Source organism: Nocardiopsis ansamitocini, from assembly GCF_030268225.1.
In the GTDB taxonomy this organism is placed as follows: Bacteria; Actinomycetota; Actinomycetes; order Streptosporangiales; family Streptosporangiaceae; genus Nocardiopsis_D; species Nocardiopsis_D ansamitocini.
Genome location: NZ_BSQG01000005.1, coordinates 438,156 through 493,413, shown reverse-complemented (window position 1 = coordinate 493,413; position 55,258 = coordinate 438,156). Strand labels below are relative to the sequence as shown.

The window sequence follows — 55,258 nt, the reverse complement described above, 5'->3', positions numbered from 1 at the left end:
GAAGCGAAGGTACGGGCAATCCTGGCGAACCTCTTGGTCCACCAAGGAGGTCCGATATCCGCCGATCGGCTCATCGACGACCTCTGGGGGGACGCACCGCCCGGTCGTCCCCTCAACACACTGCAGACCAAGATCTCCCAGTTGCGACGTGCGCTCGGCCCGGACCAGGTGGTCCGTCAGCCGGCGGGCTATCAGTTGAACCTGGACGGGGACGGCCTCGACGCGTACTCGTTCCAGCAGCTGACCGAACTGGCGGCCCGCACCGGCAACCCGCGCAGCCGGGTGAAAGTGTTGACCGACGCCTTGGCATTGTGGCGGGGGCCCGCTTACGCCGACGTCGCCGACGCCGCGTTCGCCGGCGCGGAGATCACCCGTCTCGAAGAGTTGCGGTTGGCCGCCCTCGAACATCGGGCCGCGGCGCGCCTTGAGCTCGGCGAGCACAGCGCGACCATCGCCGAGCTCGGTGAATTGGTGAAGCTGAATCCGTTGCGCGAGCAGCTTCGTGCGCTCCACATGCTCGCCCTCTACAAGGCCGGGCGTCAGGGGGAGGCGCTGGACTCCTTCCACGACCTCCGGACCAAGCTCGGCGAGGAATTGGGGGTCGACCCGGGGCCGGCACTGAGCGGGCTTCACACGTCGATCCTGCGTCAGGAGCCGAGCCTGGTGGCCGAGGTGCCCGCGGTCCCGTACCGGACCAACCTGCCGAGTCCGGCCACCCCACTGATCGGGAGGGAGAAGGAAGTCGACAGCGTCCGCAGGGCGCTGTCGGCCGGCCAAGGGGGTCGGTTGGTGACGTTGACCGGTCCGGGGGGCGTCGGGAAGACCCGGCTCGCGATCTCGGCGGCCAGGACGCTGACCGAAGAGTTTCCCGACGGAGTTTGGCTCGTGGAGTTTGCCGGCCTGGACCGCCATGCCTCGGCAGGAGACGTCGCGGAACGGATCATCACGACACTGGGCCTCTGCGACACGGCGGCCGAATCCGACCCCGTCGACCTGGTGAACTGGCTTTGTGTCGCCATCGCCGACAAACGTCTCCTGATTCTTCTGGACAACTGCGAACATGTGGTCGAACCGGTCTCCGTCGTGGCCACGGAACTGCTTGCCGCCGCTGCGGTGACGCACACCTTGGTGACCACTCAGGAGGCACTCGACGTTCCTGGTGAAACGGTCTGCCCTGTGGCGCCGTTGGCCCTGCCGAAGCTCCCCACCGTCCCTTCGGTCAGGATCGCCGAAGAGATCGGCCGTTCCAGCGCCGTCCAGCTGTTCGTGGAGCGCGCCGCTGCGGCGGTGCCCGGTTTTGCCATCACTCCTGACAACGCGTCGTTCATCGCCTCGATTTGCAGGCGGCTCGACGGCATACCGCTTGCCCTGGAACTGGTGGCCACCCGCCTTCGCGTGCTCAGCCCCGAACAGATCACCGAAGGGCTGGACGACCGGTTCGCGCTTCCCACCGGTCCGGGGCGCGGGCGCCCCACGCGGCAGCAGACACTGCGAGCGATGATCGGTTGGAGCTGGGAGCTCCTGTCCGATTCGGAACGGGCGGTGCTGCGCCGTCTGGCGGTGAGCGCGGACGGCAGCACACTCGTCGGCGCGCGTACGGTGTGCGCCGACCGCTCCGTCCCCGAACGCGATGTCCTGGACGTGCTCTCGCGCCTGGTCGACCGATCGCTCGTGGTCCGGGACGGTGAACGGTTCCGTCTGCTGGAGTCGGTCGCGGCCTACTGCATGGAGCAGCTGGCGGAATCGGGAGAACTGGCCGAGGTCCGGCTCAAATTCGTGCGCTTCCACGTGGCACAGGCCGAGACGGCGGAAAGAAATTTGCGCGGTCCCGACCAGGGCCGGTTCCTCGAACTGCTGGATACCGAGACGGTCAACATGCGAAGGGCGCTGGAGCTCGCGGTACGACACGGTGAGGCGGCTCTCGCGCTGCGACTGGTGAACGCATTGGCCTGGTACTGGCTGCTCCGCAGCAGGCTGACCGAGGCGCGCAGGTCTTTCCGGGCGGCACTTGAGGTGGAAGGCAGCGCCGAGGGAAGCCGGGAGATCGCCGAGGCATGGTTGGCGGGCATGGAGGGAAAACCGGCCCGGATCCGCATCGAGGATCTCGTGCTCAGCTCACGCCTTCATTGGTTCGTGGGGGCTTCCCTCTACCGGGTCGGACGCCATCAGGAGGGACGGGCCCTGATAGAGGAGGCGTTGGTCGCCGCGCGTTCGCATTCCGACTGGTGGGGGGAAGCCGCGGCCCTCGCAGAACGGGCCGACCACAGCTTTGACGGCAAAGATTTTCTTTCGGCGCGCAGCGATGCCGAAAGGAGTGCGATGCTGTTCGCCCAATTGGGTGACCGTTGGGGGCACCTGCGTGCGGGACGGTCGCTGGCCCGTGTGGCAGAGACCGACGGGAACCACGCAGAGGTGACCGGGCTTCTCAGCGAATGCCTGCGGGCGGCTGAAGGCCTCGGCCTGTGGGTCGAAGCCGTCGAAACCTTGTTCCGCATCGGTCGTGCCTTTTATGTCCACGGTGATCTTGCCGCGGCCGGGAGAATGTATGAAAGAGCTCTCCAGGTGGCTTCAGAGCGTTCCTACACACGCGGTGAGGTCGAGGCCGACACCTGGTTGGCCAAGGTCGCCCTGTGCGGCGGAGACACCGGCGCCGCCGAGTTCCATCTCCGTCGTGCGGTGGAGCGCGGTCAGTCGCACGGGTTTGCCGTAGGCGGGGAAGAGACGTTTCCGGGCATCGGCAGAAAAGCCTACGAAACGTCTCCACCGGGAAAGACACTGCCTGGAATGCCTGTGCAGGGACGTTCGTGACGCTTTCCTGAGCTCTGCCGGGATGCCCGTTCGGTTTGGGGCCCGGGGCCGGCGCTGCTTCGTCAAACCCGGTACCGCGTGGTTTGCCCGCCGACGCCGGACGCGCATACTGGCCCGGGTGAGTAGCTTTCAGGCCCGACCCGTAGGAGGAGAACTGGACGAGTCCACAACGGATGGGCGAAGGCTCAAGGGCCTGAGGCGTAGACACGCGCTCATCGAGGCGACCTTGCGGGTTATCGAACGGGATGGGGTGGCGGGTGTCAGCCACCGGAAGGTGGCCCGTGAGGCGGGAATGCCCACGTCCGCATCGACCTACCATTTCACCAGCCTGGGAGAGTTGCTGACCGCAGCATTGACCAGTGTCATGGAAGAGGACTCGGCGCGTATGCGCAGGCTGTCTTCCGGAGGTGATCGACGACGTGATCTGGCGGTCCTGCTCTCGCAGGTCGTGGCTGATCCAGGGCGTCTGCTGGCTGAATACGAGTTGTTTCTCCTGGCGGCAAGGCGCCCCCATCTGCGATCGGCGACCGACGGATGGCTCGGTGCGGTCAAGGCATTCGCAAATTGCTATACCGACGATCCGGTGCGAGTACGGGTGGTCGCAGGTGCGATCGACGGATTGCTGCTGCACACCTTGCTCACGGACGACAAACCGAGTGCTGAGGAGTTCGAGGGCTTTCTCACCGACCTTCTCCCGTCTCCTGGCAGGTCGTGAGCTCTACCGACTTCTGTGGAGCCCGTTGGTGGTGCGGCAGGATCGGGGACGACCGGTGCCCCGGCTGTCCTTGCGGAGTGCGCCCGCGGCCCGGTGCGGGGCGGCGCCCTTCGGATATCGGTTTACCCGGCTGAGCCGGAGCGGTTGAGGAGGACGGCCCTGTCGGTTCTGCTCGATCCGCCTGCAAGAACATTGAGCACCACGGCTCCGGTCCGGGTCGGCAGACGGCCCCGCGGTCGACCTAGCGCGGTGGGTGTCGCCGAGGCGCGCTAGGGCCTGTTTGGGAATGTGTTGGCCTGGGACGAAGCGCATCAAAACAGTAACGGCGGGCGCGTCGCCCCACACATAAGCGAAGCCTTCGGTGGACGAGTCAACGACGAAGAAGACCAAGCCCACCGAAGGCTTCGCTGTGACCCTACCCGGCCCCGGACGCGGTGACCTCACCGACATCCAATGGGCACTGCTCGAACCGCTCCTGCCCACCCCGACCACCGGCCGCCCGCCCGGGTTGGACAGGGGCGATTATCGGGCCCGGCACGCGGTGGAGTGTGGGATCAACCGGCTCAAACGTAATCGGGCGGTGGCCACGCGCTATGACAAGCTCGCGCTTCGCCACGAGGCCACCCGCCACGTCGCTGCCATCAACGAATGGCTCTAACTATCCAAACAGGCCCTAGTCGGCTTGGTCCAACAGAGGCCGGCCGACTCGACGGTCTCGTGGGTAGAGGCGGCGCGGTGTATCCGGTGTTCAGTCCGCCAGCCGTGCCAATAGTTCGGGGTGGTCGGCCAGGGAGGACCGCACCAGTTCCTGGGTCAGCCGTGCGAAGGAGGGACGATCCACCGTCGACCAGTCGATTCCGCCCAGGGGTGGTTCAGGGTCATATTCGATCACCAGTTGGGCGTTGCGCGCGGCCTGCTCGCCGGCGAACAGGTGCACCAGTTGCAGCGCCATGTCGATGCCCGCCGATACCCCGGCCGCGGTGAGCACGTTGCCGTCACGGACCCAGCGCTCGTCCACCGGATGCGCACCGAACTTGGGCAACAGGTCCCGAAAACCCCAGTGGGTGGTGGCTCTGCGGCCCTGGAGCAGACCGGCCGCACCCAGGATCAACGAACCGGTGCACACCGAGGCCATCACCTCGGCCGTGGTCGAGGCCTGGCGGAGCCACGCGAGCAGCGACTCGTCCGCGCAGGCTTTGAAGGTTCCCCCCATGCCGCCGGGCACGATGACGATGTCGGGTGCGCTGACCTCGTCGAAAGTGGCCGTCGCGGACAGGTGCAGCGGAGCGTCGCTGGGCTGGGGAGCCAGGTCGTGGGCGAGGACCACTGACCGGAATTCGGGCCCCACGGCTGTGGTCACGGTGAGCGGGCCCACCAGGTCCAGGGCGGTGAGGCCGGGGTAGAGCACGAAGGCGATGGTTTTGGTCATGGCTCTACTGTGGGCGCCGGCCCGCAGCCGGGCGAGACTTCCATCCAAGTAGGTCCGAATTGCTGGGAAACCTGTCATTCGGACCTAGAGTTGGATTCATGGACGTGCGTCGGGTGGTGGTCGTCGGGTACGAACAGGCGGAGTTGTTGGACATCGCCTGTGTGACTTCCACGCTGCAGACGGCCAACCTGATGGGGACCCGGGTCCCCTACGAAGTGGTCCTGGCCACGCCGGGCGGGCACCCGATCACCTCCTCCTCGGGACTGGTGCTCCAGGGACAGGCCGTGCTGGAGCGGACCGTGGGCCCTCTCGACACCGTCCTGGTCTCGGGTGGGTTCGGCTCTGAGCGGGCCGCTGCCGACACGCACGTCGTCGCGCACGTGCGTCGGCTGGCGCGCGAGAGCCATCGGGTGGCCTCGGTGTGTACGGGGGCCGCCATCCTGGCCGCTGCCGGACTGCTCGACGGCAAACGCGCCACCACCCACTGGTTCGCGGCGCAGCGGTTGGCGGCCCGATACCCACGGGTCGAGGTGGACCCCACGCCGATCTATGTCAGGGACGGCAAGGTGTCCACCTCGGCGGGGGTCACCACCGCCCTGGACCTGACGTTGGCCTTCGTCGAGGACGACCACGGGGCGGATGTTGCCCGATCGGTGGCGCGGGCCCTGGTGACCTACCTCCAACGCCCCGGCAACCAGGCGCAGATGAGCGTGTACGTCGCCGGCCCGCCGCCCGAGCACGTCCTGGTCCGGCAGGTGGCGGACTACGTCACCGCCACCCTGGCCGGGGACCTGCGTACGAGCGTCCTGGCCGAACGGGCGGGCGTGAGCGAACGACATCTGACCAGGCTGTGCGTGGAGCACCTGGGGCGCACACCGGGCCGGTTCGTGCGCGAAGCGCGAGTCGAGGCGGCCGCGCGCCTGCTCGTGTCGTCCCGTCTGCCGTTGGCGGGGGTCGCGAAACGATGCGGGTTCGGGTCGGTGGAGACGCTGCGGCAGGCGTTCACGGCCCGGTTCGGGGTGGCGCCCTCCAGGTATCGGTCGACCCAGCTGCGCCGGAGTGGTTGAGGAGGGTGGTCCCGGCGATTCTGTTCGATCCGCCTGTACGAACAGCGGGCACCACAGCTCCGGGGCGGGCCGGCGGGCGGCCCGGGAGCGGTCTGGCGCGTGGGGTGCCGCCGGGACCGACAGGGGTTCGGCTGTTCAGTCGGTTCTGGCCGGAGAGCCGAGCAAAGCCCGAACGGCGTCTGCGAGACCGCCCGCCTCGACGGTGATCGTCTCGGCCGCGCTCTGCGCTGCGCCGTCGAAGAGCCACCGGACCCAGACGGCGAGCCGGTCGACGGGAACGTCGTCACGGATCGTGCCGTGCTCTTGGGCGATGGCCAGGTTCCGGGTGATGAACTCCGACGTCGCCCTGGCCTCGTCGAGCAGTACGCCGGCGACTTCCGGTACCTGCTCCACTCCGGCGATGGCGTGCACGAACCCGCTGTAGGACGGGTCCGTCAGTTCGTTCTCGAACGCCTTGACGTAGGCCAGTATCGCGTCGACGCCCTTCTGCTGCTGTTCGATCAGTGCCAACTGCCGCACCGTCGCCTCCGCGCCTGAGGCGAGGAGGCCGATGAGCGCGTCGAGCTTGGTCGGAAAGTAGTGGAAGAACGTTCCCGACGAGATCCCCGCGCCGCGGCAGATGGACGCGGTGGTCGTGCGGTCGAAGCCAGACGCCGAGAACTGGCGGTGGGCCTCTTGGAGTATCGCGTTGCGCCGCTCGTGATAGCGGTGCTGGTCGACTGTTCGAGCCATGCCACGAGCATAGTGCATTATTAGATTTACTGCTCTAGAGTGACCAATCTATGAATGAGAATGCAGGCCCTTCGTCTTCCGGTACCGCGCGTCCCTCCGAGGGCGAGACCGCAGGCACGTCACGCACCGCGTGGCGATGGGCGGTCGTCCTCGGGGGGCTCGGTCTGGCCTATTCCCCGATGTGGCTGCCGCGGGTCCGTGAGGCGACGGGTATCGACATCGGGATAACAGGACCCGCTTCGTCGATCGTGTGGAACGCGCTGGCCGTAGCCCTGTTGATCGGTTACGTCCATGCCGTGGAACGACGCGGGCTCGATTCGGTCCGGCTCGTGCGCCCCTGTGGAACAGACCTGGAATGGGCGCTTGTCCTGTTCGGCTGCCACATGGGGTGGACCTGGATCGTGCACACGCTCTGGCCGCCTCCGACGGACACGGGAACGGCGACGATCACGGCGCTGCCGATCGTCGTCGTGTTCGCCGTCGTCGTCTCCGCTGCGGTCTTCGAAGAGATCCTCTACCGCGGGTACCCGATCGAACGGCTCACCGAACTCACCGGGCACCGCTGGATCGCGCTCGTATGCACCCTGCCGCTCTTCATCGTGCCCCACCTCTTCTTCTTCGGGCCGCAGTGGCTCCTTTACCACGGCAGCGGCACGCTCGCAATCTACGTACTCTTCCTGTGGCGACGCAACCTCGTCGCGTGCATGCTCCTGCACCTGGGCATCAATCTCCCGATCCTCATCCCCACGATCGCGGGCCACCTCGCCGAGTAGCGTCTGGTGGCCCGCAGCGGCAGGGGCGGTCCGACCGCGCGATCCTGCCGTTTTCCCTGACGGGTTCCGGAGCCCGGACCGCCCCGGGCGGCGGACGCTTCCATCCGGCCGGGCTCCGGCGGTCCCACCCCGCCCGAGCCGCCCGCGCGTGCACCGCCCGCAGGAAGCCACCCGCGACGAGGCGCGGTACCGGCGCGCGCCCGGCTCACGGGGCCGGGGGTGCTGCGCCGGTCGCGGCGTCGGTGTAGCGGCGGGCCAGGTGGGCGAAGGCCTCCCTGAGGTCGGCCGGTCCGACGACCTCGATGTCCGCGTCGAACCTGCCGATGGCGGCAGCCAGACTGGTCCACGACCACGAGCCCAGGCTGAGGCGGCAGCGGTGCGGACCGAGCTCCTCCACGACCCCGTCGTGGGTGTGGCGGGACACGGAGGCGGCGGGCAGGGCGAGGATCACCTCGCCGCGGCAGGGCCAGTCGCCCGAGCCGTCGGAGCCCCGGAACCTGTTGGTGATGAAGGCGGCCACCTCGCCCCCGGGCAGTTCGCGCGGGGTGAAGCGGGGACCGGCGGGGGTACGCGCAGTGATCCGGTCCGCCCGGAAAACGCGCCAGTCCCCACGGTCGAGGTCCCAGGCCACGAGATACCAGCGCCCGCCCCAGGTGACGAGGTGGTGGGGCTCCACCCGGCGAGGGGATGCGAGGGAGAGGCCGTCGCCGGCGGTCCCCGCCGGGAGGGCGTAGTCGAAGCGCAGCACCGTGCAGGCGTGGACGGCGGCGCCCAGCACCGTGAGCACGGTGCTGTCGACCGTGGAGCCCGTCCCGGTCGTGGGCCGTTCGACGGCGGTGACCTGGAGGGTGTCGATGCGACGGCGCAGCCGGGCGGGCATGACCTGCCGAACGGTGTTCAGCGCGCGCAGGGCTGCTTCCTCGATACCCGCGCCGGCGGTGACGGCGACCTGGAGGCCCACGGCGAGGGCGACGGCCTGCTCGTCGTCGAACAGCAGCGGCGGCAGCTCCGCGCCGGCGTCGAGCCGGTATCCGCCGTCGGGGCCCTTGGCGGCCGTTATGGGGTAGCCGAGTTCGCGCAACCGGTCGACGTCGCGGCGCACCGTGCGCGGACTGACGTCCAGCCGCTCGGCCAGCAGCGCCCCGGGCCAGTCCCGGCGCGCCTGGAGCAGCGAGAGCAACGAGAGGAGTCGCGCTGAAGTCTTCTGCATAATTCCATGGTGCCGGGAGAAGAGGACACATCCTGTCCGCTGCCGCTGCGATTGTTCTCGCATGTCAGACAACAAGAACGACCAGCAGGGCACGGTCACCGCGCCCGCCACGACCACGTCGGCTCCGGCCCTCGACGCGGAGCGGGCCGATCTGCTCGCCCAACTCGCGGCCGCGCGGTCGGCCCTGACCACCACGGCGCGCGGGCTCGGCGACGAACAGGCCGGTGAGCAACCCACGGTCAGCACACTGTGCCTGGGCGGGCTGATCAAACACGTGGCGTCCATGGAGGAGGGGTGGCTGCGCTTCGCGGTCGAGGGCCCGTCGGCCATGCGCTACGACCTGCCCGACGGGGTCACCTGGGCCGACCTCGAAGACGGCACCGCGCGCGAGTTCCCGCAGTGGGCGATCGACCACCAGAGCGACTTCCGGATGCAGCCGGGCGAAACGCTGGCCGGGATCATCGCGCACTACGAGCGGGTCGCCGCACGGAGCGAGGAGGTCATCGCCTCCGTGCCCGACCTATCGGCGACGCATCCGCTGCCGGAGGCGCCCTGGAACGCACCTGGGGCCGTATACAGCGTGCGTCGGGTGTTGCTGCACGTCATCGCCGAGACCGCCCAGCACGCCGGTCACGCGGACATCGTGCGGGAGACGCTCGACGGTCGGACGTCCACCTGAGCGCCGCCCGCCCCAGGGCCCGGGGGCGAGCAGCCGCCCGCCCCCGGGCCCCGCTGTGTCAGGCCGGTCGGTCGGTGACCACCGATCATTACTACGGAGACGAATATGTTCAATGTTGTGGGCGATGTGAACTGGATCGGCGTCCTGGTCGCCTTTCTCGCTTTTTCGGTGCTGGGCGCCCTGTGGTTCGCGCTCCTGTTCACCAAGGCGTACAACGTTTCGCTGGGGCGGGACGCGTCGGCCAAGCAGGAGGGGTCCGCGCTCTTCTATGCCGGGCCGCCGCTGGCCTCGCTGGTCATCACCATCACCAGCGCGGTCCTGATGGCGGCGCTGGGGGTCGACTCCTATCCGGACGCCCTGCTGTTCGGTCTGATCGTCGGAGCCGGATACCTGGTGGCCAACACGGTCACCATCGCGATCAACCCCAATTTCCCGCGGCCCCTGTTCTACTCGCTGATTTCCGGAGCGTACAACCTGCTCGGAAGCGTCCTGGTCAGCGCCGTCCTGGTGACTGTCTAGGTCGTTGCCGACGGTAAGGCACCCGACGGTTCGTCCCCGTGGGCGTCGAGGAGACCGGCCGGTCGACGGTGCTCGACCGCGCCGGCCTCGGCGGCCCGCCCCTCGCGGGAACGTTCGTGGGGGCCGGCGCCGCCGTGTTCTCGCCCCGGCCGTGTTCGCTGGTGGGCGGGCGGTGCTGCGGCCTGTGCCCAGGCGACGACGGGGCCACCGCCCCAGGACGGGAGGCGTCGGCCGTCAGTCGTGGAAGCGGAGGTCGCCGGGGGTGAGAGGGCGGCCGGGCAGGGGAGCGTCGGAATTTGCCCGCAACCCGTCCAGACTCAGGGCCAGAACCCTCTCGTACACCGTCGCCCCCAGCGCGCCGGAGGACGCCCGCATACCGGTGACCACGAGCGCGATGAGCATCAACACGTCCCCGGTGCCGACGTCGGAGCGCAGTGTCCCCTCGGCCTGTCCGACCCGGACCAGGCCGTCGAACACGGTCGTGAACTCCTCGGCCCTGGCGAGGGCGTGCGCATCGCCCTGGATGATCGCCCAGGCATCCGGTGAGAAGAGTGTCAGGCGCAGGGTGAACCACAGTTCGGGCAGGTCCTTAAGCACTCCCAGGAAAGCCTCCCAACCGCGGTCGCCCTCGGCCTCCGCCTCCCGGGCCCTGGAGAGCAGGACCGTGAAACTGTCCCGCGCGACCTCCCGGATCAGCGTGTCACGGTCGGGGAAGCGCCGGTAGAGGGTTCCGACGCCCACGCCGGCCCGGCGGGCGACCTCCTCCATCGGAACGTCCGGGCCGCGCTCCGCGAAGACCGTCTTGGCCGCGGCGATGATCTGGTCGCGGTTGCGTCTCGCGTCGGCCCGCAGCGTCTGCGGCTCCGCCATCGTGTCACTCCCCCTTCTTGTCGGGACGGACCCATTGTCCCACCGCCGGATGATGTGGACGAATCTCTTCCGCTTTGTTAGCGTCGGAAGGCAAGCGGAGGAAATCGTTCCAGATAAGAACCGCGCAAGGGGAGTCCAACCGTGCCCGCAGAACAGTCGCCCGCCCTGCCCATCGCCCGCACCTGTCCGTACGCCCCGCGAGACGAGCACGTCCGGCTCCGCGAAACCGACCCCGTCAGCAAGGTCACGCTGCCCACCGGCGCCGAGGTGTGGGTTGTCACCCGGCACGAGGACATCCGCGCCCTGCTGGCCGACACGCGCTTCAGCTCCGACCGGAGACGGCCCGGATTCCCGATGCTGGACAACGGGAGCGGAGCACCCACGGACGTCCTTCCCCCACTTCTGCTCACCATGGACCCGCCCGAGCACGGCCCGGCCCGCCGCGCGGTGCTCGGCGAGTTCACCGTCAAGCGGATGAACAAGCTCAAGCCGCGCATCCAGGAGATCGTGGACGAGCACATCGACCGGATGCTCGCCGGGCCGCGCCCGGTCGACCTGGTCCGGGCGTTGTCGCTGCCGGTTCCGTCCCTGGTGATCAGCGAACTCCTCGGGGTGCCCTACGACGACCACGCGTTCTTCCAGAGCAGGTCCGCCTCGCTCGTGAGCCGTACCGTGTCGCAGGAAGAGAAGCAGAAGGCCCTGTTCGATCTGGCCGGCTACCTGGACGAACTGCTGCGGGCCAAGGAGGAGGTCCCCACCGACGACCTCCTGGGGCGCCAGATCCTCCGCCAGCGCGAGGTGAACGGTGCCGTCGACCGCAAGGACCTGATGGGCCTGGCCTTCCTTCTCCTCATCGCGGGGCATGAGACCACGGCCAACATGATCTCGCTGACCATGCTGCAACTGGTCCGCGACCCCGGGGCCAGGGAGGCGCTGCGCCAGGACCCGGGCACGACCCTGCCCGCAGTCGAGGAACTGCTGCGGTACTTCACCATCGCCGAGCAGGCCCTCGCCCGGGTCGCCGTCGAAGACGTCGAACTGGGCGGACGGCTCATCAAGGCCGGGGACGGCGTCCTCGCCCTCGCCCACACGGCCAACCGCGACCCGCGGGTGTTCCCCGACCCCGACACGTTCGACGTCGGACGCGGGGCCCGCAACCATCTGGCGTTCGGCTACGGCCACCACCAGTGCCTCGGCCAGAACCTCGCCCGCCTGGAACTCCAGATCGTCATCGACACCCTGTTGCGCAAAATCCCCGACATCCGGCCCGCCGTGCCCGTCGACGAACTGTCGTTCAAGGACGACGCCATCATCTACGGCATCTACGAGTTCCCGGTCACCTGGTAGGGGTGCGCCCGCCGATACGACCAGCCGCGAGGAAGAAAGGACACGGGCATGAAGGTCCGCGTGGAAGAGGACAGGTGCTGCGGGGCCGGGCAGTGCGTACTGCTGGCGCCGCAGGTGTTCGACCAGCGTGATGACGACGGGATCGTGGTCCTGCTCGACGGGACACCGCCGGAGGCAGAACACGAGGCCGTCCGGGAGGCTGTCTCCGTGTGCCCGGCGGCGGCGATCCATGTCGACGGGGACGGATGAACGACCCCGTCGGACGTCCTGGCCGTAGGCGTCACCACCGCCTCCGGGGGACACCGGTCGCGGTCCCGTCGTCACCACGACGGGACCGCGACCGCGTACCAGGGCCCTAGCTGTCGAACCCCAGGCCGAGGCGATCCAGAAGACGCAACCACGGATTGCGCCGACCCTGGTTGCGGTCGGCGCGGTCCAGCGACCACCGCGTCAGCTGGATGCCGATGTAGCGGACCGGCTCGGGAGGGAAGGGAAGCGGACGGCGACGCACCATCTCCAGGCGGGTGCGTTCGGTGTCGGCGCCGGCCAGCAGGTCGAGCATGACCTCGGCGGCGAATCGGGTGGCCCCCACCCCCAAACCGGTGAATCCCTGCGCGTAGGCCACCCGGCCGCCGCGCGCGGTTCCGAAGAACGCGGTGAAGCGGGTGCAGGTGTCGATGGCGCCGCCCCAGGCATGGGTGAAACGCACGTCGGCCAGGGCCGGGAAGGTGTCGAGGAACTGCCCGGCCAGGCGCTCGAAGGTCGCGGAGCGGGTGTCGTGCTCGGACCGGATCCGACCCGCGTAGTGGTAGACGGCGTCGTAGCCGCCCCACAGGATGCGGTCGTCGGGGGTGCGCCGGAAATAGTGGAACTGGTTGCCGGCGTCGGTGAGGCCCTTGCGGGTGGGCCACCCCAGTTCGTCGAGGCGTTCGGCGCCGATGGGCTCGGTGACCAGGACGTAGTCGTAGACGGGCACGGTGGACAGCCGGGTGCGGCGCAGGAGCGGTCGGAAGCCGTTGGTGGCCAGGGCGACGCGCTGGGCGCCGACCCGTGCGGTGTCGGTGGCCAGGACGACGCCGCGCGCGGTGGCGGTCAGCCTGCGCACGGGCGTGTGCTCGAAGACGCGTACTCCCATCGCCAAGCAGGCGGCCTTGAGCCCCCAGGCGAGTCGGGCGGGGTCAAGGGTGGCGCAGCCTTCGGGGTCCAGGAGCCCGGCGAGGTAGCCGGGGGCGTCCACGGAGGTGCGCAGTTCGTCCCGGCTCAGAAGCTTCAGCGACCGGCCGTGCCGGTCCGCCAGGGCCACGGCTTCCTCGAACGCCCGTACCTGGTAGGGCTCGGTGGCCAGACTGATCTTGCCCTGGCGGTCGAAGGCGCAGTCGATGCCGTAACGGGTGAGGGCCGCCTCGATCTCGTCGAGGTTGCGCAGTCCCAGGCGTTCCAGCAGGGCCAGGTCGTCGGGCCAGCGCTGCGCACCGTTCTCCATGCCGTGGGTGAGGCTGGAGGCGCAGAAACCACCGTTGCGGCCCGAGGCCGCCCAGCCGGCGGTGCGGCCCTCCACGAGGACGACGTCGCGTGCTGGGTCCCGCTCTTTTGCCAGGAGCGCTGTCCACAGCCCGGCGTAGCCACCGCCCACGACGGCGAGGTCGCACACGGTGTCGGCGGCGAGTGCGGGTTCAGGTCCTGGGGCGTCGGGGGAGTCGAGCCAGAAGGGGGTGTGGCTGATGCCGGCCAGTGCTCGGGCCACGTCGGGGCGGGACATGGGATCTCCTCAGGCGATGACGCGCAGCGCGTGGTCGAGGGCGGAGAGGGACCGGGGCCCCTCGGGCGTGCACAGGACCGTGTCGCCCATCTTCAGGCCGAACCCCTCGTCCAGGAGGGCGAGATTGGGTTCGATCGTGAAGGACATGCCGGGGGTGATGACGTGGTCGTCGCCGGCGACCAGGGTCATGGGCTCCAGCCAGCCCGGCGGGTAGGCCACCCCCACGCTGTAGCCGATGCGGTGGCAGCGGTTGGCGACCAGGCCGAGTTCGGAGAGGACGTCGTCGCAGGCGGTGTCGGGGGCGTGCGCCGGAGCGCCGGGGACGGCTGCGGCGATGGCCGCCTCGGTGGCGCGTTCCAGGCAGTCGGCGACCTCGCGCACCCGCGGCGAGGGCTCGCCGATGACGGCCGAGCGCATCAGCACCGCATGGTAGCGGTTGACGACCCCGGCCAGTTCCACGCACACCACGTCGCCGTGTGCCACGGTGCGCCTGCCGGCCATCGCGTGCACCAGGGCACTGCGCTCACCGGTGACGACCATGGGCGGGATCGCGGCGTGTTCGCCGCCGGCCGCGCCCAGCGCCGCCGCGGCGATTCCGGCCAGCTCCACCTCCGAGATCCCCGGGCGCAGTGCCGCGAAGACCTCGTTCATGGCGTGGTCGGCGATGCGGGCCGCCTGATGTTGGTAGGCGAGTTCGTCGGCGGACTTCACCAGCCGTTCCTCGGGTACGAGCATGGAGGTGTCCACCCATGTCACCTCGGGCAGCAGTGTGCGCAGGCGGTCCCAGCCCCCAGGGGAGAGGGTGAAGGTGTCCAGGTCCAGGCCGACGGTGGCGCTGCCCAGCCCGGCCGCGCGGATCGCCTCGGCGATGACGGCGATGGGTTCCTCGGCCGCGATGTCGTAGTAGCGGACCGAGCGCAGCCAGGACAGCCGTCGCACGCACGGCTCCTCCGTGGTCCGGGTGACCAGGGTGGGCTCGCCCGCCCCCGCCCCCACGACCAGTGCTTGGGGCCAGAGGTAGCCCACCGAGCTGACGCCGGTGAGCCAGTGGATGGTGTCGGGCATCGTCAGCACGATGCCGTCCAGGCTCTGGGCGCCCATCCGGGCCCGGGTCCGGGTCAGCCGCTCGTCGTAGGTGGAGAGGGTGAAGGCGAGTTCCATCGGTTGTCCTCGTGGTTGAGGGGGCGGGGGTCTAAGGAGCGGGGTCCGCAGGGGGAGCGCCGGCGCCACCGGGCCGGGAGGGGGCGATGGGGACGGCGTTCTGTTCGCCGACGCCCCAGCCGTAGGCCATCTTGTGGATCTCCAGGATCAGGAAGGACTCGGTGGAGGCGACTCCGTCGATGCGGTGCAGCTGTTTGGTCAGCAGCTGGTTGTAGTGGGCGGTGTCGCGGCACACGACCTCGACGATGAGGTCGAAGGAGCCGGCCAGGGAGGCCACGTAGCTGGTCTCGGGCAGGGTCTTGATCTCCTCCACGACGCTCTCCAGACGGCCGGGGACGACCCGGACGCCGATCATCGACATCAGGTCGAACCCGATCTTGAGGGGATCGGCGATGCCCACGATCTGCAGGATCTTGGCCCGCTCCAGGCGCTGGACCCGGTAGCGCACCACGCTCTCGCTCGTGCCGATCTCCTTGGCGAGTTTGGTGAACGAGCGCCGCCCGTCCACTTGGAGGACGGCCACGATGCGGCGATCGATCTCGTCCAGTTGCGCCAGGCCGCTATCAACCAACTCTTGCGAAATCCGAGACATCTCACGTTCCATGAAGGTTAATTCGCGAATACAGCCTTGACCATCTGCGGAATACGAGAGATAGTCAAGCCCACATTGCGAATATTCGTCAACAGGTACCAGCCCATTGGATGGACCGTCGGCTCGCTGGGGGGCGAGCCGGGAACGGCCATCCTCTCGGGGCTACGCACGCCTTAGGGCACAGGGCTTCGCCCAATTTCCATGCGGATCTTTCCAGTCTCAGGAGAAGCGACCGTGGACCTCGCCGCACTCGAAACCTTTCTGGCCCGGCACCGGGAGCAGAACCAACCCGCCCCCGCCATCCCCTTCACTCCCGAGGAGTACGACCGACGCCTCACGGCGCTGCGCGCCGCGATGGCCAAGGACGGCATCGACCTGCTCCTCCTGTCCTCACCCGAGGCCATGTACTGGCTGCACGGTTTCGCCAGCCGCTGGTACAAGGCCCACGCGCCGCGTCAATGGCGCCCGCTCATCTGTACCGCCGTCCACGTGGACCACGACCGGCACATCAGCTTCGACGGCGCCGAGCACGCCGAACTGTTCAGGCGCACGTCGATCGCCACCGACGTGCGTTTCCTCCCCCGCGACCAGCGCGACGGCATGCTGGGGTTCATCGTCGAAGAGCTGCGGGCCGAGGGCTGGCTGGGCACCACCGCCGGACTGGAGAAGTACTCCTACCTGCCCAACCCGGCCGTCAGCGCCCAACTCCAGGAGGCGCTTGAGGCTCAGGGATGCACGGTGGTGGACGGCACCGACGCAGTGCGGCGGGTCCGGCGACGCAAGTCCGCGGCCGAGCTGGCCTGCGTGGAACGCGCCGCCGAGATCTGCGACATCGGCCTGACCCACCTGGCCTCGGTCCTGCGCCCCGGCATGACCGAGCTGGAGGCGTGGTCGGAGATGGTGCACGCGATGTCGGCAGCAGGAGGCGAGCCGGCGGCCATCCACGAGATGGCGGTGGTGGGGCCGCGCGCCGGACACGCCATCGCCGGGCGGCGGGTGCTCAAGGAGGGCGACATCGTCAACGTCGACCCTTGTGGCGTCTACAACCGCTACCACTCCAACCGCACCGGCACCCTGTGCCTGGGCGAGCCGCCCCGAGAGCTCGTGCAACTCATGGAGATCCTGGCCGGAGCCTTCCCCGTGCTGTGCGCGACCGCCAAGGCCGGCACACCGGTGCGCGAGGTCAACCGCGCGCTGCGCGAGTACTACGACTCCCAGGGCCTGTGGCGCCTGCGCGACCAGATCTGGATCGGCGGCTACGAACTGGGCGTGAGCTTCCCGCCCGACTGGGTCGGGGACTGGATCTTCACCGTCAACGACGACGACACCGAAGAGGTCTTCGAGGAGGGGATGGTCACCAACTACGAGTCCATGCTCTACCTCGGCCTCATCGACACCCTCATCTACGAACCCTCAGGCGCGCGAACCCTCTCCGCGCTGCCCCACGAGATCACGGCGGTGGACTGTTGAGCACGACACGCACGACCCTCATCCCCTGTGCCGCCGCAGTGGCGGCGCTGACCTTGCTGGCCTCCGCATGCGCGTCCCCTGCCGCCGACGGCGGCGGAGCGGGTTCCGGTTCCGACGGCGCCCTGGTCATCGCCAGTTGGGGCGGACGTTTCACCGAGACCACCCAGAAGCACCTGGCCGACCCCTTCACCGAGGAGACCGGCATCCAGGTCCAGATCGTGGACAGTCCGGGCACCTTCGCCACGAAACTGCAGTCCATGAGCGAGGCCGGCAACATCGAGTGGGACATCATCGACAGCTCCGGCGCTGCCGACGCCTTCTTCATGGCCCAGGAGGGGCTGGTCCAGGACCTCCCCGCCGACATGCGCTCCTCCTTCGAGGACGCCCTGGGCGAGGGAAAGGTGAGCGACTTCGGCTTCACCTACGCCAACCTCGGCTACGTGATCGCCTGCAACGACGAGGCGGTGGACGCCTGCCCCACGACGATCCCGGAATTCTTCGACACCGATGCGTTCCCCGGCCGACGCATCATGCCCGGTGAGGCCTACAGTCAGATGACAGCCGTCCTGGCCCAGGCCGCGGGCAGACCGGTCGACGACGCACTGCCCATCGACGTGCCGGAGATGCTCGAACCCCTGCGCGACATCAAGGCCGACACCTCGGTGTGGTGGACCTCGGGCGACCAGATGGAGCAGAGCCTGCGCCAGGGCGAGGGGGACCTGGGCATCTTCATGAGCGGACGGGCCTACAACCTCGCCGAGACCGGCATGGACGTCACCGTCAACTGGGCGGGCTCCTACGACCCCGGCTACACCATGGCCGTGACCGACGCCCCCAACCAGGAGGAGGCCATGCAGTTCCTGCAATGGGTGGTGGACCACCCGGAGGCGCAGGCGGCGTGGGCCGAGGAGATGCAGTACAGCGTGCCCAGTCCCGACGCGCTCGACCTGCTTCCCACCGAGGTGGCGGAGACGCTGGCCGACTACCCCGCCAACTTCGAGGGCCTGGCCCAGCAGGACTTCGAGTGGTACCTGGAGAACAAATCCGAGATCGACTCCGGGATGCAGCAGATCATCCAGGGCGGATGAGTCCGAGGCTCCACACGGCCACGGACACGGAAAGGGAGACCGATGGCGACGGTTGAGACGGTGCGGCCGGCGAAAGGGCGGGTCCGCGCCCGCCCATGGCGGCCGGAGGCGGGGCCGGTCACCGGACTGCTCCTGGCAGCCCCGATGCTGGTGGCGATCGTGCTGTTCGTCGCCTTCCCCCTGGTCCAGGTGTTCGTCGACGCCTCATCGGGTGGTGTGCCCGTCCAGCGCTACACGGACGTGTTCACCAACCCGGTGAGTCGTCGGGCCCTGGCCACGACCCTCACCGACAGTGCGCTGGTGGCGGTCGTGACCGTGGCACTGGGCGCGGTCATCGCCTGGACACTGCACACCACCGCCCGCCGCTGGGTGCGGGTGCTGCTGTGGACCACGGCCCTGGTGCCGTTCTGGATGGGCATGATCATCAAGAACTATGCGATCTACCTGCTGTTGGCAGCCAACGGTCCCCTCAACGCGCTGCTGATGGGCCTGGGGGTCGTGGACAGCCCGCTGAGCCTGCTCTACACCAAGTTCGCGGTGGTCTACGGGATCTCCTACTCCCTGCTGCCCTACGCGGTGCTGGCGCTGTACTCGGTGTTCGTCCAGGTGGACCGGAGCCTGCTGTCCTCGGCCGCGGTCCTGGGCGCAGGCAGGGCACAGGTACTGGCCACCGTGGTCGCGCCGCTGGTGCGCGGCGGGGTACTGGTGGCACTGGCCCTGATCTTCCTGCTGTCGATCGGTTTCTACGTCACCCCCATCATGCTCGGCGGTCTGCAGACCCCGTTCATGGCCACCGTGATCAACCAGCAGGTCTTCTCCCTCTACGACTTCCCCGGCGCGGCGGCCTCCGCGGCGATCCTCCTGGTCATCGCGTTCGTCGTGGTGGCCACGATCCTGGCGCTGGCCGGAGGGAAAACCCTGCGGAGGATGCTGTGAGCGCCCCCCGACGCGCCGGCGAGAAGCTGTTCGCGGCCTGCGGTGCCGTGATCACCGGCACGATCGTCGTCCTGGTCCTGGCGCCGGTGGTGCTCACGGTGCTGTTGTCCTTCTCCAACGACGCCGCCATCCAGTTCCCGCCGCAGTCCTGGGGGGTGCAGCGCTACCTGGACCTGGCCGCCAGCACCAAGTGGCTGACCGCGCTGTGGCTGTCGGTGCGGCTGGCCCTGACCAGCGCGACCATCGCCTTCGTCCTGGGCGTCGGTGCGCTGCTGGCCATCCACCGCACCCGGCTGCCGCTGCGCTCGTGGCTGGAGCAGGCCGGGATCGTGAGCCTGCTGATCCCGATGTCGGCCTACTCGGTGGCCATGTACTCGGTGTTCTCCCAACTGGGGCTGCTGGGCAGTTTCCTGGGCCTTGCGCTGGCCCACGCGGTCCTGGCCCTGCCCTTCATCATCCTGGTGGGCAGCGCCTCGATGCGCGGGGTGCCGCCCGACCTGGAACTGACCGCGATCACGTTGGGCGCGAGCCGAGCACGGGCCTGGGGCGGCATCACCCTGCGCCTGGTCACGCCGGCGCTGGCCGGGGGGTTCGTGATGGCCTTCCAGACCAGCTTCGAAGAAGCGGTGTTCGTCAACTTCCTGGGCGGTCCGGGGCTGGTGACGCTGCCCAAGGCCATCTTCGACTCCGTGCAGTTCGGCAGCGACCCCGTTATCACCGCCATCTCCGCCAGCATCGTCTTGATTTCGTCCGTGGCCGTGGCACTGCCGTTGGCCCTGACGCGAGGAGCACGCCGTTGAACACCATAGAGGAGCGCCCGCAGCAGGCATCCACCGCCGGGCCCCCGACCGCGCCCCCGGCAGGTCGACACGCCGTGGAACTGATCGGCCTGGGCAAGAGCTACGGTCCCGAGACCGCGGTCGCCGGGGTGGATCTGGCCGTGGAGCACGGAGAGCTCATCGCCATCCTGGGGGCCAGCGGGTCGGGCAAGAGCACCCTGCTGAAGATGGTGGCGGGCTTCGAGGGCCCGAGCCGGGGCCGCATCCTGCTGCACGGGCAGGACGTGTCCAGCCTGAGCCCCGCCGACCGCGAGATCGGCATGGTCGTGCAGAACTACGCACTGTTTCCTCACCTGAGCGTGGCCCGCAACGTGGAGTACGGGCTGCGCATGCGCAAGTGGCCCAAACGCGAGCGCGCCGAGCGCGTCGCGGAGATGCTGGAGCGCATGCGGCTCAGCGCCTTGGGCGACCGGCTGCCGCGCCAGCTCTCCGGCGGTCAGCAGCAGCGCGTGGCGATCGCTCGGGCGCTGGCCTATTCGCCGCGCATCATGCTCATGGACGAGCCGCTGGGGGCGCTGGACAAGGCGCTCAAACAGGACCTGGTGGAGGAGATCCACCGGGTGCACCGGGAGTTCGCCACCACCATCCTCTACGTCACCCACGACCGGGAGGAGGCGATGACCCTGGCCGATCGGGTGGTGCTGATGCGCGACGGCCGGATGGCGGCCTGCGCACCGGTGGAAGAGCTGTACCTGCGCCCCCCGACGGCGTACGCGGCCGGGTTCTTCTCCGGGGCGAACCTGGTGCCGGCCCGGGTCGTCGATCGCGTCGAGGGCCGTGCCCGGGTGGAGATCGGCGGTCGGACCCTCGACACGACCTGCCCCGTGGACCCGCTCGGCTCTCCCGTCACGGCCGCGGTCCGACCGGTGTGCGTGGTCCTCGACCCGCCCGACGACGCCTGGGCACTGGAGGGGGAGGTGACCGACCGGCTGTTCCTGGGCGACTCCGTCCAGCTCAAGCTCGCCTACTCCGATGCGGACACATCGGGGGTGGTCAGCTGCCTGCTCCCGGCCACGGCCCCCGGACTTCCCGGCGCGGTCGGGGAGAAGGTCAGATTCGGTTTCACCCCCGACACGGCACGGATCGTGCCCGACGATCAGGAGACGCGATGACATCGACGACCGCCGCCGATCTGGTGGTGCGCGGCCCCGTTTACACCTGTGACGCGGCGGGCTCGTGGGCCTCGGCGTTCGCGGTCCGCGACGGGCGGATCGCCGCCGTGGGCGGTGCGGCCGACGTCGCCGACCTGGTGGGGCCGGGAACCGAGGTCGTGGAGGTGGACGACGCGGGGGCGGTCGTGCCCGGATTCGTCGACTCCCACGTGCACCCGCTCAACGGCGGCCTGGAGCGGTTGCGCTGCGACCTGTCCGGGGCCCGTACGCGTCACGACTGCCTGGAGACGATCGCGGAGTACACGCGCACCCGCCCCGGAGCGGGCTGGGTGCGCGGGGGCGGCTGGTCCTTCGACGCGTTCCCCGGCGGGGTGCCCGACGCGGCCGACCTCGACGCCATCGACGCCACGCGCCCCATGGCCTTCTACAACCGTGACCATCACACACTGTGGGTGAACTCCCGGGCCATGGAACTGGCCGGCATCGACGCCGCCACGCCCGATCCGGTGGACGGACGCATCGAACGCCGTGCCGACGGCAGCCCGTGCGGCGCCCTGCAGGAGGGCGCGATGACCCTGGTGGAGCGGGTCCTGCCCGACCTGTCCCCCGACGAGTTGCGCGCAGGACTGCTGGCGGGGCAGGAGTACCTGCACTCGTTGGGCGTGACGGCGTGGCAGGACGCCAAGGTGCACGAACGCGACTTCGGCGTGTACGCCGACCTCGTGGCGCGCGGAGAGCTCAGCGCCACGGTGGTGGGCGCCATGTGGTGGGACCGCCACGCCGGCCTGGACCAGTTGGCGGGCCTGACGGAGCGTCGGGCCGAGGCCGCGCGCCGGGGGCTGTCGCGCTTCGACTCGGTCAAGGTCATGCTCGACGGGGTGTGCGAGAACTTCACCGCGGCCATGCTGGATCCCTACGTGGGGTCAGCCGCATCCGCCGACCTGGGCACGCGCTTCTTCGCCCAGGACGACCTGGAGCGCTACGTGGTCGCCATGGACGCCGCCGGCCTGCAGGTGCACTTCCACGCGGTGGGCGACGCGGCCGTGCGCCAGGGACTGGACGCGGTGGCCGCGGCGCGGTCGGCCAACGGCGACACCGGGCGCTACCACCACATCGCCCACGTCCAGGTGGTGCACCCTGATGACCTCCCGCGGTTCAGGGCGCTTCGGGTCGCGGTCAACGCCCAGCCGCTGTGGGCCCGCTACGAACCGCAGATGACCGACCTCACCATTCCGTTCTTCGCGGAGCACCGTGTGGGATGGCAGTACCCCTTCGGTGACTTCGTGCGGCACGGGGCGGTGCTGGCGATGGGCAGCGACTGGCCGGTCTCCACCCCCGACCCGGTGCATCAAATCCATGTGGCGGTCAATCGGACGCCGGTGCCGGTGAACACCGCGTGGACGCCGGAACAAGGGGTGTTCTTCCCGGAGCAGCGCATCACCCTGGCCCAGGCGCTGCGCGCCTTCACCATGGGCAGCGCGTTCGTCAGCGGACTGGCGAACACGCACGGCTCGATCGAGGTGGGCAAGACCGCGGACTTCGCGGTGCTGGACCGCAACCCCTTCGCCGGGCCGCCGGCCGACATCCACCGGTCACGGGTGCGCCAGACCCGGGTGGCCGGCCGGACGGTGTTCGAGGCCGGGTGAGAGTCCACGGCCGCGCGGCCCGCCGGGGCCCGGAGAAGGGAAACCCGGCGGGCACCGCGTTCGCGCGTCGGAAGGACGACGAGCCTTCCTGCCCCTGGACCGACGCGTGCGTCGCCGGCAAGGGGCGGGGGCGGGCGCAGTGGACGGGGGTCGTTCAGGGGGCGACGCGGCGGGTGCCGCGTTCTCGTTCCCGGAGCGGTCCATCCCGGGAACGAGGAGCTGTCACCTGCTGCAGTTCAGCCGCAACCGCGCCCAGGAGTTGTTCGCGTACCCCTTGGGGTTCCACAGGTGCGCCGCCGATTCCGGTTGGGCGGCGCCGGTGGAGTCCCAGGCGCGAGCGGTGATCTCGACCTCCCCTTCGGGAAGGTCGAGGGTGGTGCGCCAGTACTGCCAGGTCCAGGGGCCGATCGGGGCGTCCACGCCAGCCTGGGACCAGGTGCGCCCACCGTTCACGGAGACGTCGACCCGCGCCACGGTGCGGTCGTCGCCGGCGAAGGCGTAGCCGACGATCTCGGCGGGCCCCGCGATCCGGCGTACCGTGCCGTCGGGGCGCAGGATCGCGCAGTTGAGTGCGACAGGACCGAGAGAAATGCCTTCGTGGGCTCCGACCGCGGCCGGGTCGGCGTCGGCGGGCAGCAGCCGGTACGCCGTGGCCTGGAAGTAGTTGCCGGAGGGTTTGCGCTGCGCGGTGATCCGCTGGAGCCATTTGACGCTGCGCGCACCGATCCAGCCGGGCACGACCACGCGCAGCGGAGCGCCGTGGACGCGCGGCAGGGGAGCCCCGTTCATCGTCCAGGCCAGGAGCACTTCGCCGTGGACGGCCTTGGCGACGGGCACCGACGCGCCGTAGGGCTGGGGCGGATCGGCCAACTGGGAGACGTCGGGGGCGGCGAAGGCGATGTGCTCTGCGCCGGCCTTCAGCCCGGCCGCGGTCAGGAGGTCAAGCAGGCGCACTCCCGTCCATCGGGCGGTCGACGTGGCGCACGGGCCCCACGGGTCCTCCCCGGGGATGTCGCGTATCTCGGTGAAGCCGGACCGCTGGTTGCCCGCGCACTGGAGGGTCGCCGCCACCGTGTGCTCCTGGAAGCGCTCGCGCAGTTCGGCCAGCGACAGCAGCAACGGCCGTTGGACCAGGCCGTCCAGTGCCAGCCGCCACGATGCCGCGTCGATTTCGGGAACGGGGCCGTGGTTGCGGCTGTAGAAGGTGTCCGCGGGCGTGAGCGGCCCGCCCGCCAGCGCGCTCCTGGGCGGTTCCGCGTTGTACGGGTCCCGCTCGTGTACCACCATGTCGTCTCTTTTGCCCCATGGTCCCATGGGGAGGCGGCTACCCAGTGGGGCCTGGTGGTACCCCTGCCCATCTGCGGTGACTACTGTGGCCGGGCCGCCCGGGCCCGGCCGTGGGCAGTTGCTCCCGGCCGGGCGCGGGGTCAGCTCCCGTCGTCTCCGGTGTAGAACGCCCGCGTGCGCTCGCCCGCGGTGCGCGCGACGTCGGCGGGCGCACCGTCGGCGATGTGGGCCCGGGCCCAGCCGCTGCTCGCGGCCGCGATGGAGGCACGCCCCTGGGCACTGGCCGTCCAGGCCGCCCCGTCGAAGTCCGCGGTGCCCGTGCCCAGGTGGTGCTCCAGGGCGATGAGCATGATGTCCCAGCCCACACCGGCGGCGCCGGGGCCGTACGTGATCCAGTGGTCGTCGTCGACCGCGGCACAGACATGTGCGAGCTCGAAGGCCGTACGGTCGAGGTCGGTCTCGCTCAGGTGTACCTCCACGACGGAGAAGGCATCGTCGAACTCCCAGGTCACCCTGAGCCGGTTGGGTTTCTCGCAGACCTCCACGATCCCGCCGGCGTTGCCTTCGAGTTGGTAGCGCCCGCCGACGGTGAAGTCGCCGGAGACCGGCCCCACCCAGCGCCCGAGCCGTTCGGAGGAGGTGCACGCGTCCCACACTCCACTGATCGGCTCGGGGAACTCGCGGCGCAGGACGACGGCCCTGGCGGGGGCGCCGCGAAGGGTTGTCGCCTCCAGTGTGCGCTGGGTCCGCTGATGATCGGTCATGTCGCTCGCTCTCGTGTCGCGCGTCGTCCGGTGCCGTTCGCGGTCTTGCGGTGGGTGCGGTGACACGAGTCCGTCGGGACGCTTTTCCCAGAAGGGGCGGAAGCGCTGCACCCACTCGTCGACCTCGGCCATGCGCTCTCCACGGATCGTGTAGAGCCGTCGGGTGCCCTCGGGGCGTACGTTCGCGAACCCAGTGTCGCGGAGGACCCGAAGGTGCTGCGAGACAGCGGGCTGGGTGACCCCGAACTCTGCGCGCACGGCCTCGGTGAGCAGCCCCGATGTCGTCTCGCCCGACGTCAGCAGTTCGAGGATGCGGCGGCGGATCGGGTCGCCCAGGACGTCGAACGCGTGCATTCACCCATTATATAAACCACGTCTTCAATAAGCGGGAGCTGTTAAAAGCCGCTCGGCAAACAACGAGGACGGCCGGCGTGTCGGGCACGTCGGCCGTCGTGAACGGACAGGGAGCGGCCCGAGCGGTTCAACGCTGCGGGAGCCGGTTCGACGTCCACTTCTGCAGGGCCTCCAGCGGCCCCTGGGAGAAGCGGCGCAGCCACAGGGTGGATCCCACGAGCAGGACCGCGCAGACCGTTGCCCACAGTCCGAACACCCACCACGGCCCGGTGCCCTCCAATCGCTCGGCCAGCCCCAGGCCGATGCCGTAGCAGGCCAGCACGCACAGCACGTTCTGGAGCACGTACCCGCTCATCGCGGTGCGGCCCAGCGACGACAGGCCGGTGACCAGCGGTCCGTCGGATCGGACCCGGTCCGTGCCCCAGCCGATGAGTCCGATGAGCCCCAGTGCGAACAGTGGTGCGGCCAGGTAGCGGTCGGCGAAGAAGAACGACGGTCCGGCCAGGGTGGTGGCCACGTTCAACGGCAGCCCCACTCCCAGGCCCCACGCCATCAGCCGGGCGCGGATGCGCCGACCGGTGGTGTCGTCGCCGAACGCGCCGGCCCGCAAGAGCAGGACGCCCACCAGGAACAGGAGCACCAACAGCGGGAAGGAGACGACGGGTTCCACCCGCAGCAGCAGTACGTTGTCCAGTCGGAACGCGATCTGCTCCGCATAGGAGCCCTCTGCGTAGAGGGCGACCACATCGGCGGGGGCGCCCCCGGCCCCGTTTCCGGCCGGCGCGGCCTGCTCCACGAGGACCAGGGCGCCGGTGACCAGCGCGGTCATTGCCCCGTGCAGAACCGCTGCCGTCCACAGCGCGGCCTTTTGCACACGTTCGGTACGCGCCAGCAGCCACGCCACCAGGAGCGCGGTCACCGCGTACCCCATGAGCACGTCCCAGGCGAACACCAGGGTGAAGTGCACCGCGCCCTCGACGAACAGGAACAGCGCCCGGCGAGGGTAGGAGCCCGGCCAACGCCGGCCCCGCGAGGTCGCGGAGCGGTACTGGATGGCCAGGCCCACCCCGAAGAGCAGGGCGAGCATCGCCAGGAACTTGCCGTTGGCCGCGAACCGGAAGGTCTCGGCCAGCACCGTGCCCACCGAGGGATCGGCTGACACGCCGGCCACCGGCGAGAACGCGTCGGGATCGAACAGTGGTCCCGCCTCGGCCCCGGGCAAGGCGAAGATCCACACGTTGGTCGCCAGCGTGCCCAGGATTGCCACCCCGCGCAGCACGTCCAGCAGCGGAAGCCGCTTGCGTGCCTCCCCGCCGGAACGCTCCACGGGAGCCCCCGCCCGACGGGCCGTGGTCGGATCCATGCTGTCCCCTGATCGGCCGTGCGACGGCCACTGCGGCGTCGCGACTGGTTTTAGTCTGGGCACGACAGGGGGCGCGACACCTCCTGCGCGCAGCCGAACCCGCCTGGCACTTTGGATGTACGCCGGTGCGGTGGTCAGGCCAAGGGCGGTCGCAGGAGGAATTCGGTGATGTGCTCGGAGAGGGGGACGCCTGCTCCCAGTCGGTGGCCGCGGTGGCGGTTGGCCCGCCAGGAAGGAGGGCCGGCCCGTTTCACGCCGTGCTGCTGCCGCCGGAGTGGTCGTGGTGAAGCGTCTCGGCGCGGTCCACGGTCTGCAATCGTGCCCCGACCAATGCCCCCACCGAGAGCAGCAGGACGCAGAGGCCCAGGAAGACCGCCGGGACGCCCAGAGCGCCCGCGGTCACTCCCGCGGCGAGTGCCGCGAACGGCATGACCCCCCAGGTGATCCAGCGGTAGGCGGCGTTGATCCGGGAGAACATCTCAGCGGGGACGGTGCGCTGGCGGTAGGTGATGCTGGCGACGTTCCAGAACATGATCACCATTCCGTAGAGAGCGAGCCCGGCGACCAGGGCCCCGACGTGCCGCACGGTCAACAGCAGCACGCAGCCGGCCAGCAGGGGCAGGCACAGCCGGAAGACCGTCCGCTCCCCGATGACGGCCATCACCCGGTGCGTCAGCATTCCGGCGGTGATGCCGCCGAAAGCGCCGGCCGAGACGACCAGTCCGTAGGCTGCCGGCGTCAGCCCCAGGGGGCCCGTGCCCCAGAGGGGGATCACCGTCATCATCGCGGTCAGGGCGAAGTTGGCCGCGGCCGCCAGGGCCGCCAGCGAGAGGATGTCGGGCCGCCGGACGAAATAGCCCATCCCTTCGCGGATGTCCGAGACGGAGACCGCCACCGCGGCGCCCAGCTGACGGATACCGGGGCGCTGCGATCCCGGTTCCGGCCCCCGGTCCGACCGGACGGACAGCAGGGCGACCAGGCCGAGGAGGTAGACCGCCCCCAGAAGTCCGAAACTCCCGGAGATGCCCAGCAGTACGAAGTAGCCGGCCACTGCGGGCCCCACCAGTTGGACGGTGGTGATCTGGATCGACTGCGTGCGGCCGTTCGCGCGTACCAGGTTCGGCGCCTCCACCAGGCGGGGAACCATCGCCTGGGCCGAGAGGTCGCTGAACACGCCGGCGGTGCCGAGGACCAGGGCGCCCACCGCGAACCCCCACAGGGGCAGCAGCCCGAGGAAAGCCAGCCCGCCGAGGCCGAGGATCAGTGACGCCCGGACGATGATCGCGTATCGCATCACCAGCAGCGGTGCCGACCGGTCGGTGAGCGCTCCGGCGGGAAGTGCGACGACCAGCCACGGAAGCCAGGACGCGGCGACGATCAGGCCGATCGCCTCGGGGGAGCGGGTGAGGGAGAGGGCGAGCAGGGGAAGTGCCACGCGGTAGACGCCGTCTGCGAGTCCGGAGAAGACCAGGACTCCTTGAAAGACCGAGAAGGGTTTTCCGAGTCGCGGCCGGGATGTGTCCTCGATGGAAATCGCCCCTCCAAGCCGAGGTTTCCTCGGCTCTTGTACTCGGTGCATGTTAATTCTCGGATTTTTGTGTAAACGAAGGGTTTCCGGATGAAAGCGCCGCGATTCTAATTGCGGAGGGAGAGTGCGGCAAGGTGGTGCATTTTGTGAAAAATTACCAAAGGGGAAAGAGTTGCGGAACGCATTCTTCACGGAGGGTAGCCGTGCCGGAAGGCGGGGACTGCGTTCTTTCGTGGCCTCGTCGATCGCTGTAGGGGAAAGTCCGTTGCGGGGGTGCGGGCGGTTGGCATCCGCCAGAAGGGTCGTCGCGCACAGTAGTCGGTTCGGTGGTTTCCTGGATAAAGAAAGGCGGGTCCACCGTCGGTTTCGTGGCCGTTTTCGGCCATCGGGGGGAGGGGTGGGAAGTCAGCGGTAAACGCTGCGGCAAGAGGGAAGGATGAAAGAAATTGACGAAAATGACTGGGTGGACGGGAGTGGATCGGTGAATGTCCGGTCAGCGACCCGCAAGCCCAGTGCGCAGATCTTGGCGAAAGACGGCTGATTTCTGCTGTTTATGGTTGTCCGGGGCCGCGTTGGGCCTGGGGCGAGCGTGGCGGACGAACGCGAGGCCGCCATCCCCTACGGCACGGTCAGGGGCTGCGTTCGGGGTCAGCCGACGGCGCGTGATGCCACTTGATCAGGTCCGCCGATGCCGTTGCACCTGTCCCGGGCCGACGTCGTCGTCAACGGACACCCGGGGTGTCGTGCCGGGATTCCCCGAGTCGAAGGACGTGGAGTCGTGAGGACGTTCGAGGTCTGGTTCGTTTTCCTCTTGATGCTGGGGGCGGGGCTGTACCTGGTCCTCAGCAGCCTGCCCTCCACCCCGAAAGAGGTGGCGACCTGCGACGGGGAGTTCATGACCAGCGAGGACGTCTGCGAGTACGTCTCCTCACGGGATGGCCTCGTCGGACGCTACGACCTGGACGCGATGCGGGAGAAACAGGACCGGGACGCGCAGTTCCAACCGGTGGTGCTGGTGGCGGGCCTCGCGATCGTTTCCATGGGTGTCCTCTTTTGCGTCGGCATGGTCTACGCGGAGCGAAAACAGGATGCGGAAGCCTGGGATGAGGACTGACCCGGGAGCGGTGCGCGTCCGAGAGGCGCTCGCCCCGGATGCGCCCCGACGAGGAAGTCGGTCCATTGAACGACAGGGGACATCCGCCGCCCGGTCCGACCGTTCACCGCGACTCGTTCCCGACCCGGGGGCGCGCCGCTCGGCAGGAATCGGTGCCGGTCTCGATGACGGCCCCGCCGAGGGGCGGTGAAGGTCGCGGCCCGAGTCGCGGCTGGACACGAACAGAACCGCCCGGCGAAGCCGGAGAGGGACGGAAAAGGAAAAGCAGGCCAGAGAAAATCTCTGACCTGCTTTTTCGCTGGTGGGCGATACTGGGATTGAACCAGTGACCCCTACCGTGTCAAGGTAGTGCTCTCCCACTGAGCTAATCGCCCGAGCTTGTCGACTCGGAGGTGGAGACGGGATTTGAACCCGTGTGGACGGCTTTGCAGGCCGCTGCCTCGCCTCTCGGCCACTCCACCGGAGGACCAGACGGAGAGGGTGGGCCCTCTTCGCCGATTCCGAGCGGACGACGGGATTCGAACCCGCGACCCTCACCTTGGCAAGGTGATGCTCTACCACTGAGCCACGTCCGCGTGCCGTGGGGACCGGACCCGGTTGGAGCCGGTTCCAGCGCCTCGCTGCATTAAGAACTGTAGCGGAAACTGGCCAGACGGCAAATCCGGTTCGCCATCGACCTCGGCCGACGGTGTCGCCGCCGTCCCGACGGTCCCACCGGGGAGGTGCGCCCGAACCGTTGAGATGTCGAGATATACAGGGAGGTGTGCGAGTACATGGGGAGACCGGCCGACGCGGCGGCACCGGGCGCGCCGCCGACGCGGCCATGCCCTGGGCGGCCGCGCGGCGCGCCGCGCGAGAACTGGGCGCCCGCAGCGGACCGGTGCCCGCGGTGCGCGAGCCGTTGGCCGCTGCGCTGGACGCGGCCCTGGCCGACGATCTGATCGCCCGCATCCCCCTGCCCCCGTTCGACGCCTCGGCAATGGACGGATACGCCGTCTGCGGTCCCGGCCCCTGGGCGCTGCGCGGCCAAATCCTCGCCGGACGCCCCTCCGACATCGACCTCCGTCCCGGCGAGGCGGCCGAGATCGCCACCGGTGCGCGCGTGCCCACCGGCACCACCGCGGTACTGCCCTATGAGCGTTCCGAGGTGCGCGACGCCTCGCTGCACGGTGCGATCGAATCCGGCCGCCATGTCCGCTGGCGGGGCGAAGAGCTCGCCGAGGGCTCCGTCGTGCTGCCGGCGGGGCAGACCGTGACCCCCGCCGTCCTGGGCCTGGCCGCGAGTCTCGCCCACGACGACCTCGCGGTGCGCCGGCCCAGGGTCGCGGCCTTCGTCAGCGGCGACGAGCTCGTCGACGACGGCGTCCCGGCCGTGGGCGCGGTCCGCGACGCCATCGGCCCGATGCTTGAAGGACTGGTGCGCTGGGGCGGGGGAACGCTCGCCTCGCGCGAGCGCATCGGTGACGGTTTCGCCGCGATGGTCTCGGCCCTCGGCGGTGCGGCCGGCGCCTCGGTCGTCGTGGTGTGCGGGGCCTCCTCGGCGGGGCCGGCCGACCACCTGCGTGGAGCATTGGCCGAACTGGGCGCCTCCGTCGTGGTCGACGGTGTGCGCTGTCGGCCCGGACACCCCCAGCTCCTGGGCCACCTGGGTCCCCCCTCCGCGCCGGGGACACTGGTCGTGGGACTGCCCGGGAACCCCAACGCCGCGCTCGTCGCCGCGCTCACCCTCCTCGTGCCGCTCCTGCGCGCGCTGGCCGGCCGTCCCCCGGCCGACCCCGGCCTGGCCGCGGGCTGCCTCGTCGAGGGCGACGTCCGCCCGCACGAGCGCGACACCCGCCTGGTCGCGGTCCGTGTCGAGCAGGGGCGGGCCCGGCCGGTGGGCCACGACGGGCCCGCGGTGCTGCGCGGCGCGGCCCTGGCCGATGCCTTCGCCGTCATCCCGCCGGACTGGCGCGGCCCCGACGCGCGGCTGATGTGGCTGCCGCGCTGAGCCCCGGGGCCCGAGGCCCCCACTGAGTACAATCGCGCCAACGCCCACGTCCCGCCCAGAACGGAAAGTACGGAGCCCCAGTGCCCTCGACCCCGCTCCCCAAGGGACTGCTCGCCAAGCAGGTGCGCCACCCCGCACCGTTGCGCGAGAGCGTGCACGAGGCGCTGCTCGAGCTGATCACCCAGCGCGGACTGCCGCCGGGGCGGCATCTGGTCGAGAGCGAACTGGCGTCGATGCTCGGTGTCTCGCGTCAGCCCGTGCGCGAGGCCCTGCAACGGTTGGCCAACGAGGGCTGGGTGGACCTGCGCCCCGGTTACGGCGCGTTCGTGCACCAGCCCACCGAGAGCGAGGCCGAGCAGCTCCTGGCGGTGCGCGGACTCTTGGAGACGGAGTCGGCGCGCCTCGCGGCCCGCAGCGCCACCGCCGAGGGCCTGGAGCGGTTGCGCGCGGTGTACCGGTCGGGGGTGGCGGTTCTCGAAGGGGGCGGCGGACCCCAGGAACTGGTCGAGGCCAATGCCGAGCTGCACCGCTGTGTCACCGAGCTGTCGGGCAACACGGTCCTGGCCGAACTCACCGGTCAGGTCGCGCGCCGGGTGCGCTGGTACCACGCGCTGGTGGCGGTCCAGCGGGGGAGCGGCGCCTGGGACGAGCACGCCGCGATCATCGCGGCCATCGCCGAGGGCCGCGAGGATGACGCGGGCCGGCTGATGCGCGAGCACACCGAGACGACCCGCCTGGCCTACCACGCCCGCGCCGCCCAGGACGGTTCGTCCCGGGTGTGAGCCCCGGGAGGCGCGGCGCTACTTCTTCGAGGCCCGCACCCCGGCCCGGTCGCGGCGGCGCCGGGGTCCGTAGGCGCCCAGGGCGCTCAACGCGCAGACCGCGCCGAACACCCCGGCCACCAGCACCGAGGAGGTACGGGCGTCCTGGGTGGGCAGGGTCAGGCCGAAGCCGATCGCGTCGCCCAGGTCGGAGGCGACCCGGATACCGATCGCGGTGTAGAGCGCCGCGCCGGAGGGGACCAGCAGCATCGCCGCGCCGCACGCGAGGTCCCGGGCGAGCACCGCCCGGGTCAGGGTCGCGACCTCGGGGTCGGCGACCTGCCCCGAGAGCGCTGTGGGCACGGTCATGGCCTCGGGGCTGGCGATGACGTAGAGCGCGTACCCCATGGTGAACACCCCCAGCGCGCGGGGCAGCAGCCGCAACGCGGTCGTGGCGGGGGTGTCGTCCAGGTAGTGGTCGCGCACGTAGCGGCTGAGGTTCATGCCCGCGCTCTGCCCGCTGGCACGGGCGTTAACCGCGTGCCGCGGGCAGAGCGTCCGGCATTATGCGTCCGGGGTGCGCCGGGGCTCGGGGGAGACCGCGCCGTGCTTGGTCGAGCCGCGCAGCAGCAGTCCGGCCTGGAGTGCGGCGTAGGCGACGATGAGCCCGCCCACCAGGCTGGTGGCGTGGATGCCGTCGGTGAAGGCGATCTGGGCGGTGGCCAACAGGTTCTCGCCGACAGGGCCGCCGATCTCCTCGGAGATGACAGCGGCGGCCCCCAGTGTCTCGCGGGCCCCGTCCATGGATGCGGCGTCCACCCCCGGTACCGCCGCGAGCTCCAGGCGGTACACACCCGTCAGCAGGCTGCCGAGGACCGCCACGCCCAGCGCTCCGCCCAGTTCGTAGGCGGTCTCCGACACCGCGGAGGCGGCGCCGGCGCGCTCGGGGGGAGCGGCGGTGATGATGGCGTCGTTGGTCAGGGTCTCGGAAATGCCCACTCCGAAGCCCACCAGGGCGAAGGCGCCCATGACCAGGACGGTGCCGCCCTCCAGGGGCAGCTGGGTGAGGGCGAGGAAACCGGTGGCGGTCAACGACAGGCCCATCACGATCATGGTGCCCAGGGTCAACCGGCGGGCGAGCACCACTGCCACCAGGTGTCCCACTACGGCCAGGGTCAGCCCGGGCAGGAGCAGCAGGCCGGCCTTGAGCGGGGTGATGCCCAGGACCAGCTGGATGTACTGGGTGAGGAAGAACAGGGAGGAGACCATCGCGAAGACCACCATGAGGTTGGTGGCGATGCTGACGCTGAACGTGCGGATGGCGAACAGCCGCATGTCCAGCATCGGCGACTCCAGGCTCAGCTGGCGGCGGACGAACACCCAGCCCAGCGTCAGGCCCAGCGCGATGGAGGCGAGTGCCAGCAGGGTGGGGCCGTTGGCCGCGATCTTCTTGACGCCGTAGACGACCGGCAGGATGGCCAGCAGCGACAAGGCCGCACTGGGCAGGTCGTAGCGGCCGGGTGCGGGGTCGCGGAACTCCGGCACCAGAATCGGGGTGAGGACCAGGATCAGCGCCATCACCGGCAGGTTGATCAGGAAGACCGAGCCCCAGTGGAAGTGCTCCAGCAGCCAGCCGCCCAGGATCGGGCCCAGCGCGGCGCCGCCGGAGAACATCGTGCCCCACACCGCGATGGCCATCAGGCGCTGGCGCGGGTCGAGGAAGATGTTGCGCAGCAGCGACAGGGTTGAGGGCATCAGGGTGGCCCCGGCCAGGCCCAGAAGGGCGCGCGCGGCGATGAGCACCTCGGAACTGGGGGAGTAGGCCGCCAGCAACGAGGCCAGACCGAATCCGGCCGAGCCGATCATCAGCAGTCGGCGCCGCCCGATGCGGTCGCCGAGGGTGCCCATCGTGACCAGGAGCCCGGCCAGCATGAACGCGTAGATGTCGATGATCCACAGCAGCTGGGTGCCCGAGGGGCGCAGTTCCTCGCTGAGGAAGGGCACGGCGAAGCCGAGCACGGTCATGTCCACGGAGATCAGCAGGACCGGAAGGGTCAGGACGGCCAGTGCTGCCCACGCCCGCGGTCCGGCGGTGGGCGGGCCCCCGCTCGCGGGCGTCCGGGGGTGGGCGGCGGCGGAACTCATGGTCGCTCGGTTTCTGCTCGTGATCGGTGTGTCGGTCGAGTGAGAGGTTGTCCGGTCATGGGACTAATCGCGCTCTCAACCGTCCAGACGGTACAGTACCGTCTGGACGGTAAATTACCGTCTGGACGGTAAAGTGGCAACCGTGAGTTCTTCGACAACGCGCGACCGCATCCTGGATGCGCTCCAGGACGTCCTGATCGAGGGCGGGACCTCCGCAGCCACGCTGGAGAGCGTCGCCGCCGCCGCGGGAGTCTCCAAGGGCGGCCTGCTCTACCACTTCCCGTCCAAGGCGGCCATGATGATCGGGCTGGTCCGGCGCATGAGCGACCGTGCCGAGGAGGAGTTCCGCGAGTGTGTGGCGCAACCGGGCGGCGTCGTGCGCGCCTGCCTGCGCACCTCGCTGCCGGGGTCGTCGGAGGAGGCCGCGCTCTACTGGTCGGTCATCGCCTCCCTGCGCAGCAAGGAGGACCTCCCCGACGAGGCGCGCGACCTCATCCACAACCTGTTCGCGCAGTGGTCCACCCTGCTGCGCGAGGAGATCGACGATCCGGTCCTGGCCGAGACCATCCGGCTGGTGGGCGACGGCCTCTACCTCACCGCCATCGCGGGTCTGCCCCAGCCCGACCCCGAGGTGATCGAGCAGATGATCGAACGTCTCGTGGCCCAGGCCGACGCCGCCCGCTCGGTGTCCTGATCCGGCCGGGGTCCGAGCACGGCCGTGTCGGTGTCCGTCCTGCTCAGCCTGCGTCGCCCCGCTCGCGGATCAGCCGCACGGACTCCTCGACCAGTTCCTCGGGGGAGCACGCGATGTCCAGGACCCACCCGGCCTCGTCGGTGCCCAGTGGTTCCAGGGTGGCCGCCTGCGAGGCCAGTAGGCCGGGGGGCATGAAGTGGTCGGCGCGGGCGCGCAGCCGCTCCCCGATCAGTTCCGTGGTGCCGTCCAGGTGGATGAAGGCCACGCCGGGCGCTTTGCTGCGCAGGATGTCGCGGTAGGAGTGCTTGAGCGCCGAGCAGGCCATGATCGTGGTGGCCCCGGCACGGTCGTGCTCGCCGATCCAGGCGGCCAGCGACTCCAGCCAGGGGCGCCGGTCGTTGTCGGTCAGCGCGACCCCGCTGGACATCTTGGCGATGTTGGCGGCCGGGTGGAAGGCGTCGGCCTCGGCGTAGGGCAGCCCCAGGCGCTCGGAGACCCGAAGCGCAACGGTGCTCTTGCCGCTGCCGGACACACCCATGAAGACGAAGTGCATGTGACGGACTCTCGTTCTTTAATAGTGATACGAATTGCGGCGCATGATTGCTGCGCCTTCATCAAGCACGAGGGAGACCGATGACCGACGCGGACCACCGAACGCTGCACAATCGCGTCCTGGCGGCCCTGGGCCCGGCGATCGCCGCCGGCGAGTTCGCCCCCGGTCACGTGTTCACCCTGGAGCGGTTGGAACGCGAGTACGGCGTCTCGCGCACCGTTGCCCGCGAGGCGGTGCGGGTGTTGGAGTCGATGCACCTGGTGTACAGCCGTCCGCGACTGGGGGTGCGCGTGCGTCCCCAGGACGAGTGGAGCGTCTTCGACCCCCAGCTCATCCGCTGGCGCCTGGCCGGCTCGGCCCGCACCCACCAACTGCGCTCGCTGACCGAACTGCGCGCGGCCGTGGAACCCCAGGCCGCGGCTGCCGCTGCCCGGCGCGCCCCCGAGGAGGAGCGCCGGCGCCTGGTCGAGATCAACGAGGCCATGCTCGCCACCGGTGCCGCGGGCGACCTCGAGGCGTTCCTCGACCTGGACATCCAGTTCCACCGGCTGGTCCTCCGGTTGTCGGGCAACGAGATGTTCGCCGGCCTGTCGGGGGTGGTGGCCGAGGTGCTGGCGGGGCGTACCGCCTACGACCTCATGCCCCACCACCCCCGCCCGGAGGCGCTGCGGCTGCACACCCACGTGGCGGCCGCCGTGCGCGACGGCCTCCCCGCGGTGGCGGAGGCCGCCATGCGCGCCATCGTCGACGAGGTCGTCGAGGCGCTGGAGGAGCTCGGCTAGAACACCAGGCTCAGGAGCAGCGCGAAGGTGAAGCCGACCACGCCGATCAGGGTCTCCATGACCGTCCACGTCTTGAGGGTGGTCTTGACGTCCATGTTGAGGAAGCGTCCGACCAGCCAGAAACCGGAGTCGTTGACGTGGCTGAGCACGGTCGAACCACAGGCGATCGCGATCACGATCAGCGCCAGGTCGACGGAGGACAGTCCCGAGGTCTCGGCCACCGCCGGAGCGATCAGCGCCGCGGCGGTGGTCAGGGCCACCGTCGCCGACCCCTGGGCCACCCGCAGGCAGGTGGCGATCACGAAGGCCGCCACGATCACCGGCAGCCCGGTGGCCTCCAGGCTGGAGGACAGCGCGTCGCCGATGCCGCTGGCGCGCAGCACGCCGCCGAACATCCCGCCCGCGCCGGTGATCAGGATGATGGAGCAGACCGGGCCCAGCGCGCCGTTGGCCAGCTCCTCGACCCGGTCGCGGCTCAGACGGCCCCAGGTCAGCACGAACATGCTGACCAGTGCCGTGATCAGCAGGGCAACGGGGGTCTGGCCGATGAGCAGCAGCGCCTGGACCACCGGGTTGTCACCGTCGAGCGCTCCGGAGGTGACCAGGGTGTTGGTGCCGGTGTTGGCGAAGATCAGGATCAGCGGCAGCACCAGGATGCCCACGACGGAGGCGAAGCGGGGCGGGTTCTCGTAGGCGAGCTCGCCGTCGGCGGTGAAGTCCTCGGGAACCGGGATCTCCCAGCGCTTGCCGGCGTAGCGGGAGAACAGGTAGGAGGCGATGTACCAGGTGGGGATGCCCAGGAGGGTGCCGACCAGCAGGGTCAGTCCCATGTCGGCGCCGATCAGGTCGGCGGCGGCCACCGGGCCGGGGTGCGGGGGCACGAACGCGTGCATCACCGCGAAGGCGCCCGCTGCGGGCAGCGCGTAGAGCAGTACCGACCCGCCCACGCGTCGGGCGACGCTGAAGACGATCGGCAGCATGACGACCAGGCCGGCGTCGAAGAAGATCGGGAAGCCGAACAGCAGACAGGCCACGCCCAGCGCCATCGGGGCGCGTTTCTCCCCGAACGTGGAGATCAACGTGTTGGCCAGCACGGCGGCACCGCCGGTGACTTCCAGCATCCGCCCGATCATCACACCGAGCCCGACCAGCAGGGCGACGCTGGCCAGGGTGCTGCCGAAGCCGCCCAGCAGGGTCGGCATGACGTCGACCAGTGGGATCCTGGTGGCCAGGGCGGTCAGCAGGCTGACCAGCACCAGTGCCACGAAGGCGTGCATCCTCAACTTCATGATCAAGAACAGCAGCACGCCGACGGCGCCGAGCGCGATCAGCAGCAGTGGAACGGTCCCGTAGGCGGGCTCGATCGCTTCCATGGTGGGCCTCCGGTGGGAAAAGGCAGGTGGGAGGTGGTGGGACGGGGGCGGCGCCATGCCGCGGATCACATTGCCGGAATGGTAACACCATTAATGGGAATTGGTGAGAAGGGTTGTGTGGAAATGTGACGCCGGCCGGACGGTCGTGCAGTTCGTGTGCCCCAGAACACAGTCGCGCGCTCCGATCGGACCCGTCCCGGTCGTTGCGACCTGCGTGCACACCCCACCCGCCCAAGACGCGAACGCGAAGGGGCTGGACACGCGAACAGCCGACTGGTGCGGTAGTACCTGCACCACATTCGTTGGTAGCGGAGACGCTGGTGCCGGTGCCGGGCGGGACCGGCCAGACTGAGATGGTCACAAGCCACGGGACGGCAACGAAAGTGCGGGGCGGATGCGAAGGCTGATCAACCAGGTGCGTCCCTATCAATGGGGGTCGTCCACCGCGATCCCCCGCCTGTTGGGAACACCCCCCGACGGCCGGCCCCAGGCCGAGCTCTGGCTGGGCGCGCACCCGGGCGCCCCCAGCGCGCTGCTGACCGAGGACGGCGAACGCTCCTTCGACAGCGTCATCACCGCCGACCCCAAGGAAGTGCTGGGCGAGCGCACCGTGACCACCTTCGGTGAACGGCTGCCCTTCCTGCTCAAGGTCCTGGCCGCCGACGCTCCGTTGTCGCTGCAGGTGCACCCCGACGCCGACCGCGCCCACGCGGGGTTCGCCCTGGAAGAGGCGAAGGGGATCGCCGCGGACGCCCCCGAGCGCAACTACCGCGACCCCAACCACAAGCCCGAACTGGTGCTGGCGCTGGAGCCCTTCGAGGCGCTGTGCGGATTTCGTTCTCCTCGGGATGCCTGTGTCGAGCTGGCCGGTTTCACCTCGCCCCTGGCCCGCGCCTTGCACGAGGACCTCGCCCGGCCCGACGAGCGCACCGCGCTGCGCTCGGCCATGACCCGGCTGTTGACCCTGCCGCGCGACGATCGTGCCGAACTCGTGGACACGATGGTCGCCGAGCTCGCCCTGCGGCCCCGGTGCGGTCCGCACGCCGCCACCGTCGCCGAGCTCGCCCACCGCTACCCCGGCGACCCCGGGGCGGTGGCCGCGCTCCTGCTCAACCGGATCACCCTGCAACCGGGGGAAGCCCTCTTCCTGCCCGCCGGCAACGTCCACGCCTACCTGCGGGGGGTGGCCGTCGAGGTCATGGCCAGTTCCGACAACGTGTTGCGCGCCGGTCTGACGGGCAAGCACGTCGACCCCGTCGAACTGCTCGACGTCGTGGACTTCGCGGTTTTGCCGATCCCCTACGCCAGCCCCGCGCGCGAGGCCAACCGATTGGACTACCGTCCCGCGGTCCCCGACTTCGCCCTGTCGGTGCTGGAGCCCGGCAGCGGACCGACGGTGCTCGACGGGGGCGCGCCGTCGATCGTGCTCGTGCTGGAGGGGGCGGCGCGCATGCGTGCACAGTGCGGATCCGAACTCGTGCTGGTCCGGGGCGAGTCGGCCTTCGTGGCAGCCTCCGACGGTGCGATCGCCGTCGACGGCGGCGCGCACGCCGTGGTGGCCACGACCGGGGCCCTGGACTGAACCGCCTCGGCCGAGCCCTCGGGCGGGGCGGGGGTGCCGTCGGCACGCTCGTGACCCCGCTAGGCTGAAGAGTTCCGTCACCTCCACGACAAGGGGCTTTACCCATGGCGCTTGAGCGTCCCGAGATCGACTTCATCGACGGCCCGCCCCCGAGCGAGCTTCAGGTCACCGACATCTCCGTCGGCGACGGCGCCACCGCGGAGCCCGGCTCCACGGTCCACGTGCACTACGTCGGTGTGGCCCACTCCAGCGGCGAGGAGTTCGACGCCTCCTGGAACCGCGGCGAGCCGCTGGTCTTCCCGCTGGGTGCGGGCCGGGTCATCGCCGGCTGGGACCAGGGCGTAGCGGGGATGCGCGTGGGCGGCCGGCGTCAGCTGGTCATCCCGCCGCACCTGGGCTACGGCGACCGCGGCGCGGGTGCCGTCATCAAGCCGGGCGAGACGCTGATCTTCGTGGTCGACCTCATCGGTGTGAGCTGACGCGTCACCCCGATCGCGGGGCCGTTCCCCGCCGACGGGGAACGGCCCCGCGACGTTTGGAGCGGCTCCGCCGGCAAGGGAAGCCGACCATTATTACCAGAGTATTCCTCTGTCGCTTTTCACGTTGCTAATCTCCTGGCATGGAGCCAGTGTTTTATCGGCAGTTCGCGGTCAAATTGTCCCTTCCTGACAAAACCCTTCAGGGAGTCACCGAACTCGCCGAAACGGGCAATTTGCGTTTTGGTCCGCTGATTCAATGGGCGCAGTCCTGGGCGGACTACTTCGGTCAGCCCGTTCCCTGGCAGGCCAGTCAGAACGGGAAGCTCGTGCGCGAGGGGGTGGCGCGGCCGGCGTCGGCCGACCGCGCCACGGTGGAGGGCAGCTCCCGGTAGGACGTTCACCACCACCGGGAGCCGCCGGTCTGGGTCAGCCGAACAACTCCTCGTGGGCGGCGAAGGCCGTCGCGATCTCCACCTGGGCCCAGAACCGGTGCCGCTGAACGATCGGGGCGGGCACGTTCTCCGGGTCGGCCAGGTGCGCCTCCACGTCCGGCCACATCGGGTCGTCCTCCAGGAAGGAACGGATCGACAGGAAGGTGGCTCCCGGCTCGATCACGTCGCCGTTGGGCATCGTGCCGGAGAAGCCCGGAGGAATGTAGAGGCCGTCCTGGCTCTGGGAATCCCAGGTGTCGGTCAGCCGGCTCCAGTCGGGCTGGTCGGGAGTGGTGATGCCCAGATCCCCGCTGTGGGCCAGTAGGGCGTCCAGCAGCCCCTCGCCGGTTGCGCGGGCGTCGGCGTCGCCGGAGCCTTCGGCGTAGTACAGCAGGGTCTTGGCCAGCGCTGCGGCCACACCGACATCCTGGCTGTAGTCCTGCACGTCCACGTGCAGGCCCGGGTTGCCCGTGGACGTCCCGGTCCAGGTGTCGGGCTGGCCCGACCACGTGAGGTTGGCGGGGACCTGGAAGTCGGCCCCGCCGTTGTCGGTGTCGGTGTGCTCGATGGCCCACGGCACCCACGTGTCGAGGATGGCCTCGGCCCGCGGGTCACCGGTCACCTGGTAGAGCTGGGCCACGCGCTCCATGTTCCACACCTGGAAACCGAACCAGTTGTTGGAGGGCGGGTCGTTCCACACCGGCTGCCAGTCGTAGTACATGCCGTAGAACGTCGACAGTCCGCCCGGGGGCTGGGCGTAGCTTCCGCCCCAGCTGTTCGTTGCCCCGCCGGCGATGCCGCCTTCGGATGCCTGCAGCCACTGCAGGAACTCCAGCTGCCGGTCGTAACTGATGGCCCAGTCGTCGGCACCGGTGGGGGAGGCCGGCTTGAGCTCGGGAACCTGCGACAGCGCGTAGGCGGCCAGCACGTTCTGGTAGCCCTGGTGGGAGGCGCTGGAGCCGATGCGCCACGCCCACGGCGAGGATGTGTCGGTCGCCCCGCCCCAGGCGTAGTACCAGGACATCAGGTAGTGCGCGCTGTCCTTTCCACTGGCGCCCTGGCAGGCAGAGGCCCCTACGCAGTCGCCGATCTCCTTGAAGTACTTGTCGAACATCGCGTAGCGCAGGTAGTCGCCCATCTTGGCCGCGTCGTCCAGCAGTCCGTCCAGCTCGCCGCCGTTGCCCTGCTCCTCGGCCCACTGCTGCGCCCAGAACATCACCTGGACGGCGCGCGCGTCGGCGTCGGGGGCATTGGTGTAGCGCCACTGCTCGGCATAGTCGGAGTCGTCGGTGAACAGGTCGAGGTAGCCGTTGGGGCCGCCGTGCTCGAAGGTCTCGCAGGAGGGATGGGGGACGGTTTCCCAGACCGACTCCTTGGAGCCGCGCTGGTAGCTGTTCATGTAGACGGGGGCGTCGTCGGAGCCGTCACCGCAGAACCCGAAGCCGTAGACGTTGTCCACGTCCAGCAGCCAGTGCATCCCGTACACCTCGTCGGTGCCGTAGGTGCTGCTGAGCTCGGTGGCGATCGGGTCGTTGCCCACGTCGACGTTCTGCTGTAGGGCCGAGGGGTAGCCGTCCATGTTGGGCTGCTCGGGGATGTAGGTCGCCGGAGAACCGGGGTTGTAGGCGGCGTTGGTCGGCTGGTCGGCCGTGCCGGGGATGATGAAGGCCTCCATCGACTCCCAGGCGTCGTGCAGCGGCTCCCAGTCACCGGTGACCCGCCCGTAGTAGGCCTCCAGCCAGAGGTAGTAGCTGAACGCCTCCGACGTGGTCTGGTGCCCGTGGTCGGGGGCCTCCACGATCATCGTTTCGATGGAGTGGTAGGGGACCAGGAGCCCGTCGAACTCGCGGAAGTATCCGCTGGCGGGGTCCTTGATCTTCTCGTACTGCTCCAGGAACGCCTCGTCGTAGGCCGAAGCCGAGGCCGAGGTCTCGCGCACGGTCACGGTCGCGGCGTCGTGGCCGCTGGCGGAGACGGTGAAGACGGCCTCGCCCGGGTCGCCGCCATTGTCGGCGGAGGCCACGGTGACCTGCTGGGGCTGGTCCCAGTTGCTCGTGGTGAACGACAGGGAGGCGCCGCTGGAGACGCTCAGGTCGGAGCTGCCGGAGCTGCGTGCCACCGTTGCGGTGACGGTGCCCGAGGGCTGGTTGGACAGCTTCACCCCGAAGGTCGCCGTCTGGCCCTGGCGGACGCGCACGGTGGCGGGGGTGGCCAGGAGGCCCGGTGTGTCCAGGACCTGCACCGTGACGGGTGCGGAAACGGTGCTGGCACCGGCGTCGTCGTAGGCCGTCGCGGTCAGTGCGTGCTGGCCGGCCGTGGCGTTGGTCCAGGAGAACGTGTAGGGGGCGGTGGTGTCGGTGCCCAGTACCGTGCCGTTGGCCGCGAACTCCACCCGGTCGACAGAACCATCGGAGTCCGACGCGCTGGCTGCCAGGTTCACTGCCTGGCCCACCAGGAAGGACGCGTTGGCCGCGGGCGCGGTCAGCGCAACCTCGGGGGCGACGTTTCCGGGGTTGCCCCCACCGCAGGGGGCACCGTTGACGGTGAACGACCCGGGGGCGGTGTTGGTGCCCGAGTAGGTGGCCTGGAAGCCGAACGACGTCGACTGACCGGGGGCGATGGAGGGGGCCCAGGCGGGGTGCTGGGCGGTGACGGCCGTTCCGCTCTGGGCCACGACCGCGTTCCAGCCGTTGCTGATCTGCTGGTTGCCGGGGAAGGTCCAGCCCACCGACCAGTTGTTGATGGCTTCGCTGCCCTCGTTGTGCACGGAGACGTTGGCGGTGAAGCCCGTCCCCCATTCATTGCTGACCTGGTAGTCCACGGAGCAGGCCACGGCGGCCGCTTGAGCTGGGCCGGGCGTCATCAACGCCGCGACCATCGCCGCGGCGAGCGCGCCCGGCAGCAGCGCGCGTCTGCGCGCGGAGGAGAAGGATGCGAATTTCACGGGGGGCGACCTCCGGATTTCCCGGTCCCTGGTCGTGCCGCTTCGCACGGGCATGGCGCTGAGCGGCGCGACTTCGCCTCGGCGGGGACCGCGTCGTCACAAAAAGCGGGTGCGGGGCCGTCCTGCGGGAGGTGCGGACGACACAGCGGGGGAGGCGCGCGGTGGGTCGGGGGTGGGGCCGGGCGCCGGCGGGTCAGCGGGGGGACAGACGGATCGTGGCCCGGTGGTCGAGGGGGTGGCACCGGGCGCCGTGGCTGCCGTACTCCTTCCGAACAGTTCCACCGATATTTTGGGAGCGCTCCCACGCGACTTCGAGAGCTCCGGCCGCCATTTCCCCATCCACCGGGGTGGTGGGGGCGAACCCCGGTGGATGGGGAGCGGAACCGGAAGTCGAGAAGGGCTCTCAATGGGGAGATTAACCCCAGAAATGCCCGGTGTAAACGGTCTGTAAATAATAACTTGACCGGTTTTGTTCTCCGGGACCGTCTTTGTGGAATCCGTACTGGTGGGGGTGTTTTTTCGCCGTTTCCCCGCTCGTGCGGCCCCCGTTGCGTCCCGCTGCCGGTCGGTAGGGTTCTCGGGCCGGACCAGTGCGAGGGAGGGCCCGACCGAGATGGTGTCGGACGACCGCGCGGGAGTGGGGTTCACCCTGGGGCGCCCCGTACCCGATGACATCAACGGGGTGCTCGCCTGCCGCGCGACTCCCGCACCCGACGGCGCAGCCGCCCCGGGACTGCTCCCTGGCGAGGAGGACCACATCCGTGCCATGGTCGATTCCTGGATCGGGGACTGGCACGACCGGGGTATCGGCTACTGGGTCCTTCGCGGGCGCGCGCACGCAGGATCGGGGAGCAGACCGATCCTGGGCGAGGGCGGAGTCCGCTACTCCCCGACCCCGGTCGGCGAGGTCTTCAACCTCTACTACCGCCTCGACTTCCGGGTGCGCGGGCGCGGGTGGGCCCGGCTGCTGGCCCGCCTCGCCGTGATCGCCGCGCACGCCCACGACCCCGACACCGTCGTGATCGCGCGGATGGCGCCGGACAACCACGCTTCGCACCGCACCGCGCTGGCGGCGGGGTTGCGCCCCGTGGGACGGGACGCCTCCGGACGCCTCGCGCTGGCCGACCGCCCGATCGACGGGCGTCTCACATGGGCGCTGGCCGCTCTGTGACCGCCCGACGGACGTCCCGGAGCGGGGGAGCGGTACCCGCGCCTGCGCAGGAGCAGAAGGTGAGGACTCCTCGACGTCACATCCCGCCGTCGAGGATGTCGGGCGCGTAGTACTCGTCCACCGGGACCGGACCGCGGTACCCCTGGCACATGCACTTGCGGTAGGAGTTGGCGTTCTCGCCCGTCCACTTGCCCGGGATCACCACCTGGGCTTGGCAGACCTTCTTCTCGTGGTCGTGGAACACCAGATGGTGTCCACAGCCGCACATCGGTTGAGGGGTCGGCGGGCGTTGTTGGGCGACCGCCGGGTACCTCGACGACTGCTGCGGCCGGGGGGCCTTGCGATTGGGCAGTGCACGTCCCAGCAGGACGCCGCCCAGTGCGATCATCGCGCCGACCACCAGACTTACGGGCTCCATGACGGCACCGACCTCCAATCACCTCGCTCGTCATCATTGTGGTCTACCCCGCCCCGGTTTTCCTCCCCGCATGGCGGTCGTGACCGATTTCGTGCCCGGCCTGCCGCCTCTTACCCGGGGAGGGCGGCACGTTGTCGCGCAGCTTCTTCAGCATCTCCACGTCGGAGGCATGCGCGCCCGCCGGCCCTGGCGTCTCCAACGTGACGGGTACTCCCGCCGACACCGGATGGGTGAACAGTTCGGCGAAGGGCGTGGACCCGATGTAGCCGGAACCGATGTTGGCGTGGCGGTCCCGGTTGGCGCCGCACGGGGCCGCGGAGTCGTTGGCGTGCACCAGCCGCAGCCGGTGGGCGCCCGCGACCTCGCCGAACCGGTCCAGCATCGCCCGCATCCCGGCAGGGGTGGAGATATCGTGTCCGGCAGCGAAGACGTGCGCGGTGTCCAGGCACACCGCCGCCTTGGGGTGGTCGTCCAGCGCCCGGAGATAAGGGCCCAGATCGTCCACGGTCGCACACAGCACCCGGCCCTGGCCGGCCATCGGCTCCAACAACACCTGGGGTGCGTCCTCGGCCAAGCCCTCCAAGATCGGTAGGAGCCGGGCGCGCATCCGCTCCAACCCGTGCGTCCGGGAACCGTTCACCGCCGACCCGGTGTGCACCACCACCCCCCGTGCGCCGATCTCGGCCCCGCGGCGCAGCGCGTGCTCCAGCGACGCCACCGACTTGGCGGCCACCGCCTCATCGGGGGCGCCCAGGTTGATCAGGTAGGGGGCGTGGATGAAGACCGGAAGATCGGCGCGCTCGCGCAGCAGCGCGTCCTGCCCGGGGTTGCCCGGCCCGGTGGCCCACCCGCGCGGGTTGCTCACGAAGACCTGAATGGTCTCGGCCCCGATCTCGGCGGCGTAGGCCAGCCCGCTCTTGGCGAGCCCCCCGGCGACAGGAACGTGCGCCCCGACGGGCGAGAAAGATTCGGTAGTCATGGCCGCACCAGCCTAGGGCGTCACCCGCGGCACACCGGTACCGGACCGGGCCCCTACCGGTGAAGGGTTTCTGAGCCGCTTCGCGCCTTCGGGGCTGAGCTCTGCTACTCAGGGAAACCGTTTCGACTGATGCCACCATGAAGACATGACGACACAGACGAAGAGCACTGCCGCCCGAGACTTCCTGGTCGCCGCAGGAACCGGCGCGGTGGCGGGGATCCTTTCCTACGGCCTCACCCACGGCATCGCAGCGGTCGTCCTGGCGGTCACCGATCCGCCCGACGCCAACATCGGCCTGGGAATCCTGATGATGGCGCTGAACGTGCTCTTAGTGCCGCTGCTGTCCTGGCCGGCACTGCGCGGCCTGGGCGTATCGAGCCCGGGACTGTCGGCACTGTTCGGCGGGATCATCCACCTGGCGCTGCTGATCGTGCTCGTCCCGGTCGGGAACACGGTGGACGGCGCGCTGGTCCAGAGCTCCGCCGCGGCGCCGGTGAGCATCGCCGTCGGCCTGATCGCGGCCGCGGTGCAGGCGGGCCTGGGCCTCGGCGTGGGCGCGCTGGCGGCCCGCCGGATCGCGCGCGGCCGGACCGCGCGGGCCTAGCGGACGAACCGCAGGGAAGCGCCCCGGTACGGGGCATCCGTACCGGGGCGCCGGCTATGGCGGCTTCCGCGCAGCGCACCCGGCGTCTCGCCGGGGCCGGAAGGAAAGCTAGTCCCCGCCTTCCTCGTCGTCGGTCAGCGCGTCCACGCACACCGCCACGCTCAGCACGAGCGCCGGGTCGCCGCCCGCGTCCTTGCGGTGCGTGTTCACGTCCACGGCATAGGTGTCGCGGACCCGGAACCACTTGCGGCTGATGTGGGCGATCGGTCCGTCACCGTCGCCGATCACGTACTCCTTGTCGAGGAAGTCGCCGGTGACCTCCCATTCCCCGCCCTCGGCGAGGTCGACGATCAGCTTGTTCCTGATCGGGTTGAACAACCGCTTGCGCACGGTGGCCACGGTCTTGCCGTCGCGTTCGATGCGCATCGTGTCGCGTACCGACAGCAGCCGCTTGCGGATCCGGAAGATCTCGTTGCCGTCCATGTCCTTCAGCTCGAAGGTCTGGCGGATGCGCAGCGCCTTGCCGTCCACCAGGAACGCACGGTCGCCGTTCTGGTCCTCCACCCAGTAGTCGTCACCGATGTCGAACACGCGCTCGCGTACCAGGAACTTCACTCTTGACCCCGATTCCTCGTCACTGACGTCAGCGCGGTCGAGGCTATTGGAGGGACGGCGGCTTCGGCCAGGGGGACGGGCCGATCAGCCCACGCCGGCCAACGACTGCACTCCGATCGTCCCCTCGTTGCCCAGCGCACGCAGCAGCGCGAGAACCGCCCGGTTGAGGGGCACGTCGATGCCGTGCCGCTCGGCGGCACGCACCACCGCCCCGGTGATCAGGTCGTGCTCCACCGAGCGTCCTGCGAGACGGTCGTAGAGCATCGAGGTGCCGCTGTGCGGGTGCATCGCCGCGAAGAAGTCCAGTGTCTGGTCCACGTCGGAGGAGGCCAGCGACGCACCCTCCGCCCGGCCCACCGTCACGGCCTCGGCCAGCATGCCCCGCGCGAGCTCGCGCATGTCGGGGTTCTGGAGCACGCCGATGCGACGCATCGTCAGTGCGGTCAACGGGTTGGCCGCGAGGTTGGTCAACAGCTTGCGCCAGGCAGCGGTGGTGAAGTCGGCGTCCAGGACCACGTCCACCGTCGAGCCGCTGAACAGTCGCGCCAGACCGGTTCCCTCGGCACCCGTCGGGACGACCACCTTGCGGCCCCAACGGTGGGTGACATGGTCGCGCGAAACCCGCTCGGCCGCGATGTAGACCAGCGCCGGGACGAGAGTGCCGCGGGCCAGCAAGGGGGTGATGCGCTGGACATGGTCCACCCCGTTCTGTAGCGCCACCACCTTCGTCGTGGGGCCGGCCAGCCGCCGGATCCAGCTCAGCGCGCGTTCGGTGTCCTGGGCCTTGGTCGCCAGCAGCAGGTAGTCCACCGGTGCCCCGACCGCGTCGGGCGTGGTTGCGGTGGGCAGCCGAAGTTGGCGCCGGGCGTCCCCGCGCTCGATCGTCAGGGCAGGCAACGGACTGCGCACGCACAGGGTGACGTCGTGTCCGGCCAGGTGGGCGGCCTCGGCCACAATCGCCCCGATCGCGCCCGCCCCTACGACGGCAACGCGCTGTGAGCGCTCCAGGGGAGCCGGGGTGGTGGCCGGGGCCTGGTGCTCAGCGGTCGTCGATTCGATCATCGAGTCCCTCCAAAGGAAGACCAGCGGGTCTCGCCGGTCGCCGTCGATGCTCGGGCCGTCGTGTTGCAGCCATGTCACTAGCGAACAAACCGGGAGTTAAGTCACTTGTCAGACACTGTGGTGCTTCTGACACCGCGTATGGCAGAGGCGTTAACCTGCCCACCGTGACTACTTCACCGGCGCCGCCGACCCTGCACGATGTCATCGCCGCTTTCGAGGGCGTCTACGACCCCTCCTGGGCCGCCTCCTGGGACGCGGTCGGCCTGGTGTGCGGCGACCCCGTCCAGCCCGTGCGGCGTGTCATGTTCGCCGTGGACCCGGTCGCCGAGGTCGTGGAGGAGGCCGTGGAGTGGGGTGCGGATCTGCTCGTCACCCACCATCCCCTCTTCCTGCGCGGTGTCACCAGCGTCGCCGCCACCACCCCCAAGGGGCGCCTCGTCCACCGGCTGATCGGTGCGGGCACCGCCCTCTACACCGCGCACACCAACGCCGACACCGCGGCCCCGGGCGTCTCCGACGCACTCGCCGCGGCCATCGGGCTCACCGGCGAACTGCGTCCCCTGGATCCCGACCCCGCTGACCCTCTCGGCCGCAGGGGAATCGGCCGCATCGGCACGCTCGACACCCCTGAGTCCCTGCGCTCCTTCGCCGACCGCGTCGCCGGCGGGCTGCCCGCGACGGCCGCGGGGGTGCGCGTGGCCGGGGATCTCGACCGCCCGGTCCGCGTGGTCGCGGTCTCCGGTGGAGCCGGCGACTCCCTGCTGGGGGCGGCCCGGGCCGCCGGCGTGGACGTCTTCCTCACCGCCGACCTGCGCCACCATCCCGCCTCGGAGTTCGCCGAACACGGCGACACCGCCCTGGTGGACGCCGCGCACTGGGCCACCGAGTGGCCGTGGCTGGCTGAGGGCGCAGCCCGACTCGCGCACGCGTTGGGCGGAGAACGGGCTAACGTGGAGATGCGTGTGTCCGGCCTCGTCACCGACGCCTGGGCACGGGCAGTGGGAACCCCCGACACCCCCACGAGTCGCCACAAGGAATCAGAGGACAAGTGAAAGCAGAACCCGTCCACCAGGTCCGCCTCCTGGACCTTCAGGAGATCGACGCCGCCCTGGACCGCTTGAAGCACCGCGCGCGCACCATCCCCGAAATCGCCGAGGTCAAGGAACTGGACGTCCGCATCGTGGCGTTGCGCGACCAGGTGGCGGTCGCTGAGACCGCGCTGCGCGACCTGGACCGGGAACAGCGCAAGGCCGAGAGCGACGTCGACCAGGTCCGGGTCCGCTCCGACCGCGACGCGCGGCGGCTGGAGACCGGCCAGGTCTCCTCCCCCAAGGAACTGGAGGGACTGCAGTCCGAGATCGTGTCGCTGCAGCGCCGCCAGGCCGAGCTGGAGGAGATCGTCCTGGACGTCATGGAGCGCCAGGAGCTCGCCCAGGCCCGCCGCGCCGACATCGAGAAGGAACTCGTCGCCCTCACCGCGGAGCGCGAGGCCGCAGAGGACCGTCGTTCCGAGGCGATCCTGGAGATCCGGGCCGACGCCGACAGCACCAACCAGCGTCGGGAGCGGGTCGCCGCGGAGATCCCCGAGGACCTGCGCGCGCTGTACCTGAAACTGCGCGAGCAGCAGGGCGGCGTCGGGGCCGCGGCGCTGCGCTACGGCAGGTGCGAGGGCTGCAAGCTGGCGTTGAGCACCGCCGAACTCAGCCAGATCCGCTCCGCCCCCGCCGACGAGGTGCTGCGCTGTGAGGACTGCCGCCGCATCCTCGTGCGCACCAACGAGTCCGGGTTGAGCGGGCCGGTGCAGGAGTGAGGGCCGCCGCGCACGGGCGGGGCCGATGAGCCGGGCGCTGATCGTCGAGGCCGACGGCGGTTCCCGCGGCAACCCCGGGCCGGCCGGTTACGGGGCGCTCGTGCGTGACGCCGGCACCGGCGAACTCCTTGCCGAGGTCGCGGAGCCGATCGGTGTGGCCACCAACAACGTCGCCGAGTACCGCGGCCTCATCGCGGGCCTCGAGACGGTGGCCGCTCTCGCCACGGCGGCCGACGTCGAGGTCCGGATGGATTCCAAGCTCGTGGTGGAGCAGATGTCGGGGCGGTGGAAGATCAAACACCCCGACATGCGTCCCCTGGCAGCCCGTGCGGGTGAGCTCGCGTCGGGGCTCGGGCGGGTCCGCTACACCTGGATCCCGCGTGCGGAGAACGCCCACGCCGACCGGCTCGCCAACGAGGCCATGGACGGTGCGTCGCGCGGCCTCGGCGACGGTGTCCCCGACGCCTCGGTCGAAAGCGCCGCGCCGGTATCCGGCTGGTCCGCGCCCGACACCGCCCCCACCCAGCTCGTGTTGCTGCGGCACGGGCAGACCCCGCTGTCGGTCGAGCGTCGGTTCGCCGGTGTCGGCGACATCCCTCTCACCGACACCGGTCACGAGCAGGCCCGCCGCGCTGCACGCCGGTTAGCCGGCCGCGGGATCGACGCGATCGTGTCCTCGCCGCTGCGCCGCACCCGGGACACCGCGGCCTACGCAGCCGCTGAACTCGGCCTGCGGGTCCACATCGACGAGGATCTGCGGGAGACCGACTTCGGTGACTGGGAGGGCATGTCCTTCGCCGAGGTGCGGGCCAAGCAGCCCGATGAGCTGTCGCGCTGGCTCGCCGACCCGGCCGCAGCGCCACCGGGAGGGGAGAGTTTCGCGGAGGCCGCGGACCGTGTCGCCGCTGCCAGGGACCGGTTGCTCGCCGACCACCCCGGTCGGACGGTGCTCGTGGTCAGCCACGTCACCCCGATCAAGGTGCTCCTCCAGCAGGCGCTGCTCGCGCCGTTGCAGGCGCTGTACCGGATGCACCTGGACGTGGCCTGCCTCTCGGAGGTCCATTGCTTCAGCGATGGTCCCATGGTGGTGCGGCTGCTCAACGACACCGGGCATCTGGCCTAGGCGCTAGAATCGCGGGACGAGGGGGAGTCGGCCAGACGGTCGCGGCGTCGCTTGCGGCGTCGAGGAAAGTCCGGACTCCACAGGGCAGGGTGGTCGGTAACGCCGACCCGGGGCGACCCGCGGGACAGTGCCACAGAGAACAGACCGCCGCCGGGCGACCGGCGGTAAGGGTGAAACGGTGGTGTAAGAGACCACCAGCGTCCGGAGTGATCCGGGCGGCTTGGTAAACCCCACCCGGAGCAAGGTCAAAAGGGGGACGCGAGTCCTCTGCGCGGACGATCGAGGGCGGCCCGCCCGATGTTCGCGGGTAGACCGCACCGAGGTCGCTGGTAACAGCGGCCCCAGATGGATGGCCGTCCGGCCCGGCGACGGGCCGACAGAATCCGGCTTACCGGCCGACTCCCTCTCGCTTTTTGTTCGCCGCCTTCTGGGCGCGGCCCTCCGGCCCTTCGGGTGTTTCGGCGCACGTACAGAATTCGGGGCAGGGGCAAATAGGGTGTTGCGGACGGTTCGCCGATACTGATGAACCCCGATTGTCTCCGACGAGAAATCCCCGGTCAGCCGGGTGCCGGTGTGCAGCCGGGTGCCGGGGTCCCTGATTTGGTGGTGTGCCGGGCTGTCGGGCCGGGCCGACGACGCTAGATTGGTGGGGTCCGGGCGTCACCCAGCATCGAAGTCGGTGAGCATGAGTTCCACGTTGTACCTGCTGATGTTCGGTCTGCCCATCGTCGCGATCATCGTGATCATCGGCTTCGCGCGGTACCAGGCGTCCCCCGTCGAACGCGACGAGCGTGAGGACGAGCGTTCCAGCGAGGAGTAGTCGGCGCTGCCGTACACCCGAGAGGCGGTTGGCCGCGCCGACCTGCCAGCTCGCGTGCGGGACGGGTGCGTCCCGCACGCTTGTCGACTACTGCGGCTGGTGTTCCATGCCGCCCACGCGCTGTTCCGGGATCCGGTGGCCGCCAACCGCCACGAACTGCCTGGTCGATGCGTCCAGCACGTGCACCATCGCGGTCTCCAGGTCGAAGTACATCCCGGTCAGCTCCAGACGACCGGCTTCGTAGCGTTCCCGGACCGCCGGGTAGCTGAGCAGATGCTCCAGTTGCTGGACGATGTTGGCCTCCGCCAGCCGTCGTACCGTCTCCGCCGCGGGCAGCCCATGGCGGTCCGTGCCCAGCCGGGTCACGCTGGGTGCACCGTGGCGCAACCAGCGCACAACCGAGGAGAGGTCCGCCTCACCGGGTCTGACCGGGCACCCTTCGATCAGCGCCCGCATCGCCCCGCAGTGTGAGTGCCCGCACACCACGATCGAAGGCACCTCCAGTACCGACACCGCGTACTCCACGGCAGAGCCCACGGAGTCGTCGCTGACCCCCGGCTCCCATCGCGGCACGAAGTTGCCGACGTTGCGCACCGTGAACAGGTCGCCCGGCCCGCTCGCGGTGATCAGGTTGGGTACCACCCGGGCATCCGCGCATGCGATGAACAACGCGGCCGGTCGCTGACGCTGGGACAACCGCCCCATGAGCGTGCGCATTTTCTCGGTGGTGGAGGAGTGGTACTCCCGGGCCCCTGCCACGAGCAGACCGGACGCACTCTCTCCCGAGCTGCCGTCCTGGCGCATCCCCCATGGGGCCCACCAGCGGGACCGTGAACTGGACGGGGTCTTGGCCACCGGCGCGGTACTCGTGCAGTTGCGCTCGTACCAGTTCTCGTGCGCCTCGTCGATGTCCACGCGTCCGCCGGTGCGCTCATGGTCGAGCCGCCAGGCGTGGATGGACTCGAACGCGGCGTGGTCCATGAAGTCCACGTGCAGGTCCAGGTCCACCTTCGCACCGGTGGGAATGGTGCGCAGGACCTGGGTGACCTGCGGGACGCCCAGGAACGTCAACGACCCCTGTACGACCACGTGCCACTCGTTCTTGTCACCGGGCCGCTCCTCGGTCCGCACGTTCACCTTGGTCAGTCGGCGCAGTGAGACCAGGACCGCCAGGGCGAAGCCGATCAGGACCCCTTCGAGCAGACCCAGCCCCACGACGCCGGCAACCGTCACCAGGTACACGCTCACCTCGTGGTGTTTGCGCAGGTTGCGCATGTGGGCGAGGCTGACCATCTGGAGGCCGATGTAGACCAGCAGCCCGGCGAGGGCCGCCATCGGGATCAGCTCCACCGCTGAGGCGAACAGCACGACGAACAGCAGTGTCCAGACACTGTGCAGGATCGTGGAAAGCGGGGTGCGGGCACCGGCTCGCGCGTTGGCTGTGCTGCGGACGATCACGCCGGCCACGGGCAGTCCGCCCAGGGCGCCGCTGGTGGCGTTGGCCGCGCCCTGGCCGAAGAGTTCCCGGTTGAGGCGAACCCTGCGTCCGTCGTGGAGCCGGTCCACGGCCACGGCGCACAGCAGCGATTCCACGCTGGCGACCATGGCGACCGTCGCCACGGCGATGACGACTCCGTGGATCTGCCCGGTCTCGGGCAGGGCCGGACCGCTCCAGGCACTGGCCAGGGAATCGGGCAGGTTCACCCGCTCGACCTGCCAGCCGGCGAAGACGGCCACACCGGTTGCCGCGGCCACCGCGACGAGGGCGGAGGGCACTCGGCGCAGGCGCACCCGGCCGAGGTCGGGAATCCGCGACCACACCAGCATCACCGCGATGGTCACCAAGCCCACCATCACCGCGGGGCCGTGGTTGTCGGCGATCTGCCCGGGGAGTTCCTGGATGTTGGCGATCGCCGAGCTCTGCGGGGCGCCGCCCAGGACCACGTGCAGTTGGGCCAATGCGATGGTGATGCCGATTCCCGCGAGCATTCCGTGGATGACCGCGGGGGAGATGGCCAGCGCCGCGCGGGCCACCCGAAACAGTCCCAGCGCGATCTGCACCAGTCCGGCCAGGAGCGTGATGAGGCAGGTGATGCCCCAACCGTAGGTGAAGACGAGATCGGCGACGATGATGGTCAGTCCCGCGGCCGGGCCGCTGACCTGGATGGCCGAACCGCCGACCGCGCCGGCGACGATGCCGCCGACCACGACCGCGATGATTCCTGCGATGAGCGGGGCGCCCGACGCGACGGCGATGCCCAGCGACAGTGGGACGGCGACGAGGAAGACCACCAGCGAGGCCCCGAAGTCCGCGGCCGCTGTGTGCGGTAACCGGATACGTCGGCGAGCCGGTTGGCTGTCGTACCCCTCCTGGGTCGGCTGTGTTCCCTGAGCGTCTTCACGCATGCGATACCCCCGGTGGGTGTGGGGTCCGCGCGCCCGAACCGGGTGCAGCCGGTCCGTTGGTCGCGCACGGTTCCCAGATGAAATGGCGCTTGGGGACAGCGGCACAGCTGAGGGCGGGCCGTCACGGCCGGGTAGGGTCACATCCCTTGTTCCGGCAGCGTCGGGGTTGCAATCACCCGTCGAGCGCTGTCAGTCACTTACTGTAATCAATCTTTTGATGTGAAAAATTCTCTACAGAAGTGATCTTCGTGACTGTTTTTCACGGAACGACTGAGAAGTGTCATGCGTTCTTGCAGGCTGTGGCTTTTTTAATGGTATTAAAACGGAAAATGGGGCCCAAATTGGACCCCATTTCCCGTTTCGTGAAATGCAATTAAGCGAATTATGTCCGAACTTTTATCTATACGTTCCGTCACCGTAGCGGTAGCCGTGCGGGTCGTAGTTCGGATCGTCCTCCGGCGTGTTGGGCCGCCTCTGCTGAGAGCCGCCCTGCCCGAAGTCCTGCCAGTCGTTGTTCTGGGTGTCATAGCCCGACGGGCCGGCCCCGTACCCGTCGTTGCGCGGGTGCGCGGGAGGCTGTGCCGCCCCACCGCCGTAACCGCCCAACGCGTCTGTGGTGTAGCCGTTGTAGGCCGGCGGCTGCGGGTTCACGGGCTGGCCGTAGTCGCCGCGGGCGTAGGACCCGGTGTCGTAGGAGCTGGTGTAGCCGGGCGGTGTGGTGTAGCCGTCCACGGCCGGTTGCTCGCCGGTCGGGGAGTACCCGCCGCCGAACGCCGGTCGCTGCTGCTCGGCCCCGCCGAGAGGAGACTGGGCACTGCTTCCGCCCGACCAGGACGACTGGTCCCAGCCGCCCTGTCGGGTGCTGTCGCCGTACCCCGCCGCCGGGTACTGCTGTCCCTGGTCGGACACGGGCTGGCCGTAGTCGCCGCGGGCGTAGGACCCGGTGTCGTAGGAGCTGGTGTAGCCGGGCGGTGTGGTGTAGCCGTCCACGGCCGGTTGCTCGCCGGTCGGGGAGTACCCGCCGCCGAACGCCGGTCGCTGCTGCTCGATTCCTCCGTGGCGGGGAGGCTGCGCAGCGTTCGGCGGAACCGACGGTCCACCGAACGAGGACGGTTGGGCGGGCGGCGGCGGGACCTGCGGCCGCTGGTGCGACCCAGTGTCCATGCTCGACCAGATCGGCGACCCCGTCTCCGGTGCCGCGCTCGGCGACCGGGAGAAGGAAGGGTCGGTGAGCGGGTCGCCCGAGGACGGCGTCGCAGCCACTCCCCCCGAGGAGAAGGATCCGGTGTCGTAGGAGGAGCGGTTGTGCGAACCGGTGTCGTAGGAGGGTCGCGAGTGCGAGCCGGTGTCCGTA

50 protein-coding genes, 3 tRNA genes, 1 other RNA gene and 1 pseudogene (1 of these 55 running past the window's edge) are annotated in these 55,258 nt (G+C 69.8%); 30 read left to right on the top strand and 25 right to left on the bottom strand.

Annotated features, from left to right (window positions below):
• The 3 genes from QSJ59_RS17050 to QSJ59_RS24385 all read left to right on the top strand — a co-directional run.
• Positions 1 to 2,808: the 3' portion of an AfsR/SARP family transcriptional regulator gene (locus QSJ59_RS17050; protein ID WP_285760558.1), read on the top strand. 66 nt of this gene lie to the left of the window's left edge; only the last 2,808 of its 2,874 coding nucleotides appear in the window; its start codon lies off the left edge, out of view; the stop codon is at positions 2,806 to 2,808.
• A 118-nt stretch (positions 2,809 to 2,926) separates the two neighbouring features.
• Positions 2,927 to 3,523, top strand: coding sequence for a TetR/AcrR family transcriptional regulator (locus QSJ59_RS17045; RefSeq protein ID WP_285760557.1), 597 nt, complete (start codon positions 2,927 to 2,929; stop codon positions 3,521 to 3,523).
• Positions 3,524 to 3,884: 361 nt separating this feature from the next.
• Positions 3,885 to 4,181: a hypothetical protein gene (locus tag QSJ59_RS24385; RefSeq protein WP_432707495.1), complete on the top strand. Its 297-nt coding sequence runs from the start codon at positions 3,885 to 3,887 to the stop codon at positions 4,179 to 4,181.
• Between the two features lie 90 nt (positions 4,182 to 4,271).
• Here QSJ59_RS24385 and QSJ59_RS17035 read toward each other — a convergent pair whose 3' ends face one another.
• Entirely contained in the window at positions 4,272 to 4,952 is a 681-nt protein-coding gene (locus tag QSJ59_RS17035) for a DJ-1/PfpI family protein (RefSeq protein ID WP_285760556.1), read from the bottom strand.
• A gap of 98 nt (positions 4,953 to 5,050) precedes the next feature.
• Here QSJ59_RS17035 and QSJ59_RS17030 point away from each other — a divergent pair, with 98 nt between their 5' ends.
• Positions 5,051 to 6,019, top strand: a complete 969-nt coding sequence (locus QSJ59_RS17030) for a GlxA family transcriptional regulator (RefSeq protein ID WP_285760555.1) — start codon at positions 5,051 to 5,053, stop codon at positions 6,017 to 6,019.
• 135 nt (positions 6,020 to 6,154) lie between these two features.
• Here the strand turns inward: QSJ59_RS17030 and QSJ59_RS17025 are convergent, their stop codons facing one another.
• Entirely contained in the window at positions 6,155 to 6,751 is a 597-nt protein-coding gene (locus QSJ59_RS17025) for a TetR/AcrR family transcriptional regulator (protein ID WP_285760554.1), read from the bottom strand.
• A gap of 50 nt (positions 6,752 to 6,801) precedes the next feature.
• On the opposite strand from QSJ59_RS17025, the gene QSJ59_RS17020 reads away from it, so the two are divergent.
• A complete protein-coding gene (locus QSJ59_RS17020; protein WP_285760553.1) occupies positions 6,802 to 7,524 on the top strand; it encodes a CPBP family intramembrane glutamic endopeptidase in 723 nt (240 codons plus the stop codon).
• A 205-nt stretch (positions 7,525 to 7,729) separates the two neighbouring features.
• Here the strand turns inward: QSJ59_RS17020 and QSJ59_RS17015 are convergent, their stop codons facing one another.
• On the bottom strand, positions 7,730 to 8,734 hold the full coding sequence (locus QSJ59_RS17015; RefSeq protein WP_285760552.1) for a helix-turn-helix transcriptional regulator: 1,005 nt from the start codon (positions 8,732 to 8,734) through the stop codon (positions 7,730 to 7,732).
• A 61-nt stretch (positions 8,735 to 8,795) separates the two neighbouring features.
• Between QSJ59_RS17015 and QSJ59_RS17010 the strand changes: the two genes are divergently transcribed.
• Both QSJ59_RS17010 and QSJ59_RS17005 read left to right on the top strand, forming a co-directional pair.
• Positions 8,796 to 9,413, top strand: coding sequence for a DinB family protein (locus QSJ59_RS17010; RefSeq protein WP_285760551.1), 618 nt, complete (start codon positions 8,796 to 8,798; stop codon positions 9,411 to 9,413).
• Between the two features lie 105 nt (positions 9,414 to 9,518).
• Positions 9,519 to 9,932 carry a DUF1761 domain-containing protein gene (locus QSJ59_RS17005; RefSeq protein WP_285760550.1) on the top strand — a complete coding sequence of 138 codons (414 nt, stop codon included), beginning with the start codon at positions 9,519 to 9,521 and terminating at the stop codon, positions 9,930 to 9,932.
• A 234-nt stretch (positions 9,933 to 10,166) separates the two neighbouring features.
• Here the strand turns inward: QSJ59_RS17005 and QSJ59_RS17000 are convergent, their stop codons facing one another.
• Complete coding sequence (locus QSJ59_RS17000; RefSeq protein WP_285760549.1) at positions 10,167 to 10,802, bottom strand: TetR/AcrR family transcriptional regulator; 636 nt, start codon at positions 10,800 to 10,802, stop codon at positions 10,167 to 10,169.
• Between the two features lie 141 nt (positions 10,803 to 10,943).
• Between QSJ59_RS17000 and QSJ59_RS16995 the strand changes: the two genes are divergently transcribed.
• Both QSJ59_RS16995 and QSJ59_RS16990 read left to right on the top strand, forming a co-directional pair.
• Entirely contained in the window at positions 10,944 to 12,149 is a 1,206-nt protein-coding gene (locus QSJ59_RS16995) for a cytochrome P450 (protein ID WP_285760548.1), read from the top strand.
• Positions 12,150 to 12,197: 48 nt separating this feature from the next.
• Entirely contained in the window at positions 12,198 to 12,398 is a 201-nt protein-coding gene (locus QSJ59_RS16990; RefSeq protein WP_285760547.1) for a ferredoxin, read from the top strand.
• A gap of 106 nt (positions 12,399 to 12,504) precedes the next feature.
• On the opposite strand, the gene QSJ59_RS16985 is transcribed toward QSJ59_RS16990, so the two are convergent.
• From QSJ59_RS16985 to QSJ59_RS16975, 3 genes are read right to left on the bottom strand one after another with little or no spacing between them, the layout of a single operon-like run.
• The gene (locus tag QSJ59_RS16985; RefSeq protein ID WP_285760546.1) at positions 12,505 to 13,908 is read right to left on the bottom strand and encodes an NAD(P)/FAD-dependent oxidoreductase; all 1,404 of its coding nucleotides are present in this window, start codon (positions 13,906 to 13,908) and stop codon (positions 12,505 to 12,507) included.
• Positions 13,909 to 13,917: 9 nt separating this feature from the next.
• Positions 13,918 to 15,069, bottom strand: coding sequence for a M24 family metallopeptidase (locus tag QSJ59_RS16980; RefSeq protein WP_285760545.1), 1,152 nt, complete (start codon positions 15,067 to 15,069; stop codon positions 13,918 to 13,920).
• A 31-nt stretch (positions 15,070 to 15,100) separates the two neighbouring features.
• A complete protein-coding gene (locus tag QSJ59_RS16975; protein WP_285760544.1) occupies positions 15,101 to 15,661 on the bottom strand; it encodes an Lrp/AsnC family transcriptional regulator in 561 nt (186 codons plus the stop codon).
• A gap of 234 nt (positions 15,662 to 15,895) precedes the next feature.
• Here QSJ59_RS16975 and QSJ59_RS16970 point away from each other — a divergent pair, with 234 nt between their 5' ends.
• From QSJ59_RS16970 to QSJ59_RS16945, 6 genes are read left to right on the top strand one after another with little or no spacing between them, the layout of a single operon-like run.
• A complete protein-coding gene (locus QSJ59_RS16970; protein WP_285760543.1) occupies positions 15,896 to 17,131 on the top strand; it encodes a M24 family metallopeptidase in 1,236 nt (411 codons plus the stop codon).
• Positions 17,128 to 18,219 (top strand): extracellular solute-binding protein, encoded by a 1,092-nt coding sequence (locus QSJ59_RS16965; RefSeq protein WP_285760542.1) that lies wholly within the window; start codon positions 17,128 to 17,130, stop codon positions 18,217 to 18,219. The genes QSJ59_RS16970 and QSJ59_RS16965 overlap by 4 nt, the downstream gene beginning before the upstream one ends.
• 42 nt (positions 18,220 to 18,261) lie before the next feature.
• Positions 18,262 to 19,155, top strand: coding sequence for an ABC transporter permease (locus QSJ59_RS16960; protein WP_285760541.1), 894 nt, complete (start codon positions 18,262 to 18,264; stop codon positions 19,153 to 19,155).
• Positions 19,152 to 19,955, top strand: a complete 804-nt coding sequence (locus QSJ59_RS16955; RefSeq protein ID WP_285760540.1) for an ABC transporter permease — start codon at positions 19,152 to 19,154, stop codon at positions 19,953 to 19,955. Before QSJ59_RS16960 ends, QSJ59_RS16955 begins: the two co-directional genes overlap by 4 nt.
• Positions 19,952 to 21,106: an ABC transporter ATP-binding protein gene (locus QSJ59_RS16950; protein WP_285760539.1), complete on the top strand. Its 1,155-nt coding sequence runs from the start codon at positions 19,952 to 19,954 to the stop codon at positions 21,104 to 21,106. Before QSJ59_RS16955 ends, QSJ59_RS16950 begins: the two co-directional genes overlap by 4 nt.
• Positions 21,103 to 22,752, top strand: coding sequence for an amidohydrolase (locus tag QSJ59_RS16945; protein WP_285760538.1), 1,650 nt, complete (start codon positions 21,103 to 21,105; stop codon positions 22,750 to 22,752). Before QSJ59_RS16950 ends, QSJ59_RS16945 begins: the two co-directional genes overlap by 4 nt.
• Before the next feature lie 222 nt (positions 22,753 to 22,974).
• Here the strand turns inward: QSJ59_RS16945 and QSJ59_RS16940 are convergent, their stop codons facing one another.
• From QSJ59_RS16940 to QSJ59_RS16925, 4 genes are all read right to left on the bottom strand, one after another.
• A complete protein-coding gene (locus QSJ59_RS16940) occupies positions 22,975 to 24,039 on the bottom strand; it encodes a sulfite oxidase (RefSeq protein WP_285760537.1) in 1,065 nt (354 codons plus the stop codon).
• Between the two features lie 140 nt (positions 24,040 to 24,179).
• Positions 24,180 to 25,157, bottom strand: a complete 978-nt coding sequence (locus tag QSJ59_RS16935; RefSeq protein ID WP_285760536.1) for an ArsR/SmtB family transcription factor — start codon at positions 25,155 to 25,157, stop codon at positions 24,180 to 24,182.
• Between the two features lie 127 nt (positions 25,158 to 25,284).
• Complete coding sequence (locus QSJ59_RS16930) at positions 25,285 to 26,520, bottom strand: DUF418 domain-containing protein (protein WP_285760535.1); 1,236 nt, start codon at positions 26,518 to 26,520, stop codon at positions 25,285 to 25,287.
• A 250-nt stretch (positions 26,521 to 26,770) separates the two neighbouring features.
• On the bottom strand, positions 26,771 to 28,099 hold the full coding sequence (locus QSJ59_RS16925) for an MFS transporter (RefSeq protein ID WP_285760534.1): 1,329 nt from the start codon (positions 28,097 to 28,099) through the stop codon (positions 26,771 to 26,773).
• A gap of 727 nt (positions 28,100 to 28,826) precedes the next feature.
• On the opposite strand from QSJ59_RS16925, the gene QSJ59_RS16920 reads away from it, so the two are divergent.
• Positions 28,827 to 29,162, top strand: coding sequence for a hypothetical protein (locus tag QSJ59_RS16920; RefSeq protein ID WP_285760533.1), 336 nt, complete (start codon positions 28,827 to 28,829; stop codon positions 29,160 to 29,162).
• 299 nt (positions 29,163 to 29,461) lie between these two features.
• On the opposite strand, the gene QSJ59_RS16915 is transcribed toward QSJ59_RS16920, so the two are convergent.
• The 3 genes from QSJ59_RS16915 to QSJ59_RS16905 form a co-directional block, all read right to left on the bottom strand.
• Positions 29,462 to 29,536, bottom strand: a tRNA-Val gene (locus tag QSJ59_RS16915).
• 16 nt (positions 29,537 to 29,552) lie between these two features.
• A tRNA-Cys gene (locus QSJ59_RS16910) sits at positions 29,553 to 29,623 on the bottom strand.
• A 42-nt stretch (positions 29,624 to 29,665) separates the two neighbouring features.
• Positions 29,666 to 29,737: transfer RNA gene (locus tag QSJ59_RS16905), tRNA-Gly, on the bottom strand.
• A 248-nt stretch (positions 29,738 to 29,985) separates the two neighbouring features.
• Here QSJ59_RS16905 and QSJ59_RS16900 point away from each other — a divergent pair.
• Together QSJ59_RS16900 and QSJ59_RS16895 are read left to right on the top strand one after the other, a co-directional pair.
• The gene (locus tag QSJ59_RS16900; protein WP_285760600.1) at positions 29,986 to 31,152 is read left to right on the top strand and encodes a molybdopterin molybdotransferase MoeA; all 1,167 of its coding nucleotides are present in this window, start codon (positions 29,986 to 29,988) and stop codon (positions 31,150 to 31,152) included.
• 80 nt (positions 31,153 to 31,232) lie between these two features.
• On the top strand, positions 31,233 to 31,934 hold the full coding sequence (locus QSJ59_RS16895) for a GntR family transcriptional regulator (protein WP_285760532.1): 702 nt from the start codon (positions 31,233 to 31,235) through the stop codon (positions 31,932 to 31,934).
• A gap of 18 nt (positions 31,935 to 31,952) precedes the next feature.
• Here the strand turns inward: QSJ59_RS16895 and QSJ59_RS16890 are convergent, their stop codons facing one another.
• Entirely contained in the window at positions 31,953 to 32,417 is a 465-nt protein-coding gene (locus QSJ59_RS16890) for a hypothetical protein (protein ID WP_285760531.1), read from the bottom strand.
• A gap of 60 nt (positions 32,418 to 32,477) precedes the next feature.
• On the bottom strand, positions 32,478 to 34,058 hold the full coding sequence (locus tag QSJ59_RS16885) for an MFS transporter (protein ID WP_285760530.1): 1,581 nt from the start codon (positions 34,056 to 34,058) through the stop codon (positions 32,478 to 32,480).
• A gap of 142 nt (positions 34,059 to 34,200) precedes the next feature.
• On the opposite strand from QSJ59_RS16885, the gene QSJ59_RS16880 reads away from it, so the two are divergent.
• Complete coding sequence (locus QSJ59_RS16880; RefSeq protein WP_285760529.1) at positions 34,201 to 34,752, top strand: TetR/AcrR family transcriptional regulator; 552 nt, start codon at positions 34,201 to 34,203, stop codon at positions 34,750 to 34,752.
• Positions 34,753 to 34,795: 43 nt separating this feature from the next.
• Here the strand turns inward: QSJ59_RS16880 and QSJ59_RS16875 are convergent, their stop codons facing one another.
• Positions 34,796 to 35,305: a gluconokinase gene (locus tag QSJ59_RS16875; RefSeq protein ID WP_285760528.1), complete on the bottom strand. Its 510-nt coding sequence runs from the start codon at positions 35,303 to 35,305 to the stop codon at positions 34,796 to 34,798.
• Positions 35,306 to 35,385: 80 nt separating this feature from the next.
• On the opposite strand from QSJ59_RS16875, the gene QSJ59_RS16870 reads away from it, so the two are divergent.
• Positions 35,386 to 36,087, top strand: coding sequence for a FadR/GntR family transcriptional regulator (locus QSJ59_RS16870; RefSeq protein WP_285760527.1), 702 nt, complete (start codon positions 35,386 to 35,388; stop codon positions 36,085 to 36,087).
• On the opposite strand, the gene QSJ59_RS16865 is transcribed toward QSJ59_RS16870, so the two are convergent.
• Positions 36,084 to 37,460, bottom strand: coding sequence for a GntP family permease (locus QSJ59_RS16865; RefSeq protein ID WP_285760526.1), 1,377 nt, complete (start codon positions 37,458 to 37,460; stop codon positions 36,084 to 36,086). The genes QSJ59_RS16870 and QSJ59_RS16865 overlap by 4 nt on opposite strands.
• A gap of 394 nt (positions 37,461 to 37,854) precedes the next feature.
• Here QSJ59_RS16865 and manA point away from each other — a divergent pair, with 394 nt between their 5' ends.
• The 3 genes from manA to QSJ59_RS16850 all read left to right on the top strand — a co-directional run bounded on the left by manA (position 37,855) and on the right by QSJ59_RS16850 (position 39,913).
• Complete coding sequence (gene manA, locus QSJ59_RS16860) at positions 37,855 to 39,042, top strand: mannose-6-phosphate isomerase, class I (RefSeq protein ID WP_285760525.1); 1,188 nt, start codon at positions 37,855 to 37,857, stop codon at positions 39,040 to 39,042.
• A gap of 104 nt (positions 39,043 to 39,146) precedes the next feature.
• Positions 39,147 to 39,521 carry an FKBP-type peptidyl-prolyl cis-trans isomerase gene (locus tag QSJ59_RS16855; protein WP_285760524.1) on the top strand — a complete coding sequence of 125 codons (375 nt, stop codon included), beginning with the start codon at positions 39,147 to 39,149 and terminating at the stop codon, positions 39,519 to 39,521.
• A 140-nt stretch (positions 39,522 to 39,661) separates the two neighbouring features.
• Positions 39,662 to 39,913, top strand: coding sequence for a hypothetical protein (locus QSJ59_RS16850; RefSeq protein ID WP_285760523.1), 252 nt, complete (start codon positions 39,662 to 39,664; stop codon positions 39,911 to 39,913).
• A gap of 34 nt (positions 39,914 to 39,947) precedes the next feature.
• Here the strand turns inward: QSJ59_RS16850 and QSJ59_RS16845 are convergent, their stop codons facing one another.
• Positions 39,948 to 42,830: a glycoside hydrolase family 48 protein gene (locus tag QSJ59_RS16845; protein ID WP_285760599.1), complete on the bottom strand. Its 2,883-nt coding sequence runs from the start codon at positions 42,828 to 42,830 to the stop codon at positions 39,948 to 39,950.
• A gap of 679 nt (positions 42,831 to 43,509) precedes the next feature.
• Here QSJ59_RS16845 and QSJ59_RS16840 point away from each other — a divergent pair.
• On the top strand, positions 43,510 to 44,067 hold the full coding sequence (locus QSJ59_RS16840; RefSeq protein WP_285760522.1) for a GNAT family N-acetyltransferase: 558 nt from the start codon (positions 43,510 to 43,512) through the stop codon (positions 44,065 to 44,067).
• Positions 44,068 to 44,143: 76 nt separating this feature from the next.
• Here the strand turns inward: QSJ59_RS16840 and QSJ59_RS16835 are convergent, their stop codons facing one another.
• Both QSJ59_RS16835 and QSJ59_RS16830 read right to left on the bottom strand, forming a co-directional pair.
• Positions 44,144 to 44,485, bottom strand: a complete 342-nt coding sequence (locus tag QSJ59_RS16835) for a hypothetical protein (protein WP_285760521.1) — start codon at positions 44,483 to 44,485, stop codon at positions 44,144 to 44,146.
• Between the two features lie 43 nt (positions 44,486 to 44,528).
• Positions 44,529 to 45,464: a deoxyribonuclease IV gene (locus QSJ59_RS16830; RefSeq protein ID WP_285760520.1), complete on the bottom strand. Its 936-nt coding sequence runs from the start codon at positions 45,462 to 45,464 to the stop codon at positions 44,529 to 44,531.
• A 145-nt stretch (positions 45,465 to 45,609) separates the two neighbouring features.
• On the opposite strand from QSJ59_RS16830, the gene QSJ59_RS16825 reads away from it, so the two are divergent.
• Positions 45,610 to 46,068, top strand: coding sequence for a hypothetical protein (locus tag QSJ59_RS16825; RefSeq protein ID WP_285760519.1), 459 nt, complete (start codon positions 45,610 to 45,612; stop codon positions 46,066 to 46,068).
• Positions 46,069 to 46,176: 108 nt separating this feature from the next.
• On the opposite strand, the gene QSJ59_RS16820 is transcribed toward QSJ59_RS16825, so the two are convergent.
• On the bottom strand, positions 46,177 to 46,683 hold the full coding sequence (locus tag QSJ59_RS16820; protein WP_285760518.1) for an LURP-one-related/scramblase family protein: 507 nt from the start codon (positions 46,681 to 46,683) through the stop codon (positions 46,177 to 46,179).
• An 84-nt stretch (positions 46,684 to 46,767) separates the two neighbouring features.
• Positions 46,768 to 47,745, bottom strand: a complete 978-nt coding sequence (locus QSJ59_RS16815; protein WP_285760517.1) for a 2-dehydropantoate 2-reductase — start codon at positions 47,743 to 47,745, stop codon at positions 46,768 to 46,770.
• Between the two features lie 164 nt (positions 47,746 to 47,909).
• Between QSJ59_RS16815 and QSJ59_RS16810 the strand changes: the two genes are divergently transcribed.
• The 5 genes from QSJ59_RS16810 to QSJ59_RS16790 all read left to right on the top strand — a co-directional run bounded on the left by QSJ59_RS16810 (position 47,910) and on the right by QSJ59_RS16790 (position 51,498).
• On the top strand, positions 47,910 to 48,797 hold the full coding sequence (locus QSJ59_RS16810) for a Nif3-like dinuclear metal center hexameric protein (RefSeq protein ID WP_285760516.1): 888 nt from the start codon (positions 47,910 to 47,912) through the stop codon (positions 48,795 to 48,797).
• Positions 48,794 to 49,555 (top strand): zinc ribbon domain-containing protein, encoded by a 762-nt coding sequence (locus QSJ59_RS16805; protein ID WP_285760515.1) that lies wholly within the window; start codon positions 48,794 to 48,796, stop codon positions 49,553 to 49,555. Before QSJ59_RS16810 ends, QSJ59_RS16805 begins: the two co-directional genes overlap by 4 nt.
• A 25-nt stretch (positions 49,556 to 49,580) precedes the next feature.
• Positions 49,581 to 50,678, top strand: a complete 1,098-nt coding sequence (locus QSJ59_RS16800; RefSeq protein WP_285760514.1) for a bifunctional RNase H/acid phosphatase — start codon at positions 49,581 to 49,583, stop codon at positions 50,676 to 50,678.
• Between the two features lie 23 nt (positions 50,679 to 50,701).
• Positions 50,702 to 51,085: RNase P RNA component class A (gene rnpB / locus QSJ59_RS16795), an RNA gene on the top strand.
• Positions 51,086 to 51,363: 278 nt separating this feature from the next.
• The gene (locus QSJ59_RS16790) at positions 51,364 to 51,498 is read left to right on the top strand and encodes a hypothetical protein (protein WP_285760513.1); all 135 of its coding nucleotides are present in this window, start codon (positions 51,364 to 51,366) and stop codon (positions 51,496 to 51,498) included.
• A gap of 87 nt (positions 51,499 to 51,585) precedes the next feature.
• Here the strand turns inward: QSJ59_RS16790 and QSJ59_RS16785 are convergent, their stop codons facing one another.
• Positions 51,586 to 53,904, bottom strand: coding sequence for a bifunctional SulP family inorganic anion transporter/carbonic anhydrase (locus QSJ59_RS16785; RefSeq protein ID WP_285760511.1), 2,319 nt, complete (start codon positions 53,902 to 53,904; stop codon positions 51,586 to 51,588).
• Positions 53,905 to 54,300: 396 nt separating this feature from the next.
• Positions 54,301 to 55,258: pseudogene (locus tag QSJ59_RS16780) on the bottom strand (hypothetical protein); the annotation flags it as partial.

What these genes read in the sequence shown, in the direction of transcription:
- QSJ59_RS17035 (WP_285760556.1), bottom strand. Translation starts at nt 4,952, where the DNA reads ATGACCAAAACCATCGCCTTCGTGCTCTACCCCGGCCTCACCGCCCTG.
- QSJ59_RS17030 (WP_285760555.1), top strand. Translation starts at nt 5,051, where the DNA reads ATGGACGTGCGTCGGGTGGTGGTCGTCGGGTACGAACAGGCGGAGTTG.
- QSJ59_RS17025 (WP_285760554.1), bottom strand. Translation starts at nt 6,751, where the DNA reads ATGGCTCGAACAGTCGACCAGCACCGCTATCACGAGCGGCGCAACGCG.
- QSJ59_RS17020 (WP_285760553.1), top strand. Translation starts at nt 6,802, where the DNA reads ATGAATGAGAATGCAGGCCCTTCGTCTTCCGGTACCGCGCGTCCCTCC.
- QSJ59_RS17015 (WP_285760552.1), bottom strand. Translation starts at nt 8,734, where the DNA reads ATGCAGAAGACTTCAGCGCGACTCCTCTCGTTGCTCTCGCTGCTCCAG.
- QSJ59_RS17010 (WP_285760551.1), top strand. Translation starts at nt 8,796, where the DNA reads ATGTCAGACAACAAGAACGACCAGCAGGGCACGGTCACCGCGCCCGCC.
- QSJ59_RS17005 (WP_285760550.1), top strand. Translation starts at nt 9,519, where the DNA reads ATGTTCAATGTTGTGGGCGATGTGAACTGGATCGGCGTCCTGGTCGCC.
- QSJ59_RS17000 (WP_285760549.1), bottom strand. Translation starts at nt 10,802, where the DNA reads ATGGCGGAGCCGCAGACGCTGCGGGCCGACGCGAGACGCAACCGCGAC.
- QSJ59_RS16990 (WP_285760547.1), top strand. Translation starts at nt 12,198, where the DNA reads ATGAAGGTCCGCGTGGAAGAGGACAGGTGCTGCGGGGCCGGGCAGTGC.
- QSJ59_RS16985 (WP_285760546.1), bottom strand. Translation starts at nt 13,908, where the DNA reads ATGTCCCGCCCCGACGTGGCCCGAGCACTGGCCGGCATCAGCCACACC.
- QSJ59_RS16980 (WP_285760545.1), bottom strand. Translation starts at nt 15,069, where the DNA reads ATGGAACTCGCCTTCACCCTCTCCACCTACGACGAGCGGCTGACCCGG.
- QSJ59_RS16975 (WP_285760544.1), bottom strand. Translation starts at nt 15,661, where the DNA reads ATGTCTCGGATTTCGCAAGAGTTGGTTGATAGCGGCCTGGCGCAACTG.
- QSJ59_RS16960 (WP_285760541.1), top strand. Translation starts at nt 18,262, where the DNA reads ATGGCGACGGTTGAGACGGTGCGGCCGGCGAAAGGGCGGGTCCGCGCC.
- QSJ59_RS16945 (WP_285760538.1), top strand. Translation starts at nt 21,103, where the DNA reads ATGACATCGACGACCGCCGCCGATCTGGTGGTGCGCGGCCCCGTTTAC.
- QSJ59_RS16940 (WP_285760537.1), bottom strand. Translation starts at nt 24,039, where the DNA reads ATGGTGGTACACGAGCGGGACCCGTACAACGCGGAACCGCCCAGGAGC.
- QSJ59_RS16935 (WP_285760536.1), bottom strand. Translation starts at nt 25,157, where the DNA reads ATGCACGCGTTCGACGTCCTGGGCGACCCGATCCGCCGCCGCATCCTC.
- QSJ59_RS16930 (WP_285760535.1), bottom strand. Translation starts at nt 26,520, where the DNA reads ATGGATCCGACCACGGCCCGTCGGGCGGGGGCTCCCGTGGAGCGTTCC.
- QSJ59_RS16925 (WP_285760534.1), bottom strand. Translation starts at nt 28,099, where the DNA reads ATGCACCGAGTACAAGAGCCGAGGAAACCTCGGCTTGGAGGGGCGATT.
- QSJ59_RS16900 (WP_285760600.1), top strand. Translation starts at nt 29,986, where the DNA reads ATGCCCTGGGCGGCCGCGCGGCGCGCCGCGCGAGAACTGGGCGCCCGC.
- QSJ59_RS16890 (WP_285760531.1), bottom strand. Translation starts at nt 32,417, where the DNA reads ATGAACCTCAGCCGCTACGTGCGCGACCACTACCTGGACGACACCCCC.
- QSJ59_RS16885 (WP_285760530.1), bottom strand. Translation starts at nt 34,058, where the DNA reads ATGAGTTCCGCCGCCGCCCACCCCCGGACGCCCGCGAGCGGGGGCCCG.
- QSJ59_RS16875 (WP_285760528.1), bottom strand. Translation starts at nt 35,305, where the DNA reads ATGCACTTCGTCTTCATGGGTGTGTCCGGCAGCGGCAAGAGCACCGTT.
- QSJ59_RS16870 (WP_285760527.1), top strand. Translation starts at nt 35,386, where the DNA reads ATGACCGACGCGGACCACCGAACGCTGCACAATCGCGTCCTGGCGGCC.
- QSJ59_RS16865 (WP_285760526.1), bottom strand. Translation starts at nt 37,460, where the DNA reads ATGGAAGCGATCGAGCCCGCCTACGGGACCGTTCCACTGCTGCTGATC.
- manA (WP_285760525.1), top strand. Translation starts at nt 37,855, where the DNA reads ATGCGAAGGCTGATCAACCAGGTGCGTCCCTATCAATGGGGGTCGTCC.
- QSJ59_RS16855 (WP_285760524.1), top strand. Translation starts at nt 39,147, where the DNA reads ATGGCGCTTGAGCGTCCCGAGATCGACTTCATCGACGGCCCGCCCCCG.
- QSJ59_RS16850 (WP_285760523.1), top strand. Translation starts at nt 39,662, where the DNA reads ATGGAGCCAGTGTTTTATCGGCAGTTCGCGGTCAAATTGTCCCTTCCT.
- QSJ59_RS16845 (WP_285760599.1), bottom strand. Translation starts at nt 42,830, where the DNA reads ATGGTCGCGGCGTTGATGACGCCCGGCCCAGCTCAAGCGGCCGCCGTG.
- QSJ59_RS16840 (WP_285760522.1), top strand. Translation starts at nt 43,510, where the DNA reads ATGGTGTCGGACGACCGCGCGGGAGTGGGGTTCACCCTGGGGCGCCCC.
- QSJ59_RS16835 (WP_285760521.1), bottom strand. Translation starts at nt 44,485, where the DNA reads ATGGAGCCCGTAAGTCTGGTGGTCGGCGCGATGATCGCACTGGGCGGC.
- QSJ59_RS16830 (WP_285760520.1), bottom strand. Translation starts at nt 45,464, where the DNA reads ATGACTACCGAATCTTTCTCGCCCGTCGGGGCGCACGTTCCTGTCGCC.
- QSJ59_RS16825 (WP_285760519.1), top strand. Translation starts at nt 45,610, where the DNA reads ATGACGACACAGACGAAGAGCACTGCCGCCCGAGACTTCCTGGTCGCC.
- QSJ59_RS16815 (WP_285760517.1), bottom strand. Translation starts at nt 47,745, where the DNA reads ATGATCGAATCGACGACCGCTGAGCACCAGGCCCCGGCCACCACCCCG.
- QSJ59_RS16800 (WP_285760514.1), top strand. Translation starts at nt 49,581, where the DNA reads ATGAGCCGGGCGCTGATCGTCGAGGCCGACGGCGGTTCCCGCGGCAAC.
- QSJ59_RS16790 (WP_285760513.1), top strand. Translation starts at nt 51,364, where the DNA reads ATGAGTTCCACGTTGTACCTGCTGATGTTCGGTCTGCCCATCGTCGCG.
- QSJ59_RS16785 (WP_285760511.1), bottom strand. Translation starts at nt 53,904, where the DNA reads ATGCGTGAAGACGCTCAGGGAACACAGCCGACCCAGGAGGGGTACGAC.